The organism is Paenibacillus aestuarii (genome assembly GCF_027789125.1).
GTDB classification, from domain to species: Bacteria; Bacillota; Bacilli; order Paenibacillales; family NBRC-103111; genus Paenibacillus_E; species Paenibacillus_E aestuarii.
Genome location: NZ_JAQFVF010000078.1, coordinates 1 through 41,258, shown reverse-complemented (window position 1 = coordinate 41,258; position 41,258 = coordinate 1). Strand labels below are relative to the sequence as shown.

The following is a 41,258-nucleotide window of genomic DNA, read 5'->3' as shown; positions in this document are numbered from 1 at the left end:
GCTCACAGGAAACTTTCCTGCAGCATATGCGTGCGAAGTGAATCGTCTGCAAAACCAGACCACCTGCTTCATGAGCGAAGGGGATCGTGCTTAGAGCGCCCTCCTCTTGAACATAAACAAAGAGGTGAGTCCGCCTTACGACGCCTCAACCTCTTTCTGAGCCAACGGGATAGCGCTCACAGTGAACTTTCCTGCAGCATATGCGTGCGTAGTGAATCGTCTGCAAAACCAGACCACCTACTTCATGAGCGAAGGGGATCGTGCTTAGAGCGCCCTCTTCTTGAACATAGACAAAGAGGTGAGGCTGCATAAGACGCGCCTCAACCTCTTTCTGAGCCAATGGGATAGCGCTTAGAGCGCCCTCCCCACTGAACATAAGCTACCTCAGCCGGTGGGCTCCTGGGCTCAGCGGTGTCAAGCGCCTTGCAGCGGCTAGGGGCTCGTTCGCGTTCAACTACCGCCTTACCTTACGTGCCTAAGCGCGTTCGACTTTGACGGCGCATATTTTGAATTCCGGCATCCGGCTGGTGGGGTCGAGGGCGTCGTTTGTCAATTGGTTAATAGAGAGTTCCTCGCCCCAATGAAAGGGGACGAATACCGTCCGAGGCTGAATGCCCTCGGTCACCTTGACTTGAAAGATGAGCGAGGCGCGTCTGCTGGTGATGCGGATATTTTGGCCGACGCCGAGGCCGATTCGAGCTGCCAGCCAAGGATGAATTTCGGCGACTGGGACAGGCGCCTTTTTGTTCAGGCCTTCCGTACGCCGGGTTTGCGCACCGCTTAGGTAATGGTTACCAAGCCTGCCGGTGGTCAGCACGTACGGGTACTCCGGATCGGCCGGCTCTGCCGGCATTTTCGGCGTAATGCCGAATAATTTCGCCTTGCCGTCTGCATGGTAAAACGATGTGCCGAACAGATGCGGTGTCCCGGGATGTTCAGGCGTTGGGCAAGGCCAGAAGATGCCTTGCTCCTTTTGCAACCGATCGTACGTGATGCCGCTGTAGTCCGCTTTGCCTCCCGCAGATGCGCGTGCCAGCTCCAGGAATACATCCTCAATCCCCGCCGCATATTGAAAATAGGCTCCGCGTCCAAGTGCGCCCGCTAATTCGCAAATGATTTCATAATCCAACTTGGCGTTGCCTGGCGGCTCAAGCACTTGCCCGCGATGGAACACTCTGCCTTCCAGGTTGGTCAGTGTGCCTTCCGCTTCGAGGAACGAGGACCCAGGGAGCAAGTAATGGGCGTACTTCGCGGTCTCGGTCTCGAACATATCAACGACGACGAGAAGCTCCAGTTTCTGCAAAGCCCGCTCCACCATTCGGCTGTTGGGGCTGGATACAAGCGGATTGGAGCCGAGCACGAGGAGGGCTTTGATCTCGCCTTCATCCACTTTTTGCAGCAGCTCATAGGCGGAAACGCCTTTGCCTGGAAGCTCTTCAGGCGATATGCCCCACACGCGGGCCACGTGTGCCCTGGCGGCTGGATCCTCGATCAAGCGGTAGCCTGGGAGCTGATCGGCTTTTTGACCGTGCTCCCGTCCGCCTTGACCGTTCGCTTGGCCGGTGACGGCGCCGTAGCCGCAGCCCTTGCGTCCGATTTTACCGGTAACCAGCGCTAAGTTGATATAGTTCAGCGTGTTCTCCACGCCGTTTACCTGCTGCTCCAGACCGCGCGCCGTGAGGACGATGCCTGTCTCCGCTTTGGCAAAGCCTCGTGCTACAGTACGGATCACGCCCTCCAAAATTCCCGTCAGTTCTTCCACTCTGGCCGGTGTAAAGCTTTTTACCGCCTCTTCAAGACGTTCGATCCCGACTGTCCGTGCCTGAACAAAGCTGGTGGCAGTCAACTTTTCTTCAATCATGACATGCAGCAGGCCATTAATAAAAACAGAGTCAAAACCAGGCTGAAGCCGCACATGGATGTCCGCTATTTTGGATGTCATCGTATTTCTGGGATCGATCGTTACGATAATTGCCCCGTTCTTTTTCGCTTCCAGCAAATAGGGCATCATTGTCGGCTGGCATTCTGCAACGTTCGTTCCTGCGAGAATAATATACTTGGCAAAAGGGATCTCGGAAAGCGGCATCGTCATCCCCCGATCCAGCCCGAATGCCTGATTGCTGGCGGCTGCCGCAGAGGACATGCAGTAGCGTCCGTTGTAATCGATATATTTGGAGCGCAGCGCCACTCGGGTGAATTTGCCTAGCAAATAGCTGACCTCGTTGGTCAGAGATCCGCCGCCATAGACGGCAACGGCATCATTGCCGTACTTCGCCTGCAGAATCTGAATTTGGCTGGCGATATCCTTAAGCGCATGCTTCCATGTCACTTCATGCCAGCCTCGCGACTCGCCGAACGAACGATGCAGCGGTTCTGTAATCCGCTCGGGATGGATGACATGCTCCAGAGCGTTCAGGCCTTTTTGACAGAGTCGTCCTGTCGCAACAGGAAAGCTCTGGCTCGGTTTAATTACAGGCCCTTTGTCAGCCTGGACGAGCTCAAGACCGCACTGCATGCTGCAAAAGCAGCAGTGCGACGAAACCCGCTCTTGCGGCAATATCGTCAATGCTGCTTTCATTCCCTACACCCCCGAATTAACCCGCTAATTCCTGCGCACTTGAAAAACCGATGTACACCAAGCCGTCCTGCACCTTCGTCGCATACGTCTTCACACAGCCGGTATCAGGGGCTTGCACCAGCCCTGTCGGCAGATGGATTTTGCGATCGTGCATCGGGCAGAACACGTGCTCATCGCACACGATGCCCTCTGCGAGTACACCGTTTTTATGCGGGCAACGGTTGGAGATCGCCGTCACCTTGCCGCTGCTAAACTTAAACAGCGCCACTTCCTCACCTTGATAACGAATCGTTTTACCTGTATTTACAGCCAAATCCTCATAGGACACGGCGGATACCCATATCAGTTGTTCTTCTTTTATCTGCATCGTTCAGCCCCCCGTTCTATTTAAGCTCAACCACTTCATACAGATCCTGCTTGATCTTGCTGCTGTCGATCGCCGCTCTCCACGGATCTCGAGTGACGGACAAAGTGGCCTCCATTCTGGCACAAAGCTCTTTGCGCTGTTCTTCGTTCTCGACGACCTCGCGCACATGGGTGATGCCGAGGCGATTCACCCATTCGCTGGTGCGCTCGCCGTATTTCCCAGTTTCCCGATAGTATTGCAAATACGCCTCGGTGTACTCGATAATTTCCTGCTCCGTCTTCACTGTCGTCAGCAAATCGCCGACCCGCACTTTAACACCGCCATTGCCACCGGCATAGAGCTCCCAGCCGCCGTCGACCGAGACGACGCCGAGATCTTTAATACCTGACTCCGCGCAGTTGCGCGGGCAGCCGGAGACGGCCATTTTCACTTTGGCCGGCGTGTTCAACCGCTCGAACCGCTTCTCCAGCTGGATGCCGACGCCCATCGCATCCCCGGTTCCAAAGCGGCAAAACGTGTCGCCGACGCACGTTTTCACGGTGCGCAGCGCTTTGCCGTAAGCGTAGCCGGAAGGCATGTCGAGCGCTTCCCACATGGCGGTCAGGTCTTCTTTTTTCACACCGAGCAGATCAATTCGCTGACCGCCGGTGAGCTTGACGGTCGGCACGTTGAACCGTTCCGCCACCTCGGCAATCCGCTTGAGCTCTGCCGGATTAGTGACGCCGCCGTACATCCGCGGGACGACCGAGTAGGTGCCGTCTTTTTGGATATTGGCATGCATCCGCTCATTGACGAACCGCGACGTACTGTCGTCCCGGTACATGATTGGATGTACCATGCCAAGGTAGTAATTCAAAGCTGGGCGGCATTTGGAGCAGCCCTCATCGTTTTTCCAGTTCAGCACGCTCATCACTTCGCGCACATGGGTAAGGCCTTTGTCCCGGATGGCTGCGACAACTTCATCCCTGCTGTGGTCGGTGCAGCCGCAGATCGTTTCTTTGGCAGCATGCTTATCGTAGGCATCCCCCAGGGTAACCGCCAGCAAATCGCTGACAAGCGGCTTGCAGCCGCCGCAAGAGCGGGACGCTGTCGTACAATTTTTGACCTCTTCCACGCTGGTCAGGCCTTGCTCGCGGATCGCCGAACAGATCGTGCCTTTCGTGACTCCGTTGCAGCCGCAAATGATTGCGTCATCCGACATCGACGCCACGCCACCCGTTACCGACGAGCCACTGCCGGACGAATCGGTCAATATCGCTGTTTTGCCCATACCGCTGATGTCCGTTTGCTCACGAATCATCTGCATGAGCCGTGTGCCGTCGGATGTATCCCCAAAGAGGACAGCGCCGACGATTTTGTTATCCTGGATCACGACTTTCTTATAAATGCCTGAAAACTCGTCATGCACCCGAATCGCTTTGGTTCCCTCCGTATCGTTATACTGGCCGCCTGAGAACACATCGACGCCGGATACTTTCAATTTCGTGTACACGATAGATCCCTCATACGGCCCGGTGTCGACGCCTGCGAGACGCTTCGCCAGCACAGCGCCTTGCTCGTATAGCGGAGCGACGAGGCCATAGGCAACGCCCCGGTGCATCGCGCATTCGCCCACGGCGTACACGTTCGGCACGCTCGATTGCAAGTAATCGTTCACGATGATACCCGGATTGCAGTCGAGCCCGGCATCCTTGGCGAGCTGCACATTCGGGCGGATGCCGACGGCCATAACGATGAGATCGGCCTCGGCGACAGTGCCGTCCTTGAATTTCAAACCGGTGACCCGCTTGTCGCCGATAATTTCAGCGGATTGCTTTTGCAGCAAGAACCGGATGCCTTGCTCTTCGAGAGCTGCCTGCAGCATCTTCGAGGCGGGACGGTCCAACTGCCGGTCCATGATCGTATCGCTGATGTGCACGACATCGACCTTCATGCCCAAATTGAGAAACCCTCTGGCCGCCTCCAAGCCGAGCAGGCCGCCGCCAATGACAATCGCCTTTTTATACGTTTTGGCCGATTCCATCATGATTTCACAGTCTCGGATCGTTCTGTAGGCCATGACGCCTTCTTTATCTGCACCCGGCAGCGGAAGCATGAACGGATTGGAGCCTGTGGCGATGATCAGCTTATCATAGGCAACCTTGAGACCTTGATCGCTGGTTACCGTCTGGGCTGCGGTGTCGATCTTGGTCACCGTTTGATTGGTGTATAGGGTAATGTTGTTGGCGGCATACCATTCGTAAGGATGAATGACGATGTCCTGAACCTTCGAGTCGCCAGCGAGCACGTAGGACAACAAGATCCGGTTGTAGTTCGGATGCGGTTCGCTCCCAAAAATCGTAATGTCATATTGTTCAGGGGCCAGCTTCAGCAAATGCTCAATCGCATTCACCCCGGCCATCCCATTTCCGACTAATACCAGCTTCTCTTTGTGTATCATTTCAATCATCCTTTCGTTCGGGAGTTAGATCTAGGCGTGTACGCGATCCAGCGGAGCGGCCGCTTTCACTTTGCCGCCTTCACCGATCCAGGTGCGTTTCCATCTGCCTTGCACAGCTGCTATGACCAGGACGCAAACTACGGCAATGCCGCTCAGAATCAGGAAGCCCGGGGTAAAAGAACCGGTGGAAAGTTTCATATTGCCGAGAATTTTCGGAAGAAAATATCCGCCCAAGCCGCCAGCTGCGCCTACGATGCCTGTTACAACCCCGATCTCCTGGCGGAAACGCTGCGGCACCAGTTGGAATACCGAACCATTACCCATGCCCAAGGCCATCATGGCGATGAAGAGCATCACGGTTGTAGCAGACAACACGGGTAGTGTAGAAATGCCAGCCATCATCACGGCGACGACGCCGTATAGTGCCATCAGCATGCGTATGCCCCCAAGCCGATCGGCCAGCCAGCCGCCGATAGGCCGGAAGAAGCTTCCGCCGATGACGCACAGGGTGGTAAAGTCGGCTGCTTTCACCGGAGACAGGCCGTATTGCGTATTGAAAAAGATCGTCAAGTACGTGGACATCCCGACGAAACCGCCAAAGGTGACGCTGTAGAATAAGCAGAATAACCAGGAATCTTTTTGTTTTAACACATTGCCGTATTCAGTGAATGTTTTCGGTGCCGGTTTATTGGGACTATCTTTGGCCAGCAGAGAGAAAATGACGAGCGTTAAAACAATGGGAATTAGCGCGATGCCGAACACAATGTGCCAATCGCCGTAATGCTGCGCGATGCGGTTGGCGAACAAGGTGGCGAAGATGGTGCCGCTGTTGCCCGCTCCGGCGATGCCCATCGCAAGACCTTGATACTGCGGCGGGTACCAGCTGCTGGCAAGCGGCAAGGCAGCGGCAAAGCTGGCGCCGGCAATGCCGAGCATCAGCGCGACGAAATACATGTCGTGCATCGAGTAGGCGAACTGCCACCCCCATATCAATGGGATTAGGGTGAGCGTCAAGCCGATTTGGCCGGTCCGCTTTGGTCCGATTTTGTCCGTCAGTACGCCCAGCACAAGGCGAAGAATGGAACCGCCCAACGTCGGCAGCGCAACGAGGTTCGCTTTTTCTGCAGCATTTAAATGAAAATCATCGGCAAGAATCACGGCAATCGGGCCCAGCAGCACCCACACCATGAAGCTCATGTCAAAGTACAAAAATGAACTGAATAAAGAACCTTTGTGCCCAACTTGCAAAAAGCTTTTACGATCGACCATGTACGCCCTCTCCTTTGCGCGGCTTTCACGCCATCTCTTTTTTCATTAGTTCAAAAAGCCGACAGACATCCCCGCATCGTTCACATGCGGAATGTTCATCGGCCCCATTGCCCCGGCAGATACGGCTGTGTATGCTGCCTTTTCTTGATATGATTATAAGAGAACAGAAAAAGCCTATCCTTTTACACAGTTGTAAGGGATAGGCATCGTTGCCTTCGTCATCGACACGCCATTGTGTCTTGTTGAGTTCAATTATAGTTCGCCACCAGCCACATGTCAATAAACTTAACACAAAAATATTATATTTCAGCTTAGCTCAATCATATCGACAAAAAAGAGCGGGTTGTGCTATATTAATTCGGTAACTTACGTACATTTATTGCGCATATACATAACATGAATATAACATATAAATAGAACTGCCGATGAGGGAGGTATCGAAATGTTACAAACGTTCATCCTAATCGACGAGTTTCCGCTTGCTCGCCATATTCCCTCTTCCTCGTCGTCCTCTTTTATGCTAGAATCGTCAAAACTAGTTCAAGAATCAGCCCCCGAGGCCATGCTCAAAGATATGGGCTTTCGGGTGTACACAGTCAGAGAGAGCAAAGAGCTCTCCATGACGATGTCCAAAGCTAAGGCTGACGCTCTGCTGCTGGCTGTCCCGCCCGGGCAGGTGGAGCCTTGGCGGACACAAGCGCTCGCCCAGCGCAGCTTGCCCGTGTTCTGGTGGTGCGATTCGCAAACGTTCCCCAGCAGCGAATGCAAGCTTGATCCGGGCATCGACGGCCTGATCGGCCCGTCCATGAGCCCGCTAGAAGTGCACTGCGCCCTGCTGCTTGGCGTGAACCATTATTTCCAACGGACCGAATGGCTGCAGGAACGCGAGCAGCTCTTGTCGAAGCTGGAGGAGCGCAAATGGATCGATCAGGCCAAACGGATTTTAAGCGAAATCAAGCATATCTCAGAAGCCGAAGCTTATGACTTTTTGCGTAAGCAGGCGATGAATGAACGCAAACGGATGGTAGACGTGGCCACCTCCATCGTCAAAGTGTATCAACTGCTGCAGGCTGAACATAAAGGAGGACGAAAACGATGATATCCTTATTAAAAGAAGTCGGCCGCGGCAAGCGTGGCGCCCGTGACCTTACGTACGATGAAGCCCTTCAAGCGGCTGAAGCGATATTGACCGGGGCGGCGACGCCGGCGCAGACCGGCGCCTTCCTCGTTGCCGAGCGCATCAAGATGGAATCCCCCGATGAGCTCAAAGCTTTTATCGATGCGCTGCGCGCGCGCATCACGACTTACCCGGTCGCAGGCAGTATCGACTGCGCCGGTCCTTACGATGGACGCGGACGCTCGTTCATCGCCACACTGCCCACCGCATTCGTGCTCGCTGCATGCGGTTTGCCGGTAACGCTTCACGGCAGTCCCAGCATGCCCCCCAAGTGGGGCATTACGCTGACGGACATCCTTGAAGCGTTAAAGATCCCTGCGCTGCAAGCTTCGCGTGAAGCGCTTGAATCGGCCGCGGCGCGGACAGGATTCCTGTTCACGCCGACGGAGAACTGGTGCGCACCGCTGGGCGCCCTGCGCGGGCTGCGCGAAGAACTTGGGCTGCGCACCGTGTTCAACACCGCCGAGAAGCTGCTGCGCTTCACGGATGCGCCTTACATGGCCGTCGGGGTGTTCCACGGCACGGTTTTTGAGAAGATCACCAATGTGCTGATCGATTTGGGCATCTCCCGCGGCATTGTCGTGCAGGGCATGGAAGGCTCCGAGGATCTCAGCGTCGAAAAGCGCACACGCACTTATGTGATCCAAGACGGCGCTAGCGAGCTGTTCATTGTCGACCCGGAACTTTACGAGCTGATGGTGGACGTTCCGGAAGTGGAGTGGACGGCCGACTTGCAGGCTCAGACGACACTCGCCGTTCTTCGCGGCGAAGCCGAGCTGCCTTATTTGAACATGGTGCTTTTGAACAGTGCCGTCCGGCTATGGATCGCGCAAAAAGCCGGCTCCATCGAAGAAGGCATTTACTTGGCCAGACACGCGATTGAACAAGGCGCCGCATGGCAAAAATTTGAAGCATGGACCGCGGCCGTGAAGCCGGTGTCCGCCACTTAATGTATAAAGGGGCTATCTCAAGAGCATCGCTGCTCATGGGATAGCCCCTTTTTTCGTTTTGCCGTATGGCGTATTAGCTTATTTGCTAATGAACTGCTGGGTGAACATCTTACCGCAGGAGCCGCCGTTGACGATGCCAATGCCGATATGGGTGTAATCTTTGCTAAGGATGTTCGCCCGATGGCCCGGCGAGTTCATGAGCGCTTCGTGCGCGGCCTGTACCGTCTGATTGCAGGCGATATTCTCACCCGCGGAATTGTAGCTGATGCCGAACTTGTTCATCATATCGAACGGCGAGCCGTAGGTTGGCGATTCATGCGAGAAATAATTGTTGTCGACCATATCCTGGCTCTTTAGTCTGGCTGTTTTGACAAGCGCTGGATCCACAGCTAGCGGCGGAAGCCCCGCGGAAGCACGCGCTTGGTTAACCAAATCGAGCATTTGCTGCTCTTCGGCTGTTAAATTAGGCGCTGAAGGCGCTTCTGGAGCAGGTGTCGGCGTCGGCACTTCCGGGGCCGGTTCAGGCTCTGGCGCTGGCGTCGGGGTCGGCGGTGGAGAGGGTTTCTTAGGAATTTTTAAGTTCCCATAAGCCCACAAGATAGATTGCAGCGTCTGATCGTCCACGTTTCCGGTTACTGGCAAACCGTATTTGCTTTGAAACGCTTTAACGCCTTCCGTTGTCTGATTGCCATAATAGCCAGTGATCGGTCCACTGTAGTAGCCTAACGATTTCAGCATCCCTTGCACAGCGAAGACGTCCGGTCCTTTCGCACCCTTACCGAAGGCAAATGCCGGGGTCGCGGACGAGAAAAACAAGGCAGCACAAATAAGGACAATCCAAACGTGCTTTCGATGACCTTTCAACATAAGATTTGCTTTCACTCCCAAATATGCAGCTTTCGTCACGATAAGACGATAGTTGTAGGGTGAGCCGAAAGGGCATGGATTATCCAAAACAAAGAAATATTGGCGGGTGTCCCTTGACTTTTGATGCACTGCTAAGTAAACTAAATTTAGTACCTGATACTAATAGTTGATACTAAAATATTCATTTATAGAAGGAGTGAACCTTGATGCCAACGTCTGCCTTAAACGCCCGCATTACCGCCATCGGCAGTTATGTGCCGAAGCAAATTTTATCGAATCAGGATTTGGAAGCGATGGTCGAGACCAATGATGAATGGATCGTCCAACGCACGGGCATGCGCGAGCGCCGGATCGCTGCTGCAGACGAATATACGAGCCATCTCAGCATTCGCGCTGTGGAAGATATGGTGGCGCGCTACTCGACCTCGCTGGATGATGTGGAGCTGATTATCGTGGCGACGCACACGCCGGACCTGGCGTTCCCGTCTGCGGCTTGCTTGGTACAGGCGCACTTCGGCATCCCGGCCACAGGCGCTTACGATTTGAACGCGACCTGCGCCGGGTTCACCTACGCGCTGCACACTGCGAGCGCTATGATTGCCGCAGGCGTGCATCGCAAGGTGCTGGTCATCGGAGCCGACACCGTGTCCAAAATCACGGACTACACCGACCGCTCGACTTGCATTCTCTTCGGTGACGGCGCGGGGGCTGTGATGGTGGAGAGAGACGATGAGCGCCCCTCTTTCCTGGCGCATCATCAAGGCTCAGACGGTACTGGCGGCAAGCACGTGTACCGCACAGGACTTGCGGCGACGATCGGCGACGTTGAGCTTGGCGGCAATGGCAAGCTCGTCCAAAACGGACGCGAGGTGTATAAATTCGCGGTGACGACTGTGCCGCAGGGCATTGAGCAGTTGATGGCGAAGAGCGATATGCGCTTAAGCGACGTCGACTGGTTCATTCCGCACAGCGCGAACCTGCGGATCATTGAGTCGATCTGTGAGAAGAGCGGCATTCCTTTTGAGAAATCGTTATATAGCCTCGTTTACTACGGTAACACGTCTGCGGCTTCCATTCCGTTGGCGCTGGATTTGGGCATACAGGAAGGCAAAGTTCACGATGGTGACACGTTGCTGCTGTATGGCTTCGGAGGCGGCTTAACGCATGCCGGCTTGATCGTGCGCTGGGATTTGCGGCAGTAAAGTTAAGGCGTCCTGAGGGACGCCCTTTTTCTACCTCCCAAGCCGCTGCGTAGAGCCCGCCCGCTCGCAGCTGCAAAAAGCTGCCTCACGTCATCGCATGACCCGGAGGCAGCCTCCATCCGCTGCGCCCTCACTTAGGTTTGCGAGTAGATCTGCTCGAAACCATCCTCCAAGCCTTTGCTAAAGCCGTCGGTGTACCCTTGATCATAGCCGCGGTCGAACCCTTGATCGTAACCTCCACGAAGGGGAGTCGAACGGTTCAACCTTGTTTTTTTTCTGAGAACGAGCTTCCTGACACGCATTCTCTTCGTTTTCCTTGATATCCTGCCTTCTCGTTTCTTGCGAACAGTCATCCTTAACCTCATAGGTACTCCCCCTTTACACGTTATCCGCTACGATGACAGCAGGTGCAATGATCGGCAATCCCTGCTCATAGCAAGCTTTTAGCTCATTGCTGATCGGCGCTTGGTGCCGCTGGCTCAGTTTCCACTGAGACAGCGGCCAATCGTTGACAAAACGGCGCAGCTTCCCGCTATGGATTTGGTAAACGTTGTTGCCGGTATCGCTCACCAGCATCCCTTCCGGCAGCGGCCCGCGACCGATGAGGCCATGCGACAGCACAGTCATCATGTTCAGCACCTCTTGCGCCGAGATCGGTGCGCCCATTCTCCAGCTGCGCAGGTCGACCTGCGAGATCCGGCTGGCCTGCAGCTGAGCGTCGCCAATGATCGGCCGGCGCATGCCGTCTTCGATCCAGTATAGCGATGGCGACACGCCGCGAACGACCAGATGGGTCGGGTAAAAATCTCTCATCGCCGCATGCCCGCCGCTCAGTTTTTGCTGCACTTCGTGAAGCAGACTGTGGGAATCACCCCATTTGCGCGAATAAAAGTCAAGGTTTTTGCTATAGACTTCTTCAAACCTTTCGCCCAGCGCTTTAATACTGACACTTCCGACATGGTGGATGAAGGTGTCTTTGGCAATGACTAGTTCATATCCCATCATGCGCGCGCGGTAGCCGTAATCATCATCCTCGCAGTTTCCGATCTCGAAGCCCTCATCCAAAAAACCGAGCCGTTCAAACATGTCACGCTTCATGAGCACGCAAAACCCGGTCAACCGGCCGGTCGTATGCCACTTTGAAGGATCTGAAATATTGAAAGCTTCCGCGAACCTGTGCATTTCCTCTGTTGACTGATATTGTGTCGGCAGCAGCTGCTCGCCGCTAATATAATTCGTCATCGGTCCGACCAAACCGAACTTCTCATTGCTGTTCAAGCAAGCGAGCAGGTTGGTCAGCCAATTTTTCGTCACAATCGTATCATTATTGAGAAAAAGCAGCGTATTGCCGCGCGCCAGCCTCAGTCCCTGATTCGTGCCGCCGGCAAACCCCAGATTGTTCTTGAAAATGCGATAGCGGATTTTACCTGTCAAATTTTTCAGGTATTGGGCTGTATCATCAGTAGAAGCATTATCGATGATAATGATTTCAAAAGGCTCCGGCGTATGCTCATAAATGCTGTCGATGCAATTCTGCAGGTGTACCCGCTGGTCGTTCGTGGTAACGATAATGATGCTCGTTCCTTGAAACGGCTGCGAGAAGCTGCTAATTCCCGCGTCCCAGCCATTGCGGAAGCCATGATCGAAAGCCGCATCATACCCGCGGTTAAAGCCAAGGTTATAACTATTGGCAGGGCTTCCGCTGTAAGTCCGCTTGCGACCCGCTTTCGTCCTAACAACCGCTTTGCCTGCTGCTCGTTTCTTTCTCACTGCCAACCGCCGCTTAACTTTAAGTTTCATCGGAATGGCGCCTCCCCTTTCACAATGGAATCGGCCAAATGTCCGAAATCGATGGCAACCTTGCCCATCGCTGAAGCAATCCATTCCGCTAGGATGACTGCGGATATCCCTGCCGATACGAGCGCAATGTCAAAATCATGGGCAGCGATCGCCGCTTTGATGCGCGGAATATCTTTCACGCCTTCCACCGGAGCGATCTCGCCAACGACGTTCACGCCGTGGTTGCGTAGTGTTGCCGCCAAGCTGGGCGCCAAATTGCCGACGAGAAGCACTCTCCTCCCCAGCGTCATGCGGGACAAATAGCCAGCTTGGTATAAATAGTAATTAACCAGCGAATCGGTTAACAACAGATGGTGAAAGTCCATCTGTTCCTCTCTGAACACGGCGAACGCCAGCGGCTGAAAATTGCGGACGCGCAGCTTCGGAATGCCGACCACTGTCGCGCCTTTCACCGCCGCAATCAGCTCGGCCTTGATCGCCAGATCCGGAACATGTACGCCTGCATAAGGCAGGAACTCGCCATCTTCCTTGATCTGTTCAATGGAAAGAATGCTTTCCTGCGCCAGCGTGAGCAGCTCACCGTCACCTAAGCGGACGAGTGAGAACGGCCTCCGGTGATCCAGTGCAGCCACGATGCTTTCCCCCAGCTCACTAGCGGTCAACATATGATAGATGCGCGAGCGCAAAGCTTCAACGCCGGCGGCAATGATTTCTTCCACGGTCGTGTCAGGCATGATTTGATACTCGGGCAAACAGGCGTCCACGATACCGTCTCCGCCGGTATGCTTGCCATCGCGGAAACCTTTGTCATAGCCTTTGTCATAACCCCGATCATAGCCCTTATTGTAAACCGGCCCCGAGAGCTCGGCGTTAGGATCCAGCGGAACGATCGCTCTGGGGCGAAACGCCAACCGTTTGAACTTTCTTTTTATGGTGCCTGTGCGCCACTTGCCTTTTCGTTTGCGAAGCCCTCTGCTTGCCGCAACCTGCTTGGTGCCTGCCGTCCGCTTATTCGCAGCGGTCATCTTGCCCGCCCGCAGCGGGATGATTCTGCCACTCGTCCTCGTGCTGCTTAGTTTCTTCAGGGGCAACATAGGATCACCTGCCTCCTTCTCTGAAATCGTTCCTCTCTTCCTAACTGCCATTCGTTATGGTTAACATCTGATGCAAACGGCTTCGATACGTATGCTCGCGCAAAGTGCGGGAAAGCCCGTTTAACGCAATACGCTGGCGATCCGGTTCATGATTCAAATAATATTCGATCTTCCCGATCAGCTCTTGTGGAGAGCTGAAAGTATCTAAGTCTTCACCTGGCTTGTAAAAGTTCGTTAATTCATCCCGCACATCCGTCAACTGCAACGTCCCGCTGGCGTTGATTTCAAATAGACGCGGATTCGGCGAAACGGCGGGGATTCGTCTGCTGTTGCTGTTGTGGGACTCATCGTCGATGGAACGGTGCAAGTTAATGACAATTTTGGCAGCACGGTAATATTTCGCTGTCTCCTCCGGACTTAACCAGTAGCCTTGGATTTTAGAGGCGAGCTTGTTATAGTTTTTGAGCCGGTCCCACCAATACCCGTTGATCAAAAAATTTTTGTCCTTCAAGTAATCGGCCATTTCATCGATGAAAGCGACGCGGTTCCAGAACGCCGAGCCGATGAAAAGAATATCTTTGCGATAGCTGGTTGGCACGTACTCCAGCTTCACCTCGCTGGCATGAATGCCAAACGGCAAATAATGCACATTCGCACAGCCGAGCGATTGATACGTTTCGACGCAGCTTCGTTCCAGGGTGAATACGTAGTCGTAGTGCACGACGATCTGCGTCGTCTGATCGGAGTGATACGGATCGTCCGGCAGCCAAATGGCGGTGCGAATGCCCGCGGCCCGAAGCGCCTGCACCTTATCGACCGGGAACGACGCGCCGATCGCGTCCAGCACGAGCACGAGATCGGGCCTGTGCAGCTGCGCGAGCTGCACGACATCTTCGTCCGGTTTGGCCTCGATCACCTGTCTCACCAAATTACGGAGCGTCCCCGCAATCCCGTCGTCCATCGACGTATAGGGGGAGCCATTGGCCCGCACGTACAGCACTTTCAGCTCCCACAGGATGCCCTGCTCCTGAGGAATGCTCTGCAGCACCTTCTGGGCGCGTCCAAAGTGGTATCCGTGCGACCAGCCGTGCGCATAGCCTGCATCCCTTCCCCTTCGCCAAGCTCCGCGCTGAGGAAGGACGACGGTTCTGATTTTGCGTACAGCCGCCTGTTGTTTCTTCCCTCTTTTCACGGTCTACCTGCCTCCATTCCTGACATATCCTTTGAGCTGCAAATACTCATTCATGGCGTCTTGCCAGCTGGGCATTGGATAGAATTGGGTCAGCTTGCTCGTATCCAACGCGCTGTACAGCGGTCTTTGGCATTTTGCCGGGTATTCGATGTTGCGAATCGGAATCGTCTCGCAGGGCAGCCCGCACCAGGAGATCGCCTCGACAGCCAGATCATACCAACTGCAGGCGCCCCTGCCTGCACAATGATAGATGCCATACTGCGTGACACCTTGATCGAGAAAAGCTTTCACCGCACGCGCCACATCCTTCGTATGCGTAGGCGACATCACGACGTCATGCACGATGGATATCGGCTTGTTTTGCCGGGCCAGACGAAGCATCGTCTCAATAAAGTTGCCGCCTTTGCCGCTGGACCCGGCTGTTCCGAACAAGGAGGCGACCCGGAAAATAAAGTAGGTGTCCAGATAAGCGGCAATCCCCTGCTCTCCGGCGACTTTGCTTTTGCCGTACATATTGAGCGGGTTCGTCGCATCCTCCTCGGTATAAGGCGCCGGCTTGCTGCCGTCAAATACATAATCGGTGCTAAAATGCACCAGCAGCGCGTCATGCTGCCGGCAGTAAGCCGCCATGCGCACAACCGCGATGGAATTGATCTTGAACGCTTTGAGCGGGTCGATTTCACACTGCTCGGTTTGGTGAAAGGCCGTGCAGTTAATCAGAACGTCGATGCGGCCGAGCGACTCCAAATACGGAATGATCGACTCGGTCTGCTCCACATCGAGCTGATCCCGGCTCACAGCTATAATTTCATAAGATGGGCTCGAAGCCAGTACATCGTATAGATCGGAGCCTAGCTGACCGCTCGCGCCTAGCAGCGCAATCCGCTTCATCGCGGATTCGATCCTTCAAGATCGAGGATACCCCCATAAAGTTTGACATCCTCAATGATGCGGTGCCATTTCACAAGCTCGCTATACCAGCTCAGCGTGATCGTTTGCTCTATGTTGGAGATACCCCCCGCTTCCAAAGCATGGTAAATTTCCAGCGCGCCCTTCGCTGCGGTCCATTTTGCTTTCCAGTTCAGCGCCTTCTCAATCTTCTCAAAGCTGACGCGGTACGAGCGGTGGTCTGGATCTCCATACCAATCGATGCGTACCGATTTGGGCATAGCATCTGTAATTTCCTCCGCCAGTTGACCGAGCTGGTAGTTGTTGCGGTCAGAGCCGACGTTGAAAATTTGACCGTTGACTGCAGCGGGATCTGCTTCCAGCAGCAGCATCATGACATCGGTGGTGTCCTGCACATGGACGAAGGGGCGCCACTGGCTGCCGTCGCGCATCAGCGGGATGACCCCGTTCTTCCACGCGCCTAGCGCCATGCCATTGATCGCGAGGTCGAAGCGGAGGCGAGGCGAATAACCATAAACGGTGGCTTGACGGATCACCACCACGGTATATTGGGAATCGGCGAGCGGCAGGACGCCGTGCTCAGCCATTTCGTTTGCTCTGGCATAGGTAGTCAGAGGGTTGGTCGGCGAAGTTTCGTCGACCTTCATTTCCGGGGGCTGAAAGCCGTACAGGCTGCAGGAGGATGGGAGGATATATCGCTTCACACCCAATTTCTTCGCTTTATAAGCCGTTCTTACACGTGAGATGTGGTTAATTTGGAAGGTAGCTTCCTGGAACAGCTCCCCGCTCGGATCGTTGGAGATCGCAACGAGGTCGATGACGGCGTAGACGTCGGCGAATACCTCATCTTGCAGACGGCGCGAATCCTCTTGGATCGTCACGAGGTTCGGATGATGGGGAAGCTTATCTTTGCCGAAAAAAAATCGGTCAACCGCTTTTACTCTATAGCCCTTATCCAGCAGCTTCGATACCAGCACGCTGCCGATATAGCCTCCGGCTCCCGTGACCAGAATGGTTTTCATGATGGTATTCCTCCTCATTCGTACACAAAATTAAGTTCAGCCTGCCGAAGCGGCGGCTGCTGCCGATCCTTATCCGAAAGCACGGGGGCCGATACCGGCCAATCGATGGCGAGCTCCGGATCGTTCCAAAGAATGCCCCGGTCATGCTCCGGCGAATAATACTGATCGACCTTATACATTAGCTCCGTATTTGCGACGAGCGTGCAGATCCCATGGGCGAAGCCTTGCGGGACCAGGATTTGCCGTTTATTTTCAGCGCTCAAAATAACGCCTACCCACTGGCCGAACCGGGGTGAGCCTTGGCGAACATCGACGACCACGTCGTACACCGCGCCTGCCAGCACCCGAACGAGCTTGGTCTGCGCTTTTGGCGCCAGTTGATAATGCAGCCCCCGCAGCGTCCCCGCTTCCACGGAGAGCGAATGGTTATCTTGCACGAACTCGTGATGTATCCCGAATTGCGCTAACAATTGCCGGTTATAGCTTTCCATGAAAAAGCCACGATGGTCGCCATACGCTTTGGGTTCCAATACGACGACTTCCGGCAGCTTGGTTGTTATAACTTTCATGTATCGGCTCCTCCTCGCTGCTTCTTGATCTGATCGACAACATAGGCGGCAAAAGGCATCGAACAGGTGAACGCCGGCGACACCGCGTTAAGCACATGCATGGAGCGGTCATCTCCCTCGATGACGAAGTCTTGCACCAGCTCCAGCGTCCTTGTATCGAGCAGCTGCGCCCGTATGCCCGGCCGCAAGAAGTGGCCGAATCCCTTCGGATCGATGGCCCGAACCATGCTCATGCCAAGGCTGATAAAATAAGCCTTTATATATTTTTTCATCTCTTCCAGCGCAAGTCGCCGAAAGTGAAACGAATTCGTGATGAACAATTTGGCTTCGTAACCTACGATTTGTAGAAATTCTTTGAGACTGAATCCGTGCAGGCCTTGATAATTTTCCCGCCAAAACGCCGGAATCGCCGTCGGCCCGATTTTGATGCTGCCGTCCACGGTTTTCGTGTAATGTACACCGAGGAACGGATTGCCAAGGTTGGGGACTGGGTAGATGTTGGTCTTCACATCGGTTTTGTTTTTGGTGTATTTTAAATAAATTCCTTTGAAGGGGATTATTGTATAATTCATCCCAAACCCGAAGTCATGCGCGATGCTGTCCGCATAGAGCCCGGCGGCATTGATCAGATACCTATAGGGGTATGTGCCCTGAGTCGTAACGACGAGGCCGTCTTGATGCTTGCGATATTTCGTATGAAAATAGAACTCAACGCCGCAAGCCATGTTCTCATGCTTCAGCATTTGGCATACTTCCATCGGGTCGACCGACGCCGTTGTCGGCGAATAGAGCGCCCGCATGAATGTCTTGGCGTTCGGGTCGATCTTATGGATATCCGCTTCCTCGACCCAGATCAATTCCACGCCATTCACATCTGCCCGGCGTTTCAGCTCATCCAGACCGGCCAGCTCTGAAGCATCCTTGGCCACAACCAGCTTGCCGCATTCATTCAAATGCAGGCCATATTGCTTGCAGTAAGCGCGCATCGCCTGATTACCTTCTTTGGTGAACTTGGCTTTCAGGCTGTTCGCCGTGTAATAGAATCCGGCATGGAGCACACCGCTGTTGCGCCCGCTGGCGTGGGCAGCGACATCGCCTTCTTTTTCCAGTATGCACACGGAGCAGTTCGGCTCCCTTTTCTTCAATTCACGGGCAATCGTCAGACCAATGATGCCAGCCCCGATGATGACATAATCGTACGACTTCACTTTCCATCACCGGGCAATGAAGGTCCGGAATACTCGCGCAGCCGGTCTGTCGCTTCATACCACGAAGGGAACGTTCCAGCGTCGATCCACCAGCCGTTCAACAAGTGATAGCTCAAAAGTCCTTTGCTCGCATACAAATTGTTAACATCCGTAATCTCCATCTCTCCGCGTGCCGAAGGCTCGATCGCTTGGATCATACTGAAGACGGACGCATCGTACATATAAATGCCGGTCACGCAGTAATTGGATTGCGGCTGCTCGGGCTTCTCCTCGATCCGTTTGATGAGCGCTCCGTCCATCACGGGAACCCCATAGCGTCTCGGATCCTCGACTTCCTTCAGGAACACTTTCGCCCCCTCAGGCTGATTGGCAAACTCTTTGACGTAAGGCGCCAGCGAATCTTCGAATAAATTATCGCCAAGCAGCACGAGCAGCTTCTCGCCAGGGTGCACGAAGCTCTCCGCCAGTTCGAGGGCTTCAGCAATGCCGCCGGCTTCTTCCTGGATTTTGTAGGCGATCTTGACGCCCCAGTCTTTGCCACTGCCCAAGAAATCCGTATATAAAGAAGCTGAATGCTTACCGGTGACGAGCAAAATATCGGTAATGCCCGCTGTGCGCAGCTTTTCAACGGCATAATACACCATGGGGTATTTCCCTACGGGAAGAAGGTGTTTGTTGATCATCTTCGTCAAGGGGCGAAGGCGTGTTCCTGTTCCCCCTGCAAGAATGACTCCCTTCATAACAACGCCATCCTTTCCTCTTTAAATAAACTTCTGGGGATCGACGCCCCATTTTTCGATAAAAAGCTGGCGCGAGCGTTCCACAATAGCCCGGAACTCATCAGAACTCTTCTTGCCGAAGCTTGCACTGCCATGGTGGTAGATGAACGTATCTTCCGCCATCATGAGCCGGTACCCGGCTTTTCTAGCCCGGTAGCAATAATCGTCATCTTCGTAATGTCCCGGGCTAAAGCGTTCGTCCAGCAGGCCGATGCGTTCCATGACCTCGCGCTTGAAGAGCAGGCAGAAGCCGATGAGACGCTGAACTTCGGTATATGTTCCTTTTTTTCCCACATTGTATTTGGCTATCATTTCTTCCATCGTTGTGTAGTTTTCCTTGATCTTCTGCCTCCCGCTGGCGTAGTTGGTCATCGGACCGACCATGCCGACATTCATACCGAAATGCAGACACTCCAGCATATTGGTTAACCAGTGCGGCGTCAGCAGCACGTCGTTATTCAATAGAAGCACCGTGCTGCCCCGAGCTAGCTTCATGCCAGCGTTACACGCTGCCGGGAAGCCACGGTTGTCGGCAAAGGAGACAAAGGGAACCCCTTGTCTAAGCAGTTCCTCCAGCGTACCGTCCGTCGAACCGTTATCGACTACGATGATTTCATAAGGGGTATACGTATGTTGACGGATGGAAAATAGACAATCCATCAGCAGCGTTTTTTCGTTATAGGTTGGGATGATAATGCTTGTTCCGTTCATGTCGTCCCCCCTTGTAGCTTAGCCCGCTTCCGCATGACATCTTTATATTTGAGCCGGCTGGCGTGCCGCTTCAGCAACGTATCCACAGCCTCCAGATGATCGCCGATGATCATGTTTGAGACTGGATTGGCAACGCCGGTATTGAAACGTGTTACTTTATTCCCTTTAATGACATCGACACTGCCCGGCGCGCAAACCACAAGCCCCAGCTCGATAGCCAGAGACTGCGCTTTCGGCGGTACGACCAGGTTGGCCGCTCCGATCTGTGTAATCGCTTTGCGCGAAAGGATATGCGGAATGGCCGTCATAGAGTTGGACTTCAAATCCGGCCGTCCCTGGACGAAATTGAGGAACTCCTTCATAATCGTCACACCGTCGCGAGTGAAGAAAGGGCCGATATGCGGCGTCATATCGTTCAGTGCGACATCAGCGCCTCGGTCGATCGCGCGAATGAAAGGCACAAGCTGCTCCACCTTGATCGGAATGTCGCCATCGATGAACAGCACCATATCGCTGCTGGACAGTTTGGCGCCAATGGAACGCCCGACATCATGTCCGAGTGAATTCGGATAATGAACAACGGTTGCGCGAGGACTCCGCCTCGCCAGTGCAAAGCTGCTGTCGGTGGAACCGTTCACCACCACGATGATTTCCCGCACCGGCATGCGTTGCAGCTGGTTTAATACGCTTTCGATCGTCTTCTCCTCATTGAAGGCGGTGACGACGGCAGCGATGCTTTGGTTAGTCGGCATGAGCGCCCAATCCGGCTTTGCCATACCGAGCTGCGAGCAATAGCCTTCCAAGAACGCGTCGGCGCAAGCTTCATATTGCGCGTTCGGAATTCGCTTTCCTTCGCTGATGTAGCAGCCGTACCAAAGCGAGTTGACGTATGCCTGGGCATCCTGGCCTTCAGTCAGCGGATGATCGAGCGCATACCTGCTTCCAGCCCGCCGAATGAGTGAAGTCCACTGCGGAGACGGTTTGGCCATTCGGCGGCGGAGCGTTCGCGCTTTGCGCTTCCTTAACGGGTATTTACGAATACTTTTCCGTATTACAGCCTTTCGTCGTATCATTTCTTCACCCCACAAAAGATCGATCCCGGGATAAATCGGTCTGCTGGCCCCGCTCGTTCGTCTCTTTCAGCAACCGCTCCATCGCCTCGAGATGATCACCGATAATGAGATTGCGCAGCGGGTCTACCTTATAGGCTCTCCGCTTACGCGGATTCAACCGGCCGACGCCAACTTCATGCACCTTATGAACGTCAAGCCCGCTGCGAAGCGCAATCATCTGCGCCAAAGGCGGCACAGCCAAGTGTCCAGCCCCTATCACATCGAGCGCTTTGCGGCTCATCGCATGTGGAATCGTCGTCATGGACGCCCCCCGCAAGTCCGGCCGGGACATGGCAAAATTCAAGGCATGTTTCGCTAAAACGACGGGATGCACCTCATGCGTGCGGGTAATGCCCATATAGCTGTTCAGCGCCACATCGACGCCTCGGTCAATGGCATAAATAAAGGGCCTCAGCTCCCTGGCCGGAATGACGATATCGGCATCAAGGAAGAGCAGAACGCTGCCCCTCGCCTGCAAGGCGCCGATTCCCCGCCCGACATCATGGCCCAGCGCTTCTTCGTAAGCGATGACCCGGGCTCCCGAGCGTCTGGCGATGAGCTCCGTTCCATCCGTCGAACCGTTCACAACGACGATCACTTCTGTAGCTGGATGAACCCTCCGGGCTTGACGAATAACCGAAGCGATCGTTCTGCGTTCATTCATCGCCGGGATCACGACAGACACTTTCGGTGTGCCAGGAACCGTTACCGGTTTGATTGGTTTGGCAACTGGCTTCGATCTCCTTCTTGGTTTCACTAGCTTTCGTTTGCCTCGCTGCAAGATACTCACACCCTCCCGGATGGATATGCATTCGTTTCGTTCCCATTTTATGTACATCCATCCCGAAGGGCACGGCATTTGTTTAAGCCCTGACCGCTAATCCACAAAAATAGGACATCTATCCCTGCCATTTTATAGATACGTGTACATGCCATCTTCCGGAAAATCTCATAATATATAGAGACTTTCATTTTTGACCGTACTCTCCGATAGGTTCGGAGGAGGATTATGGAGCGCACGCACAGTATTGTCATGTGTAACAGGAACCAATGAATAGAGAGAACCACCGCCAAAGATCTGATATAATGAGCAAAGTTAATCCATGTTCAAAGAGGAGGTTCCTGCTTGTTAAATTTGCTGAAAACCCCCGTGCTCGGAGGGAGTCCCCTTCGTGCGGAGGTGTTGGCGGGAGTTACGGCTACGCTCGCCCTGATTCCAGACTCTATTTCTTTTTCCTTTATCGCTGGCGTTAACCCGATGGTCGGTATTTATTCATCCATCTGCATCCTGCTTCTGATCACTATCTTCGGCGGCAGGCCCGGCATGATTTCCGCTGCGGCCGGTTCCATGGCGGTCCTGATGATCTCGCTCGTCACAGAGCACGGCATCCAGTATTTATTCGCTGCGACGATTCTCACCGGGATCATTCAGCTGCTCATGGGCGTATGTAAGCTAGGCAAGCTGATGAACTTCGTCCCGCACGCGGTCATCACCGGCTTTATCAACGCGCTGGCGATCCTGATTTTCGTTGCGCAGCTGCGCAACTTTCAAGGAGAATCATGGCCGATGTATGCGATGGTTGCCGGTACGCTGGTCATCATTTACACGTTCCCGCGCTTGACCAAAAAAATCCCTTCACCGCTGATTGCCGTGATTGCGATGATGATCATTTCGCTGATCTGGGACCTGCCGATTCGCACCGTTGGACAAGTTGCCGAAATTACTCCATCCTTGCCAAATTTTCTAATCCCGAATATTCCTTTCACCTTGGAAACGTTATGGATTATTCTCCCATATGCACTCTCTCTAGCTATCGTCGGCTATTCCGAGACACTGCTTACACAGGCCATCGTCGATGATATGACACATACCCGAACAAGCCGGGACAAAGAAATCCGCGGGCAAGGCATCGCCAACATCGTCACCGGCTTCTTCGGCGGCATGGCCGGCTGCGCGCTTGTCGCGGAATCGGCTATAAATGTGAAGCTCGGCGGACGGGGACGGATCTCAACGCTGACAGCTGCAGTATCCTTGCTGCTTCTGATTCAGCTGTTCGGCCGGTATGTCAGCCTGATTCCGATGGCTGCGCTTGTCGGTGTGATGATGATGGTCTGCTACGAGATTTTTGACTGGAACTATTTGAAGCAGATACCCAAACTGCCGAAGAATGAAGTTTTCGTCATGTTCGCTACCGTCGCTGTCGTGGTCTATACGCACGACCTGGCGATCGGCGTTCTGCTCGGCGTCCTCCTTAGCGCCCTCATCTATGCGTACAAGTCAGCCTCGCGGGTCGAGGTGATCAAGGAGCAAACCGGCCACGAGCACATTATCCGGATACGCGGACCCTTATTCTTCTTGAGCGCCAATGAATTGCTGGAGAACATTGAAGTGAACGGCAATTACCGCAAGCTCACACTGGATCTGACAGGCGCGCATGTCACCGACCATACGTCGTCCCTGATTCTGAAGCGGATTGAGGAGAAATTGAAAAATAACAGAAAAGATGTTGCGATTCATTTCAGACGTGAAACCGTTACATACGCGACGAAATAAAACAAAAGCGCAGGATCGCCGGCTGGCGAACGTTTCCTGCGCTTTTTATTCGCTTGCCTACAACTGGCCAAGCTCCGTCAAGCGATCCCGCACTCTCTGGCCAACGACGGCCGGCGAATATTCGGCATGGATCGTATGTTTGCCGTTCTGGGCGATCGACGCTCTCCAGCCCGGATCCCGAACTAACAAGCGCATGTACGCTGCAGCGTGGTCCTCATCCGGATCAGCCCATAGCTGGTGCGCCTGATACGGTCCGATGTCCTTGCCGACAGGAACTAGGCTGTAATTCACAGGGCAGGAGTTCCCTGCGTTCATGAAATCCGTATTGCCCGACCAGTTCGTGCCGATAACCGGCTTGCCCAAATGCATCGCCTCCGCCAACACGAGGCCAAATCCTTCCGAGCGATGCAAGGAGACGAAGCAATCTGTCGAGTTGAGGAGCAAATCCACCTGTTGGCGGCCTAATATCTCGGCTATCAAATAAATGTTGCCATAATCGGCGCATTGCTGCTTGAGCCACTCGATATCTCCGGGGTTTGATTGGGGATTGTTCACTTTAATGACCAGACCGACGGAGCGGTTTTTCGCCGAAAAGGCCCGTTTAAAAGCATGAATGGCTCCCTGCGGGTTCATTCGCTCCTTCAAGCTGTGCGTGTCGTACATGGCCAAGAAGAGGAACGGGCCTTCCGGCAAGCCGAATGCCCGGCGGTCCACGGCTTTCGAATTCGCCACATGGACCGCATGCGGAATGTGGATGACGGGATGCGGAGATTTCTGCTGCACAGCGTTCACAACAAATTGTGATGGGGCCCATACCTCATTGACAAGCTCGAAGCTGTTGCACCATGTTTCCGGGAGCTCAGGCAGCTCCCAAGCCCAATAGCCGATATTGAAGCGATTGTGGAACAGATCTCTGCCAAGCGGATGGAACGGATGATCGTAAGCAGCCCGCAAGTTCGGGGCATTTAAATGGAAGAGATTCACTTTATATGGGTTATCGTTCAGTTCTTTATGCGCCCATGACATGTCCTCATTTCTGTCAAGTGCCGCCCCTGGATCGGCGAAATTCACGATGCCAAAAGGCAGGTCGGCCGCCTCTAAAGCTTTGGCCATTAACCGGCTCGCTTCCCCCAGACCGATTTCTGTGCGAATGTAGCCTATCAGGTTGAGTCCCGGCACAGCTGCCGTATAAGGGTCTGGCGGGTCCTGTGGCGGAACGGGGATGTCCATCCGCAATCTTCTGCGCAGAAGGCGCCTTCTTCTCCGTAGTTTTAACCACCTCAGATAGCGGAACCGTCGGCCTCTTCTCCGTCTTGGCATGAGGACACCGCGTCTGCGCCGCAGTCTCAGTCCTCTCTTTCTCTTATACCGGGCCTTGATGCCATGACGCTGGATCGGCTTCCGTTTCCCCATTCCCCGCCGCAGCTTGACTGTGGCTTTGGTCTTGAGCGCCCGTTTGCGTGCGGTTGACGAAGGCTGCAGGATCTTGGCGGCTTTGTTCCCTTTTCTCATTCCACCTTCACTCCTTTCATCTCCGGCTGAATAACCAATTGACCTGCTTCCATACTATGAATTCCTATTGGCAGATTCATATGCGGCTACCCAGCTTGGCTGAAATTGGGCGAATTCCCCGCCTGAGATTAATGAAATCGCTTATGGTAAAAAGAAGGACATGGTCATTCGGTGTCCCTGCAAACGCAAAACCCCTCTCCTAATCCCTGTCATTAGGTGAGGGGTTTGCGTTTCACCGCTTTGTAGATGCCCGGCTGCGGATTCAGCCACGGGCGCGCCGGTGTCCCGATGCGTCGGACACGAATCGGGATCCCCGTCAGCTTGCTCGTCAGAATCTGCTGATGCTTCACAATGGCCTCCAAGTTCCCAGCAATGTGTCTGGCGAGCGGCGGCGAGGCTTCCACCGACGCTGCCACGCTCTCCATAATGAGAGCCAAGGCGCGCTGGCTGCGCGCTAATGACTCCAGCACGTCGAGGCGGATCCATTGCTCTCTTTCGTCGGCTCTCATTTGTCCAATCCGCTTCCGATGCCGATGCCGCTTCCGCTACCGAAATTGAACATATCACCGAGCCCTCCGCCTGCGCCCATGCCCGAGGCCTCCTCTTCGTCTTGACCGATAAGGAGGTTCAAGTTTTTGGCAAATGCGACCTCCATCTTCGTGATCCCTTCGATCACGGAGATGAGCTGCTCGTGGATTTCGCTCGTATTTTTAAGATGATCGGCGTTGTTCTCATAAGCGGCTGTGGATAGATGATGACAGATCCAATTCCGCGATTTCTCTGCGTGCAGCGCCTTGGCCTCCAGGATTAGCGCCACATTCAATTGTATTTTGGCCGCAGCATCGAGAATGGATAAATAACTTTCAGTCCGGTCCAATCCCCTCACTCCTGTTCACGCTATTCTTCGCCAGGCTGCTCTTTCATCAACTTGAGGATCGGCGCCAAATTGTCGGCTAATGCTTCCTCCAGATCCGCCAGACTGTTCAAGTAGCTGGCAACCCCCTTCGTCACCTCAAGCGAATGCTCCATAAGGGCATCGATCTCACCGAAAGAAGGATTATGGTCAGGAATTTGCTCCACCAGCATCGCCATATGAGCGACAACGACGCGTTTGGCTTCCAGTGTTCGGGCAAGCTCATGCTGCGCCTTGGCCATGTGCGCCAAGATCGAAGTGATCTGTTCCTGCAAAATGATTCTCCTCCTTCCGCGTTGACAATACTCCATTAGCATATGCGAGTCGGCGGGAAGTGGGAATGCCGCGCAGCATCTGGCACCATATTTCCTTTGCGGCGGAGCGTAACGTTCACATATTCTGAAAAATAGAATAAGCTATGCAAAGAAACGATAAGGCGGTGAGCACCATTGAGGCCACTCCATCCTTCCTATAGCCGGCTTGCCCGAAAAAAACTCATCATCGCGCTGCTCGCACATCAAGATGAAGCGGCCTTGGCTGCTCAAATCGCGAATATCCGCTATTTTGTCCCAGAGGCCGGCATTATCCTCTATAATGGAGGCTCAAACCGGGACTTTGCCAAACAGCTGCGCGTCTTTCAATTCCCGCACAGCCGTCCCCTGCGCTATGGCCATTTGACGCCCTATCTGTGGGAAATCATGCAATGGCTCGAAGAGATCGAAGCCGGGTACGAGTATTTAATGAACGTGGATCATGATGTCTTATTTTTCAAACGGGGGTTCCAGGCATTCCTGGATCAGATCATGGAGCAATCTGACTGCATGGGCTGGAGACTTCATACCTCTAAAGACAATCCCGATTCGCTGCCTATTCGGAATATGTTCAAAGAATGGCATTTATGGCAGCCCGTATTTGGCCTGGATTCCTTCATCAGTTATTTTAATCCCGGACAAATCTACAAGCGCGGCATTGTCCAGCGCATGCTCGCGCATGCTGATGTGAAGGTTGTGGATTCCTTGCTCGACCGATCTGAGGCATTTGCCTTAGAGGAAGTATTTTTTGCCACGATGGCGAAAGCTTGTGGGGGCAGAGTCCGGGAATATCCGGAGGGTAGTTTGTATAACGACCTTGTGCACTGGGGAGGCGACGTGACCTTCGCCAGCGTTTTGCAGCATAAGAATAGCCCTCATTATTATTGGGTTCATCCGGTAAAAGGCGCGGCGCTGATCGAACTTGACGGAAAACTTAGGGCTATGGATGACAGCGCTGCCGAACCGCTGCGGGAAGAAGTCCATGAAACCGCTGCTCCTGCCGAAGCCGCTCCCGCCGAGCCCCCGGCGTCACCCGCGATTGTGATCGACCCGGTACCTGTCGAACTGTTGCCTCCGCCGAGCGCTTCCCCTCCGATCCGCTTCCGCAGAAAAAGAAGGCTCAGGCGCGTCATCCGGCTGCGTAAAGGAGCGCTCAAGAAGCGTAGGAAACCGCTTCGTATTGGCCGTAGAAAAAAGAAACTGCGCCGAACAACAAAACGATTGAAGACCGCGGTTCGCCAGCAAAATAGACGTAAGCGTTAGCAAATCGGAGCGAGAATCCAGAGACGACCTTCATTCCCTTTTACTGGGAGACGGTCGTCTTTTCTACATAAAAGATTAATTTTGCAATATAAAATAAATATTTAACAAACAACAATCTAACAACTATCACCTATAATGATGCAATGAAACGAAAAATGAATAGGAGAGACAATTATGCGTATGACAATTGGACAAAAATTATTTTCATGTTTTTCCTTCGTACTTATACTCCTGATGGCAGTGGCAGCGGTTGGTTTTACCGGAATGAGAACTATGGATGGCAATGCTACTTTTATTACATCGAACTGGATACCAAGTCTCACCAGAATGAATCAAATGAACTATCAGGTTCAGCATTTGTCAGCGATAAGCTATGCGCTTGTACTAGAGATGGATGATAACAAGATGGCCAGTCTTGCAAAAAATGAACAGCAAGCCATTTCAAATATAGAAGAGGACCTTGCTAAATACGAGGAACTAATGGTTCTTGATGATCCACAGACTGCACCAATTGACCAAAAGGCGGTTAACGAGTTCAAAACAAAATGGTCCGATTACAAGAAACTCATTACGGACTTTAGTCAATTCGGTTCAAGCATTGATATTGTGAAGGGAGCCGGAGCTCAAGCTGACAAAACGATATCTCTGCTTCATCAAGTCGAAGATGCAAACACCGAAATGCAGAGCTCTTTGGATGCGCTGATGAAAATTAATGTCGAGGGCTCCACGAATGAAGGGGTTCAAGCCAAGCATACCGCTTCGACACGTCATGGCTTTTTGATTGTGATCAGTGCTGCCGCTCTCATTATTACGATTGGTTTAGCGCTCTTCATGACCAAAATTATTTCTAAACCGCTTGGCAGATTGACAGCAGGGTTTGAACGTATTGCGAACGGCGATCTGATTGTTGAATCAATCATCGTGAAAGGCAAAGATGAGATCGCCCAATTAGCGGAATCCTTTAATAGGATGAAAGATAACTTGCGAAGCTTAATCCTCGGTTTGATGCAAACCTCTGAGCTCTTGGCTGCCTCTTCGCAACAATTAACAGCCAGCGCCGAACAAACGAGCCAGGCGGTTGGGCACGTGGCACAAATTGCCGAGACGCTTTCTAGTGGAACCGATGAACAAACGAGAAGTGTGCAAGACAGCGTAACGGCCGTTTCAGATATTTCTCATGGAGTGAACCAAATTGCTGACAATTGTCGTGAAGCATCGGCCTATGCATTGGAATCATCCAGTAAAGCAGACGAGGGCAATCTGGCTATCGCTTCCTCGATTGAGCAAATGAACAGCATCCAAACGATTATGAACCAGTTAGCAGAGACGATCAAAGCACTGGGGGGAAGTTCGCAGGAGATCGGAGAAATTTCCGTGTTAATTTCGGGGATTTCCGCGCAAACGAACTTGCTGGCCTTAAACGCGGCGATTGAAGCGGCCAGAGCCGGGGAACACGGCAAAGGATTTGCAGTCGTAGCGGACGAGGTCAGGAAATTGGCTGAACAATCAACAAGCTCCGCGGAGAAAATTACCAAGCTGATTGCAGCCATTCAAAGAGAAATGAATCAAGCCGTTAATGATATGGCATTGGGCACGAGTGAAGTCCATAAGGGGATTGAAACGATCCACGTCGCGCAGGATTCGTTTGATCAGATTCAACGCTCCATTCATACCGTAACATCCCAAATCCAAAAGGTGACGCAAGCCTCCGAAGAAATGGCTTCGCATACGCAAGTTGTTACAGCTTCGTTTGATACGATCCTTGCCGTCACGAATGCGAATGCAGCAGGGACACAAAATGTTTCGGCCGCCACCGAACAGCAGCTTGCTTCTATGCAGGAGATCACTTCCTCCTCGAATGCCCTTTCCTCCATGGCAACTGAACTGCAAGAGAATATTTCCATGTTTAAAGTGTAAACCTATTTAGATGCAAACAAGCCCTCACCAGCCAATTAAGGCTAGTGAGGGCTTAGCTTTGCCGCTAAGCTTTTTTCAGCTGGCGCACGGCCGATGATTTGCGGGTGCGAAGCTGATGCCGCGCTGTTGCTGACTTCCTGTTTAAAACCTCTATATTCTTCTTCGTATATATCCTCGTTTTTCCAGACATCAACGTACCCTTTCGTACTAAAGTACGCTTAGCGTAGCCAGTGCTGCGAAGAGTCTTCACAGTACCCGTTCTCTTCGCAGTACTAGTTTTCCCAGGTCGACTAGCGGCCTTGGCGCTAGCAGCGCTCTGAAGAGACCTCACAGTACCCGTTCTCTTCGCAGTACTAGCTTTCTCAGGACGACTAGCAGCCTTGGCGCTAGCAGCGCTCTGAAGAGACCTCACAGTACCCGTTCTCTTCACAGTACTAGCTTTCCCAGGACGACTAGCAGCCTTGGCGCTAGCAGCGCTCTGAAGAGACCTCACATTACCTAGTCTCTTTGCAGCACTAGCTTTCCTAAGAACGGTCTTGGCGTTAGCAGCGTAGGTGAATCTCGCATACTTCGTGCTCTTCACGTACTTCCGCCTTGGCAGCAGCGAAGACTTGGAGGCAAGCTTTGTCATAACGCCCGTTCTTTTCTGCGGCACTTTCCTTTGCCCGATTCGTGATTTCCTTCTTCTGTATCTTCGAATCACAGGCTGCGCGATAACAGGCGCAGGCTCCACTGGAGGCGGCTCAGGCGCAGGTGGAGGCTCCGGCATGGGAATTCCGCCTGCCATTAACTGCCCGTGGTAGTGCCGCAGCAAATCCCCTCTGACGGGATGGATCGTGTAATAGCCGGAATGATGCTGGGCATGATGCGCTTCCGCCTGCTCAACCTGCGGATCATGACGCATGGCGTTAAGCTGCGGATCCCGCTGGAATTGGCGATATTTCGCCCCGCAATCCGCCGCCAAGCGGGCAAACAGGAAGCCCTCTTTGTCCGCTGCCTCGTTCACGGCTAACCAGCTCTCGATTTCAGGCTTATTCACGTGCTCCAGCACTTTCTGTATTAACGAATAGCGAAACACTTGCGAGAGAGAAGAACTAAGCTGACCCTCCCAACCGCCGCAATCGCAGCCTTTCATCGTTTCATCCAGCGACGAGACGAATCCTCGTTTTACAAAAAGCGTTTCGTCATCCACATGGATCAAATACTTGTATTTCACTTGATTCTCTTTCAGCCATTTCATGACCTCAAGCAAATACGGCGTTAAGCTCCCCGCAGCAAGCGGGCGGCTGTAGGGGCACCTGGCCGCATTCAGCCCTTTGGCGAACCCGAGATCCTCGCTTCGGTTATAGAGCACAATGCTGGCTTCCGGATTGAAATGGCGAATATTGTCGATCTGGGCGGCAAGCACTTGCTCGTCTTTACTCGCCAGAATGGCAAAAACCGCTTTACGACTCTTGGGAATGCCATCGTAGTGCATCATGCGGAAGTTGACATCTGCGCCGTATTCTTTGGTAATGCGATACAAATCGTCCCACTGCGAGCCGGAAATGTTCTTATACAGCTCACCGCCGCCGACGCGACGCGTATGCTTCACGGTCACCTCATCGATCACGCCGATTTTTCTGTAAGGGAAGCCCAACACTTTAGGCCATACAAAATCGAGGCCCCAACCGGATTCGCTCTTGTCAAAAGTCGGCAGCAGTTTTTGAAACGCATTTCTGGAATAAAGCGGGACCATCGGCTCCACAAAGTGCGAGTACCGCAGCAAATAATCGTTCTTCTTTACCGTAATGCCGTGCGCAAAAAATGAATCAGGCGTTAAAGCCGGCTGGGCTAACTCCAATCCCTGCTCCATGAATAGGTGAAACATGCGGTTAATATCATAAGCATTCGCGCTAATATCGTCATCAGGCATCCAAATGGCATCATAATGGAGGATGTCTTTGCCAAAAAGAGCGATGGTATCTTTAACCGTCGGCCACTTTAACCCCGGAATCGCCTGATAAAAATCGCATTCGTCAGCATAGCGGCCCGGCGTGCTTCCGAAATAGCTCAGGCACAAGTCGAAGTTTTTATACGCCGCAGGCTGCAGCCATTCCTGATGGATGGAGCTGTCGCCAACCCTGCCAATGACAAGAAACCGCTTGTCGCCTTTGACTTTAAATGGCTTCATTTCCGCTCTCCTTTCGCAATCGCGATTTTCCTTATTTGGTTATAAATCGGATATAGTCGAGAACATCCTTCCTCAAGTCTTCGCGCTGTAGAGCCAGAGCCAGGGTCGCCTTCACATAGCCAAGATGATCGCCGACATCGTGCCACGTCCCGCAAACCTCATAGGCGTGCATGGCTTCTTGCTCATTCAGCTTAGACAGGGCGTCCGTCAACTGAATTTCCTCGCCCACGCCCGGCTCCAAATTTTCCAATATATCGAATATGGCTGGGGTCAAAATATACCGACCAATGACGGCTAAATTCGTTGGCGCGTCCTGCGGCTTTGGTTTTTCCACCAGCTTGGTAATGTTGTAGAACTGGTCTTGCAGGAGCTGTCCATCGATAATGCCGTAATTCGAGACATCTTTCGGGTTCACTGGCTGAACGCCAATAATGGAGGTTTTATAGCGGTCATAATAATCCATCATTTGCTTTAAGCAGGGCACGGTGGACTGTACGAAGGTATCTCCCAACAATACCGCGAAAGGTTCGTCATTAATGAACTTTCTTGCGCACCAGATCGCATGCCCCAACCCTCTCGGCTCTTTTTGGCGAATATAATGGATATCGATCAGTTGAGACGGTTTCTGCACCTTTTCCAGCATGTTCAGCTTCCCTTTTTGCTGCAAATGATACTCAAGTTCAAAAGCGTTGTCGAAGTGATCCTCTAACGAGCGTTTACCTTTGCCGGTCACTATAATAATGTCTTCGATCCCTGACGCCACAGCCTCTTCAACAATAAACTGAATCGTCGGCTTATCAATGATCGGCAGTAGTTCCTTCGGCATCGCTTTGGTTGCCGGCAAGAACCGGGTACCCAGCCCTGCCGCAGGTATGATCGCTTTGCGAACCTTCATATCATCCATCATCCTTTTGCAAGTTGATCAAACTTCTTTACGTTCGCCCGATGCTTTGATAGACAAAGCCCGCTTCTTTCATTCTCTCGGGATCGAATAAGTTACGTCCGTCGAACACAACGGGCTGCTTGAGCAAGCTTTTCACTCGTTTGAGATCGGCAGCCCGGTACTGCTTCCACTCTGTGAACAGCAGCAGCGCATCTGCATCCATCAGCGCTTGGTAAGGATCCGAATAGTAAACCATATTTTGCTCCCCTAAAGCTTGATAAGCATTCTGCAAAGCGACAGGGTCATGCGCTTGAATAACGACACCTCGTTGTCTTAACAGCTCAATCGTCTCAATGGACGGCGCCTCGCGAATATCATCCGTTTCGGGCTTAAAGGACAGCCCCCAGACCGCAACTCGCAGCTGCGAGATGTTATCGCCGAAGTGACTTCTGACCATCTCGTACAATTTTTTCTTTTGCTGGTGGTTGACCTTGTCTACAGCTTCCAAAATATGGGTTGGAACATTTCGTTCCGAAGCACTCTGGATGATCGCCCGAACGTCTTTAGGAAAACAGGAGCCCCCGTACCCCACGCCGGCTGATAAAAAGTAGCTGCCAATCCGATGATCCAGTTCCATACCTTGCCGGACCCGTTCAATATCCGCACCTACCGATTCGCAGATGCCTGCCATCTCATTCATGAAGCTGATCCGTGTCGCCAGCATGGCATTGGACGCGTACTTGGCCAGCTCAGCCGAAGCGATATCCATTTGAATAAGCGGATACCCAAGGCTCGTCAACGGCAAATACAGCTCCTTCATATACTGCAAAGCTCGCTCGTTGTCGGTGCCGACGACAATCCGGTTCGGATGCAAAAAGTCCCCTACGGCGGCACCTTCTCTAAGAAACTCCGGGTTGGAGACGATGTCGAAGGTCAAGTCACTCATGCCCCGACGTTCAAGCTCCGCTCGAATTACACCACGAATCATCTCCGAACTGCCAATGGGTACGGTCGACTTCGTAATAATGACCGCATAATGGTTCAAGCTGGCGCCAATTTGCCGTACCGCATTCATCACGTAAGTAAGATCGGCAGATCCATCTTCTGCAGGCGGTGTTCCTACCGCTATGAAGATGAATTGACTATGTCCAACAGATTCGATGAGATCCAGCGAGAAGCTTAATCGGCCCGCCTCCACGTTTCGCTCCACCAACTGTTCGAGTCCAGGTTCATAGATAGGCACTTGTCCATTTTGCAGCGATGCGATTTTGGCCGGATTGTTATCTACACAAATCACCTGGTGTCCCATTTCTGCAAAGCAGGCTCCAACAACTAGGCCTACATAACCAGTTCCAATCATGCAGATCTTCATAGCAACACTCCTTTTGTTCAGTGATCTTTGCAGATATTCATTCATTTCTCCGCTGATCTCCTTGGTGCATGCACATAAATTACCTGGATGTTAAATTGTATTCTTCTTGTCTAACTGGAAACTCGGACGGATAACTACTGCCTCGAAAATCAACGCTTACCTAGTAAATAAGTCGCTTGTCTCTGCCAAATCTATACCTGCCCCCAGCTACTGGACCCTATTTTTGTGCAGTCTCGGACAGATATACAAGCAACCCTCGCCTTATTTTCATATCTTTTACAAAAGGTGAGCCTTGTTAAGGAGACCATAACCTCGCAAAAAAAGGGTGAAAAGCTTGGAAAGACTTCATATCGTAACAACAGCGAATGATCAATACGCCAAACATTTAGCGGTCATGCTGACTTCCTTATTGGAGAACAAAACTTCCAACAATCCCCTCACCATTTATGTCGTTGACGGCGGTTTATCCGATAGAACCAAGGCTAAGCTCAACAACGCCGTTAAAAAATTCAACCAGCACATCCACTATCTCTCCATTAATCCGGACATGTTCAATTCGTTCCAGCTGAACTTCAACATTACCAAGGAGACTTATTACCGCATTCTCATTCCGGATCTTTTAGACAAAGCTATCGAAAAAGCGCTCTACTTGGACTGCGATATCATCGTTACAGACGACATTACCAAACTATGGGACACGGTGCTGGTGCATAAATATGTGGCGGCCGTGAAAATTCCCGGCAGCGCAAGACCCGGCGAGCTCGGCCTGCCACGAAATGAGTATTTCAATGCCGGCGTACTCCTGATGAACTTGCCAAAATGGCGGGAGAACCGGATCGCCTTCCGGTTAATGCGGTTTATTCGAAATAACCCCGACAAACTTAAATTTATGGATCAAGACGCACTGAATGTCATTCTGCAAGATAAGTGGAAAAAACTGGATCCCACTTGGAACTACCAGGTGCACCGCTATCGTGGGATGAAGCTGCCGGCCATCATCCACTATACGACGAATCAGAAGCCTTGGAACAACGACCCGCCGTTCAAGAGTGAATATATGAAATATCTTCGCAAGACCGTTTGGTCCTAGGCGCACATTTCTTGCAAATTCTAAGGAGGTTTCCCTACATGAAAGTAGATTGGGTCATCGTTGGCTCAGGATTTACCGGCGCTACCTTGGCGGAACAGCTCGCCTCTCAGCTTAATCAGAACGTGCTGGTTATTGAAAAAAGAGATCACATCGGCGGAAATTCCTACGATTGCTACGATGAACACGGCATCCTCATTCATAAATACGGATCGCATACCTTCCACACGAATTCCAGCATGGTCTGGAATTATCTGTCACAGTTTACGCAGTGGCGTCCTTACTTCCACGAAGTCCGTGTCGTCGTAGACGGCAAGAAAGTTCCCGTCCCTTTCAACCTCAACTCCCTCTACGCTCTCTTCCCGCAAAAATATGCCGAAAAACTCGAAGAGCTGCTCATCCAGCATTTCGGCTTCAACGTCAAAGTCCCCATCTTAAAGCTTCGCGAGAGTGCGAGCGGAGAGCTCGCTTTCCTGGCGGACTATATTTATCAAAATGTGTTCTACAAGTACACCATGAAGCACTGGCAGCTCGATCCCGAGCAGCTGGACCGCTCGGTTACGGCACGGGTTCCCGTCTATATCAGCCGGGACAACCGGTATTTTCAGGATAAGTATCAAGGACTGCCCAAGCATGGATACACGCCCCTCTTTCAGCGTATGCTGAAGCATCCCAACATCAAGCTGCTCTTAAACACCGACTATCGTGACGTGATCGATCAAATTCAATTCAAACGCATGATCTATACCGGCCCCATCGATGCTTATTTCAATTATATGCACGGCACGCTGCCGTATCGGACACTGCGCTTTGAGTTTGACACCCTCGACCAGGAATTTTACCAAGAGGTCGGCACGGTCAATTACGGTCTGGAGTATGACTATACACGCGTGCTTGAGCAGAAGCACCTAACTGGGCAGAAGTCGCCGAAAACGACAATCTCCTATGTGTACCCGGAAGAATACATCGCCGGCAAGTCGGATCCTTATTATCCGATCCCCCGGGAAGAGAATAAGGAGCTTTACAGGCTATACCAAGCCGAAGCGGAAAAGATCAAAGATAAAGTGCTGTTTGCCGGCAGATTGGCAGACTACAAATACTACAATATGGACCAAGCGGTCGCGCGCGCGTTAACCCTCTTCAAAGAGATTGTGCAAGAGGAAACCAAGCCTGAATAAAGGAGGTCATCGCAGATGATTTGCTTCGCGCTATTGGCGCATGAGGACGAATATGCGCTCCGCCAGCAGATTAAGAACATCCGGAAATACAATCCCAAGGATGCTTTCATCGTGTTTTACAACGGCGGCAAGGATAAAGACTTCGGCAAGAAAGTGTGCCAGGAGGAGCAGGTCCGCTACTGTGGATATAGTCGGCCTTTGACTCAGCGAACAAGTGGACGGTTCTTCTACGATGTTATGCGCTGGCTGGAAGACCGCCATATCAATTATGAATATTTGGTTTATCTGGAATATGACATTATGTTCGTCAACCGTGGTTTCCGTGAAATGCTGAAGGAGCGAATGAACGGATACGACGGCTTATTGAAATGGGTAAAAAAAGAAACAGACCCGCAAAAGGCGACATGGGACCCGGCCAAGCAAATGTGGGGAGAATGGAACGATTGGCGGCAAGTGTTCCAGCTAGACCATTTCTACCGCACTTCCAGTCCGATGTCTGTCTACCGCCACGGCATCATCAAGAAAATGCTGGCAAGTGTCAATAAGAACCATCTGGAACGACTGTTCCAGTCCAGCAACATTCGCTGTCTCGGCGAGATGCTCTATGTCACCTTAGCCAGGAAGAACGGCGGCAGAATTCTCGATTACCGCAACTCCGATCTGCAATACTTGCGTTTCCGCCCTAATCTGACACTAAAAGAAGTGAAAGAGGCCAAGGACAATCCTGCTGTCATGTTCGTGCACCCGGCGAAAGACATCCAGGTTCGCAAGTGGATTTGGGAGCAATAACGCAGGTGGGATTTCGGTATCAGACAATGAATAGGAGGCCAGCTTCATGTTTTGCTTCGCCATTTTAGCCCATAAGGATGAGAATGCGCTTCGCCAGCAAATTCGCAATATTCGTAAATATACCAGCAAGGACTTCATGATCGTTCTCTATAACGGAGGGGAAAATCCTAACTTCGGTAAGCGGGTATGCCGACAGGAGAACGTCATGTACTGCCCATACAGCCGGCCGTTGAAATGGGGGAAAACCGGGCGCTTCTTCTATGATGTCATGAGATGGCTCGAAGACATTCAAGCCCGGTATGATTACCTGATTTACACGGAGTCCGATGCCTTCTTCGTTGGACACGGCTTCGAACAATTCGTCCGCAAGAACATGCAAGGCTATGATGCCATGGGCAAACTCATCCGTCGCGAGACAAGTCCAAGAACGACGTCCTGGATCCCTGGCAAGACGATGTGGAAGGAATGGAACGATTGGAGACCATTCTTCCAGCGCGATAACTTCTACGGCACGTTCAATCCCATGCAGTTATACCGTCACAGTATGATCAAGCGCATGTTGGCCGTGACAGATCGCGATCATTTGGAAAGATTGTTCGCTAAGACCCAAGTGTTCGCGCTCGGCGAAATGCTGTACATGACCTTAGCCAAAAAAGCCGGCGGCAGGCTTCGCGCCTATCCGAAGTCCAGCATCGAGTATTTGCGCGTCTATAACCGCATTTCATTGGACGACGCGAAGGACGCCCGCAGCAAGTCCGACGTGATGTTCGTGCATCCTGTCAAAGATGACGATGTGCGGAACTGGATCTGCGAGCATTAAGCAGTCAGCGTAAGACAACGATACACTCGTGAGGGAGAGTGCCCGCAATGATCTGTTTTGCCTTATTGGCGCACAAAGACGAAGAGGCACTGCTTCAGCAGGTGCAAAATATACGCCAATACAATCCTGAACAGGCGCTGATCGTTCTCTACAACGGCGGCAGCGATCCGAATTTCGGGAGATCCGTATGTGAGCAAGAACGGGTGCTGTACTGTACGGACAGCCGCCCTTTGCAGCCCGGTAAAACAGGCCGCTTTTTCTATGATGTCATGGCTTGGCTGGAGAAGAAACGGATTGCCTATGACTATTTGGTTTATACCGAATCCGACGTCATGTTTATTCATCACGGCTTCGGGCGGCTGCTGGAGCAGCTCATGGACGGCTACGACTGTCTAGTGGAAGCGATCAAAGTGGAGACGGACCCGCAATCTCGCAAATGGACGACCGCCGCAAAAATGTGGAACGAGTGGCCTCGCTGGCAGCCGTTCTTCCGCAGCGCCTTCTTCTACGGCACCTTCAATCCGATGCAAGTCTATCGGCAGGCTATCGTGAAGAAGATGCTGGCGCGAATCCATAAACCGCAGCTAGAGCGACTGTTGGAGACCACAAACGTCATTTCCTTGGGAGAAATGCTATATCTGACGATGGCGATGCAGTGCGGTGCCAAATGCCAAGAATACCCATCCAAATACAGGAAATGCTTCCGCTTCCGGCCGTCGATCTCGCTACAAGAAATCCAGCAGGCATCGAGCAATCCGGATATCATGTTTGCGCATCCGATTAAGGATGCAGCCGTGCGCGCATGGATCAGCGGACAATATTACGCAGATTAGGGGGATGAATCGTCGTGGGCAAAAAGGTACTTGTCACCGGAGGCGCAGGCTTTATCGGGAGCCATCTCGTTGATTCACTTCTAGCAAATGACGAGAACGAAGTACTCGTGATTGATAATTTCGATGATTACTATGACCGCAAGGTGAAAGAAAGCAACATTCAGTCGCATTTGCAATCACTGCATTATACGTTAATGGAAGCGGATATTCGTGACCGCGACCGGATGGACCGGATTTTCCGCGATTGGCAGCCTGACGTTGTCGTACATCTGGCCGCCAAGGCCGGTGTCCGCCCATCGCTTGAAATTCCCAGCACCTATGTCGACGTCAACTTGGCGGGTACAGTGAACTTGCTCGACGCTTCTGTCCAATACAGGGTCAGCAAATTTGTTTTCGCCTCCTCCAGTTCCGTGTACGGCTTGAATGACCAAGTGCCCTTCTCGGAATCCGATCCGACCATGCTGATCGCCTCACCTTATGGGGCTACGAAAGCTGCTGGAGAAGCGCTGTGCCGGAGCTACAGCCATTGCTTCAAGCTACCTATCGTTGCCCTGCGGTTTTTCACCGTTTTCGGTCCCCGGCAGCGACCTGACCTAGCCATCCATCTGTTCGCCAGCAAAATGGCCAAAGGTGAGCCGATTACTTTATTCGGCGACGGGACGACCAGTCGCGATTATACGTACGTCGGCGATATCGTCGCCGGGATTAGGCAAGCCATGAAGCTGGCAACGCCTGGCTATGAAGTGTTTAACTTAGGCAATGATCAGCCGATAAGCTTGCTGGAGCTGGTACGGCTGCTGGAACAGGCGATGAACATGAAAGCGACGATCGACTGGCAGCCGCTGCAGATCGGCGATGTTCCCCGCACGTGGGCGAATGTCGAGAAGGCCCGCCACATGCTGGGCTATTCCCCAGCAACGAGTCTGGAAACGGGGATCCGCCATTTTGTTGCCTGGTTGACGAATTCATCAAGAGGCTAGCCAGATCCGACTGGCTAACCTTTTTGTGCCTCTATGTGAGACGCGATGTCCTCATTGCCGCCTCACGATAATCTTGATCTAGGAGGTTGACTCTTTGGACTCACTAGACGCATTCGACACCTTGCATACTTCGAGCACTGCGGACTCTTCGAATAATTCGGACGTTATGAACCCCATTCAGCTTGTAACCGCAACGAATGATAAATACGCGAAGCATTTAGGTGTCATGTTGACTTCCCTTTTGAAGAATATCGATAAAAAGTCGGAAATTCAAATTTATATCATTGACGGAGGTATCTCCGAAAAAAACCAGTCCAATCTGAAGCAGGTCGTCAAAAAAAATATTTGCTCCTGACTCCATGGAGTTAGGATCCACGAATAAAGTCCCCGCCTTCCAATCAGGAAGCGGGGACTTTGCTATGTGTATCTCCTTCGGATAAGTCAAAGCGTTTGTAGACTTCCGCAATGCGGAGCGCATATTGCTCAAAATTAAAGCAGTTTTCAATTAACCCTCTATTCGTTATGCCCATCATCTCTCTTTTGCCTCTATTTTTAATCATGTAAAGCATGCTCTCGGCAAAAGCATCCGGGTGTTCATACTGGCTAATGACAATTCCGTTCTGGCCATGCTTGATGATTTCCGTATTCCCGCCCCTCCCTGTCGTGATAATCGGAATACCGGCTGTCATCGCTTCATACTGAACTCTAGCCAAAGGCTCCTTCCATTGAGACGCACAGATCAAAACATCGCTCATTGTGTAATAATCCGGCAGCTCATAAACGGGCAAAAAGCTCGTAAAATAGATATGCTCCGAAATGGGCTTCGCTTGTTCTCTCAGCATTTTGACGTACCCATTCTCGCTGAAATTGCCGAACCACTTGCTTCCTACAATAACTAGTGCTGTCCTGGGCTGCTGCTGCAAGACTTTCTTCATCGCTGTGATGAGAAGATGGCAGCCCTTCTTGGGGACTAGCCTTCCCACGAACAGAGCCACAAAGTAATCTGCCGGAATACCCAGCTTTTTTTTCATTTCCAGCGCAATCCGCTGCCCCTGCAGCGTGTAATGAGGTGTGTAGATGCTCGGCTCATCTCCTGTATATAAAACTGTTATTTTCGCTTTGGCGGAGGGACAGCGCCTCGCAATCGAGTCTGCTAGAAACTGACTGACGGCCACCATGTGATCGACAGCTTGCACAATCTCCTCTAACTCGCTTTGTTCAAGATGAGATCCGAATACCTGGTTGTGAAGCGACAACACCACCCGGGAATGGAAGCACACTTGCTTGATTGGCAGCACCCAATCCGGTTTGTTATACACCTGAATGACAGGAAAAGACTCAGCCTGTACATAAGAGATGACATTCTCCAGATAATTCTTCTTTGGGAAGCGAATATATCTGACACCATGAATCGTCTCCTTATTTGC

Annotated in this window: 38 protein-coding genes; 13 read left to right on the top strand and 25 right to left on the bottom strand. The window is 52.4% G+C overall.

Annotated elements, in window-relative coordinates; translation table 11 throughout:
- Positions 1-475: 475 nt before the first annotated feature.
- The 4 genes from O9139_RS26460 to O9139_RS26445 are packed head-to-tail and all read right to left on the bottom strand — an operon-like array spanning position 476 to position 6,654.
- A complete protein-coding gene (locus O9139_RS26460; protein ID WP_270884752.1) occupies positions 476-2,578 on the bottom strand; it encodes a molybdopterin oxidoreductase family protein in 2,103 nt (700 codons plus the stop codon).
- Between the two features lie 16 nt (positions 2,579-2,594).
- A complete protein-coding gene (nirD, locus tag O9139_RS26455; RefSeq protein ID WP_270884751.1) occupies positions 2,595-2,945 on the bottom strand; it encodes a nitrite reductase small subunit NirD in 351 nt (116 codons plus the stop codon).
- Positions 2,946-2,961: 16 nt separating this feature from the next.
- Positions 2,962-5,382, bottom strand: coding sequence for a nitrite reductase large subunit NirB (nirB, locus tag O9139_RS26450; protein ID WP_270884754.1), 2,421 nt, complete (start codon positions 5,380-5,382; stop codon positions 2,962-2,964).
- Between the two features lie 33 nt (positions 5,383-5,415).
- Complete coding sequence (locus O9139_RS26445; RefSeq protein ID WP_270884750.1) at positions 5,416-6,654, bottom strand: nitrate/nitrite transporter; 1,239 nt, start codon at positions 6,652-6,654, stop codon at positions 5,416-5,418.
- A 442-nt stretch (positions 6,655-7,096) separates the two neighbouring features.
- Between O9139_RS26445 and O9139_RS26440 the strand changes: the two genes are divergently transcribed.
- Positions 7,097-7,753 (top strand): ANTAR domain-containing response regulator, encoded by a 657-nt coding sequence (locus tag O9139_RS26440; protein ID WP_270884749.1) that lies wholly within the window; start codon positions 7,097-7,099, stop codon positions 7,751-7,753.
- The gene (locus O9139_RS26435; RefSeq protein ID WP_270884748.1) at positions 7,750-8,781 is read left to right on the top strand and encodes an anthranilate phosphoribosyltransferase; all 1,032 of its coding nucleotides are present in this window, start codon (positions 7,750-7,752) and stop codon (positions 8,779-8,781) included. The genes O9139_RS26440 and O9139_RS26435 overlap by 4 nt, the downstream gene beginning before the upstream one ends.
- A 78-nt stretch (positions 8,782-8,859) precedes the next feature.
- Here the strand turns inward: O9139_RS26435 and O9139_RS26430 are convergent, their stop codons facing one another.
- A complete protein-coding gene (locus O9139_RS26430) occupies positions 8,860-9,648 on the bottom strand; it encodes a CAP domain-containing protein (protein ID WP_270884747.1) in 789 nt (262 codons plus the stop codon).
- 206 nt (positions 9,649-9,854) lie between these two features.
- Between O9139_RS26430 and O9139_RS26425 the strand changes: the two genes are divergently transcribed.
- Entirely contained in the window at positions 9,855-10,850 is a 996-nt protein-coding gene (locus tag O9139_RS26425; RefSeq protein WP_270884746.1) for a ketoacyl-ACP synthase III, read from the top strand.
- A gap of 134 nt (positions 10,851-10,984) precedes the next feature.
- Here the strand turns inward: O9139_RS26425 and O9139_RS26420 are convergent, their stop codons facing one another.
- The 12 genes from O9139_RS26420 to O9139_RS26365 all read right to left on the bottom strand — a co-directional run bounded on the left by O9139_RS26420 (position 10,985) and on the right by O9139_RS26365 (position 22,030).
- On the bottom strand, positions 10,985-11,152 hold the full coding sequence (locus O9139_RS26420; RefSeq protein WP_270884745.1) for a hypothetical protein: 168 nt from the start codon (positions 11,150-11,152) through the stop codon (positions 10,985-10,987).
- A gap of 76 nt (positions 11,153-11,228) precedes the next feature.
- Entirely contained in the window at positions 11,229-12,650 is a 1,422-nt protein-coding gene (locus O9139_RS26415; RefSeq protein WP_270884744.1) for a glycosyltransferase family 2 protein, read from the bottom strand.
- Positions 12,647-13,744: a GT-D fold domain-containing protein gene (locus O9139_RS26410; protein WP_270884743.1), complete on the bottom strand. Its 1,098-nt coding sequence runs from the start codon at positions 13,742-13,744 to the stop codon at positions 12,647-12,649. Before O9139_RS26410 ends, O9139_RS26415 begins: the two co-directional genes overlap by 4 nt.
- Before the next feature lie 40 nt (positions 13,745-13,784).
- Positions 13,785-14,936, bottom strand: coding sequence for a CgeB family protein (locus tag O9139_RS26405; RefSeq protein ID WP_270884742.1), 1,152 nt, complete (start codon positions 14,934-14,936; stop codon positions 13,785-13,787).
- A gap of 3 nt (positions 14,937-14,939) precedes the next feature.
- The gene (rfbD, locus tag O9139_RS26400) at positions 14,940-15,827 is read right to left on the bottom strand and encodes a dTDP-4-dehydrorhamnose reductase (RefSeq protein ID WP_270884741.1); all 888 of its coding nucleotides are present in this window, start codon (positions 15,825-15,827) and stop codon (positions 14,940-14,942) included.
- Positions 15,824-16,867, bottom strand: a complete 1,044-nt coding sequence (locus O9139_RS26395) for an NAD-dependent epimerase/dehydratase family protein (protein ID WP_270884740.1) — start codon at positions 16,865-16,867, stop codon at positions 15,824-15,826. Before O9139_RS26395 ends, rfbD begins: the two co-directional genes overlap by 4 nt.
- Before the next feature lie 14 nt (positions 16,868-16,881).
- Positions 16,882-17,436: a dTDP-4-dehydrorhamnose 3,5-epimerase gene (gene rfbC / locus O9139_RS26390; RefSeq protein WP_270884739.1), complete on the bottom strand. Its 555-nt coding sequence runs from the start codon at positions 17,434-17,436 to the stop codon at positions 16,882-16,884.
- On the bottom strand, positions 17,433-18,644 hold the full coding sequence (gene lhgO / locus O9139_RS26385) for an L-2-hydroxyglutarate oxidase (protein WP_270884738.1): 1,212 nt from the start codon (positions 18,642-18,644) through the stop codon (positions 17,433-17,435). The genes rfbC and lhgO overlap by 4 nt, the downstream gene beginning before the upstream one ends.
- Positions 18,641-19,384, bottom strand: coding sequence for a sugar phosphate nucleotidyltransferase (locus O9139_RS26380; RefSeq protein WP_270884737.1), 744 nt, complete (start codon positions 19,382-19,384; stop codon positions 18,641-18,643). Before O9139_RS26380 ends, lhgO begins: the two co-directional genes overlap by 4 nt.
- 21 nt (positions 19,385-19,405) lie before the next feature.
- Positions 19,406-20,134 (bottom strand): glycosyltransferase family 2 protein, encoded by a 729-nt coding sequence (locus tag O9139_RS26375; protein WP_270884736.1) that lies wholly within the window; start codon positions 20,132-20,134, stop codon positions 19,406-19,408.
- Positions 20,131-21,207: a glycosyltransferase family 2 protein gene (locus O9139_RS26370; protein WP_270884735.1), complete on the bottom strand. Its 1,077-nt coding sequence runs from the start codon at positions 21,205-21,207 to the stop codon at positions 20,131-20,133. Before O9139_RS26370 ends, O9139_RS26375 begins: the two co-directional genes overlap by 4 nt.
- Positions 21,208-21,211: 4 nt before the next feature.
- Positions 21,212-22,030, bottom strand: coding sequence for a glycosyltransferase family 2 protein (locus tag O9139_RS26365; protein ID WP_270884753.1), 819 nt, complete (start codon positions 22,028-22,030; stop codon positions 21,212-21,214).
- Between the two features lie 342 nt (positions 22,031-22,372).
- Between O9139_RS26365 and O9139_RS26360 the strand changes: the two genes are divergently transcribed.
- Positions 22,373-23,800, top strand: coding sequence for a SulP family inorganic anion transporter (locus tag O9139_RS26360; protein WP_270884734.1), 1,428 nt, complete (start codon positions 22,373-22,375; stop codon positions 23,798-23,800).
- A 57-nt stretch (positions 23,801-23,857) separates the two neighbouring features.
- Here the strand turns inward: O9139_RS26360 and O9139_RS26355 are convergent, their stop codons facing one another.
- The 4 genes from O9139_RS26355 to O9139_RS26340 form a co-directional block, all read right to left on the bottom strand.
- Positions 23,858-25,312: a glycosyltransferase family 4 protein gene (locus tag O9139_RS26355; RefSeq protein ID WP_270884733.1), complete on the bottom strand. Its 1,455-nt coding sequence runs from the start codon at positions 25,310-25,312 to the stop codon at positions 23,858-23,860.
- A 212-nt stretch (positions 25,313-25,524) separates the two neighbouring features.
- Positions 25,525-25,821, bottom strand: a complete 297-nt coding sequence (locus O9139_RS26350) for a hypothetical protein (protein ID WP_270884732.1) — start codon at positions 25,819-25,821, stop codon at positions 25,525-25,527.
- Positions 25,818-26,189, bottom strand: coding sequence for a restriction endonuclease subunit S (locus O9139_RS26345; protein WP_270884731.1), 372 nt, complete (start codon positions 26,187-26,189; stop codon positions 25,818-25,820). Before O9139_RS26345 ends, O9139_RS26350 begins: the two co-directional genes overlap by 4 nt.
- Before the next feature lie 20 nt (positions 26,190-26,209).
- Complete coding sequence (locus tag O9139_RS26340) at positions 26,210-26,500, bottom strand: hypothetical protein (protein ID WP_270884730.1); 291 nt, start codon at positions 26,498-26,500, stop codon at positions 26,210-26,212.
- A gap of 174 nt (positions 26,501-26,674) precedes the next feature.
- On the opposite strand from O9139_RS26340, the gene O9139_RS26335 reads away from it, so the two are divergent.
- Complete coding sequence (locus O9139_RS26335; protein WP_270884729.1) at positions 26,675-27,799, top strand: hypothetical protein; 1,125 nt, start codon at positions 26,675-26,677, stop codon at positions 27,797-27,799.
- 174 nt (positions 27,800-27,973) lie between these two features.
- Positions 27,974-29,716: a methyl-accepting chemotaxis protein gene (locus O9139_RS26330; RefSeq protein WP_270884728.1), complete on the top strand. Its 1,743-nt coding sequence runs from the start codon at positions 27,974-27,976 to the stop codon at positions 29,714-29,716.
- Positions 29,717-29,780: 64 nt separating this feature from the next.
- Here the strand turns inward: O9139_RS26330 and O9139_RS26325 are convergent, their stop codons facing one another.
- Genes O9139_RS26325 through O9139_RS26315 form a run of 3 tightly spaced genes read right to left on the bottom strand, consistent with a single transcriptional unit; the run spans position 29,781 to position 34,144 of the window.
- Entirely contained in the window at positions 29,781-31,889 is a 2,109-nt protein-coding gene (locus O9139_RS26325) for a DUF707 domain-containing protein (RefSeq protein WP_270884727.1), read from the bottom strand.
- Positions 31,890-31,920: 31 nt separating this feature from the next.
- The gene (gene galU / locus O9139_RS26320) at positions 31,921-32,784 is read right to left on the bottom strand and encodes a UTP--glucose-1-phosphate uridylyltransferase GalU (RefSeq protein ID WP_270884726.1); all 864 of its coding nucleotides are present in this window, start codon (positions 32,782-32,784) and stop codon (positions 31,921-31,923) included.
- A 37-nt stretch (positions 32,785-32,821) separates the two neighbouring features.
- Positions 32,822-34,144, bottom strand: coding sequence for a UDP-glucose dehydrogenase family protein (locus O9139_RS26315; RefSeq protein WP_270884725.1), 1,323 nt, complete (start codon positions 34,142-34,144; stop codon positions 32,822-32,824).
- A 334-nt stretch (positions 34,145-34,478) separates the two neighbouring features.
- On the opposite strand from O9139_RS26315, the gene O9139_RS26310 reads away from it, so the two are divergent.
- The 7 genes from O9139_RS26310 (at position 34,479) to O9139_RS26280 (ending at position 40,186) form a co-directional block, all read left to right on the top strand.
- Entirely contained in the window at positions 34,479-35,234 is a 756-nt protein-coding gene (locus O9139_RS26310; RefSeq protein WP_270884724.1) for a glycosyltransferase family 8 protein, read from the top strand.
- A gap of 38 nt (positions 35,235-35,272) precedes the next feature.
- Entirely contained in the window at positions 35,273-36,409 is a 1,137-nt protein-coding gene (gene glf / locus O9139_RS26305; protein WP_270884723.1) for a UDP-galactopyranose mutase, read from the top strand.
- A 15-nt stretch (positions 36,410-36,424) separates the two neighbouring features.
- Complete coding sequence (locus tag O9139_RS26300) at positions 36,425-37,198, top strand: hypothetical protein (protein ID WP_270884722.1); 774 nt, start codon at positions 36,425-36,427, stop codon at positions 37,196-37,198.
- A 46-nt stretch (positions 37,199-37,244) separates the two neighbouring features.
- Entirely contained in the window at positions 37,245-38,018 is a 774-nt protein-coding gene (locus O9139_RS26295) for a hypothetical protein (protein ID WP_270884721.1), read from the top strand.
- A 47-nt stretch (positions 38,019-38,065) separates the two neighbouring features.
- Positions 38,066-38,851 (top strand): hypothetical protein, encoded by a 786-nt coding sequence (locus O9139_RS26290; RefSeq protein ID WP_270884720.1) that lies wholly within the window; start codon positions 38,066-38,068, stop codon positions 38,849-38,851.
- Positions 38,852-38,865: 14 nt separating this feature from the next.
- The gene (locus tag O9139_RS26285) at positions 38,866-39,831 is read left to right on the top strand and encodes a GDP-mannose 4,6-dehydratase (RefSeq protein ID WP_270884719.1); all 966 of its coding nucleotides are present in this window, start codon (positions 38,866-38,868) and stop codon (positions 39,829-39,831) included.
- A 94-nt stretch (positions 39,832-39,925) separates the two neighbouring features.
- Positions 39,926-40,186 carry a glycosyltransferase gene (locus tag O9139_RS26280; RefSeq protein WP_270884718.1) on the top strand — a complete coding sequence of 87 codons (261 nt, stop codon included), beginning with the start codon at positions 39,926-39,928 and terminating at the stop codon, positions 40,184-40,186.
- Positions 40,187-40,229: 43 nt separating this feature from the next.
- On the opposite strand, the gene O9139_RS26275 is transcribed toward O9139_RS26280, so the two are convergent.
- The coding region (locus tag O9139_RS26275) for a glycosyltransferase family 4 protein (RefSeq protein ID WP_270881522.1) at positions 40,230-41,258 on the bottom strand (1,029 nt) is incomplete at its 5' end.

What these genes read in the sequence shown, in the direction of transcription:
- O9139_RS26300 (WP_270884722.1), top strand. Translation starts at nt 36,425, where the DNA reads ATGATTTGCTTCGCGCTATTGGCGCATGAGGACGAATATGCGCTCCGC.
- O9139_RS26295 (WP_270884721.1), top strand. Translation starts at nt 37,245, where the DNA reads ATGTTTTGCTTCGCCATTTTAGCCCATAAGGATGAGAATGCGCTTCGC.
- O9139_RS26350 (WP_270884732.1), bottom strand. Translation starts at nt 25,821, where the DNA reads ATGAGAGCCGACGAAAGAGAGCAATGGATCCGCCTCGACGTGCTGGAG.
- O9139_RS26375 (WP_270884736.1), bottom strand. Translation starts at nt 20,134, where the DNA reads ATGAACGGAACAAGCATTATCATCCCAACCTATAACGAAAAAACGCTG.
- O9139_RS26325 (WP_270884727.1), bottom strand. Translation starts at nt 31,889, where the DNA reads ATGAAGCCATTTAAAGTCAAAGGCGACAAGCGGTTTCTTGTCATTGGC.
- rfbD (WP_270884741.1), bottom strand. Translation starts at nt 15,827, where the DNA reads ATGAAGCGGATTGCGCTGCTAGGCGCGAGCGGTCAGCTAGGCTCCGAT.
- O9139_RS26445 (WP_270884750.1), bottom strand. Translation starts at nt 6,654, where the DNA reads ATGGTCGATCGTAAAAGCTTTTTGCAAGTTGGGCACAAAGGTTCTTTA.
- nirD (WP_270884751.1), bottom strand. Translation starts at nt 2,945, where the DNA reads ATGCAGATAAAAGAAGAACAACTGATATGGGTATCCGCCGTGTCCTAT.
- O9139_RS26315 (WP_270884725.1), bottom strand. Translation starts at nt 34,144, where the DNA reads ATGAAGATCTGCATGATTGGAACTGGTTATGTAGGCCTAGTTGTTGGA.
- O9139_RS26370 (WP_270884735.1), bottom strand. Translation starts at nt 21,207, where the DNA reads ATGATACGACGAAAGGCTGTAATACGGAAAAGTATTCGTAAATACCCG.
- O9139_RS26330 (WP_270884728.1), top strand. Translation starts at nt 27,974, where the DNA reads ATGCGTATGACAATTGGACAAAAATTATTTTCATGTTTTTCCTTCGTA.
- O9139_RS26425 (WP_270884746.1), top strand. Translation starts at nt 9,855, where the DNA reads ATGCCAACGTCTGCCTTAAACGCCCGCATTACCGCCATCGGCAGTTAT.
- O9139_RS26460 (WP_270884752.1), bottom strand. Translation starts at nt 2,578, where the DNA reads ATGAAAGCAGCATTGACGATATTGCCGCAAGAGCGGGTTTCGTCGCAC.
- galU (WP_270884726.1), bottom strand. Translation starts at nt 32,784, where the DNA reads ATGAAGGTTCGCAAAGCGATCATACCTGCGGCAGGGCTGGGTACCCGG.
- O9139_RS26420 (WP_270884745.1), bottom strand. Translation starts at nt 11,152, where the DNA reads ATGCGTGTCAGGAAGCTCGTTCTCAGAAAAAAAACAAGGTTGAACCGT.
- glf (WP_270884723.1), top strand. Translation starts at nt 35,273, where the DNA reads ATGAAAGTAGATTGGGTCATCGTTGGCTCAGGATTTACCGGCGCTACC.
- O9139_RS26430 (WP_270884747.1), bottom strand. Translation starts at nt 9,648, where the DNA reads ATGTTGAAAGGTCATCGAAAGCACGTTTGGATTGTCCTTATTTGTGCT.
- O9139_RS26415 (WP_270884744.1), bottom strand. Translation starts at nt 12,650, where the DNA reads ATGAAACTTAAAGTTAAGCGGCGGTTGGCAGTGAGAAAGAAACGAGCA.
- O9139_RS26290 (WP_270884720.1), top strand. Translation starts at nt 38,066, where the DNA reads ATGATCTGTTTTGCCTTATTGGCGCACAAAGACGAAGAGGCACTGCTT.
- rfbC (WP_270884739.1), bottom strand. Translation starts at nt 17,436, where the DNA reads ATGAAAGTTATAACAACCAAGCTGCCGGAAGTCGTCGTATTGGAACCC.
- O9139_RS26395 (WP_270884740.1), bottom strand. Translation starts at nt 16,867, where the DNA reads ATGAAAACCATTCTGGTCACGGGAGCCGGAGGCTATATCGGCAGCGTG.
- O9139_RS26440 (WP_270884749.1), top strand. Translation starts at nt 7,097, where the DNA reads ATGTTACAAACGTTCATCCTAATCGACGAGTTTCCGCTTGCTCGCCAT.
- O9139_RS26380 (WP_270884737.1), bottom strand. Translation starts at nt 19,384, where the DNA reads ATGAAGGGAGTCATTCTTGCAGGGGGAACAGGAACACGCCTTCGCCCC.
- O9139_RS26410 (WP_270884743.1), bottom strand. Translation starts at nt 13,744, where the DNA reads ATGTTGCCCCTGAAGAAACTAAGCAGCACGAGGACGAGTGGCAGAATC.
- O9139_RS26355 (WP_270884733.1), bottom strand. Translation starts at nt 25,312, where the DNA reads ATGAGAAAAGGGAACAAAGCCGCCAAGATCCTGCAGCCTTCGTCAACC.
- O9139_RS26435 (WP_270884748.1), top strand. Translation starts at nt 7,750, where the DNA reads ATGATATCCTTATTAAAAGAAGTCGGCCGCGGCAAGCGTGGCGCCCGT.